Source organism: Serratia proteamaculans (assembly GCF_949794035.1).
Classification (GTDB): Bacteria; Pseudomonadota; Gammaproteobacteria; order Enterobacterales; family Enterobacteriaceae; genus Serratia; species Serratia proteamaculans.
Map to the genome: position 1 here is coordinate 5,335,771 of NZ_OX461105.1, position 57,671 is coordinate 5,393,441.

Consider the following 57,671-nt stretch of genomic DNA (forward strand, 5'->3'; position numbering starts at 1 on the left):
GGCGTGTCCTGGGGTATCCACGATGTTGATGCGGTAGTCTTTCCAATTAATGGCGGTGTTTTTAGCGAGGATGGTAATCCCACGCTCTTTCTCCAAATCGTTGGAGTCCATTACGCGTTCGGTGGCTTCTACACGCTCTCCGAAAGTACCGGATTGTTGCAGCAGCTTATCAACCAGGGTGGTCTTACCATGGTCAACGTGGGCAATAATGGCGATGTTACGCAAATTTTCGATCACAGCTTTGCCTCAGGCATTAGAAATAGCGCGCTATTGTACACGTATTAAGCGAGGGACTAAACAAGATCACAACAGTCTCTTATAAACAACTGTGTACAGGTCAGTATGTGATCCCTTTCACGGTGCAAAAAGCAGCATCCGGTGCACTTTTGCACCATTACGGTGCCCCACCTCACATGAACTGCACCATTTAAGTGCAATGCGTCACTGATGGTGCATACTGATTCTGTGCAAAAGCCGCGCAGAAAGGCGATTAAAGCGCTTTAGCAAAGTTGGCACAGTTTTCGCTTTAGTCTTTTTAAGACAAAAAAAGCCAGTTCCACAGATTCGTTCCACGACGAAGACAATGATAAATCCGGGAGAGTTAAGTATGTCCGCTGAACACGTTTTGACGATGCTGAATGAGCATGAAGTGAAATTCGTAGACCTGCGTTTCACTGACACCAAGGGTAAGGAACAGCACGTCACCATCCCTTCTCATCAGGTAAATGCCGACTTCTTCGAAGAAGGTAAAATGTTTGACGGCTCCTCGATCGGTGGTTGGAAGGGCATCAACGAATCTGACATGGTGCTGATGCCAGACGCCAGCACGGCGGTCCTGGATCCATTCTTCGAAGAATCCACCCTGATCATTCGCTGCGACATTCTCGAGCCAGGCACCATGCAGGGCTACGATCGTGATCCGCGCTCCATCTCCAAGCGCGCAGAAGATTTCCTGCGTTCTTCCGGCATCGCGGACACCGTGCTGTTCGGGCCAGAGCCAGAATTCTTCCTGTTCGATGATATTCGTTTCGGCAGCAGCATCCGTGGTTCTCACGTAGCTATCGACGATATCGAAGGCGCATGGAACTCCGGCACCAAATATGATGGCGGCAACAAAGGCCACCGTCCGGCAGTCAAAGGCGGTTACTTCCCGGTTCCTCCGGTCGATTCTTCACAGGACATCCGTTCTACCATGTGTTTGACCATGGAAGAAATGGGCCTGGTGGTTGAAGCGCACCACCACGAAGTGGCAACTGCAGGTCAGAACGAAGTGGCAACCCGCTTCAACACCATGACCAAGAAAGCCGACGAAATCCAAATCTACAAATACGTGGTTCACAACGTGGCTCACGCATTTGGCAAAACCGCGACCTTCATGCCGAAACCTATGTTCGGTGATAACGGCTCCGGTATGCACTGCCACATGTCGTTGTCCAAGAACGGGACTAACCTGTTCGCCGGCGACAAATACGGCGGCCTGTCTGAAATCGCCCTGTTCTACATCGGCGGTATCATCAAGCACGCTAAAGCGATCAACGCCCTGGCCAACCCGACCACCAACTCTTACAAGCGTCTGGTCCCAGGTTACGAAGCACCGGTCATGCTGGCTTACTCAGCCCGTAACCGTTCAGCTTCTATCCGTATCCCAGTGGTAGCCAGCCCGAAAGCGCGCCGTATCGAAGCCCGTTTCCCGGATCCAGCGGCTAACCCATACCTGTGCTTCGCGGCTCTGCTGATGGCAGGCCTGGACGGTGTGATTAACAAAATCCACCCTGGCGATGCCATGGACAAAAACCTGTATGACCTGCCACCAGAAGAAGAAGCTGAAATTCCAAAAGTTGCAGGCTCCCTGGATGAAGCGCTGGCTGCACTGAGCGAAGACCGCGAGTTCCTGACCCGTGGCGGCGTATTCACCGACGACGCGATCGACGCTTACATCGATCTGCGTAAAGAAGAAATGGACCGCGTTCGCATGACACCACACCCGGTTGAGTTCGAACTGTACTACAGCGTTTAAGTTTTACCGCGCCGTCTGCGGACGGCGCCCAGATTGAGTTGTTTTTTTGTTGCCGTGGAAACTTTCTGCCCATCTTCGGATGGGTTTTTTTCTCCACCGTATTTTCTGCAAAACTATTCCATACCGCACGCTGTGGGGATGGGGTAGGATAGATGCACTAAAAAGGTGCAGGAGTCTGCTGTATGGCAACTGGCAAGCTGCCCGATGCTGGGCAGATCCTCAATTCTCTCATCAACAGCATCCTGCTGTTGGATGATGATCTGGCGGTTCATTACGCCAATCCGGCAGCACAACAACTGCTGGCACAAAGTTCCCGTAAACTTTTCGGTACACCTTTGCCCGATCTGCTCGGCTATTTCTCACTGAACGTTGATCTGATGCGTGAGAGCCTGCGCGCCGGCCAGGGCTTTACCGATAGCGAAGTGACCCTGGTGGTTGATGGGCGCGCACATATCCTCTCCCTGACCGCCCAGGCGCTGTCTGAAGGCTATATCCTGATCGAGCTGGCGCCTATGGATAATCAACGCCGCCTGAGCCAGGAACAGCTGCAGCATGCTCAACAGGTTGCCGCCCGCGATCTGGTCCGTGGCCTGGCACATGAGATTAAAAACCCGCTTGGTGGACTGCGTGGCGCAGCACAACTGTTGGCCAAGGCCCTGCCCGACCCGTCGCTGACCGAATACACCAAGGTGATCATTGAACAGGCCGACCGCCTGCGCAATCTGGTCGATCGCCTGCTGGGCCCGCAACGCCCGGGCCAGCACATTACCCAGAGTATTCATCAGGTGGCGGAGCGCGTTTGCCAGTTGGTGTCGCTGGAGAAGCCGGATAACGTGACGCTGGTGCGCGACTACGACCCGAGCCTGCCCGAGATGGCACACGACCCGGATCAAATCGAGCAGGTGTTGCTGAACATCACCCGCAATGCGCTGCAGGCGCTGGGCGAAGCAGGCGGCACTATCACGCTGCGCACCCGTACCGCATTCCAAATCACCCTGCACGGTACCCGCTACCGGTTAGCGGCACGTATCGATATCGAAGATGACGGCCCCGGCGTTCCGGCGCAGTTGCAGGACACGCTGTTTTACCCAATGGTCAGCGGCCGCGAAGGCGGAACCGGTCTGGGTTTATCCATCGCCCGTAATCTTATTGATCAGCATTGCGGAAAAATTGAATTTAACAGTTGGCCAGGACATACCGAATTCTCGGTTTACCTGCCTATTCGCCAGTGAGGTTTTCTATGCAACGAGGGATAGTCTGGATCGTCGATGACGATAGCTCCATCCGCTGGGTGCTTGAACGCGCGCTCACTGGAGCCGGTGTGAGCTGCGTGAGCTTCGAAAGTGGCAATGCGGTACTGGAAGCCCTGGCCACGCAAACGCCTGACGTGTTGCTGTCTGACATCCGCATGCCGGGTATGGATGGCCTGGCGTTGCTCAAGCAGATCAAGCAGCGTCATCCCATGCTACCGGTCATCATAATGACGGCACATTCGGATTTGGACGCTGCGGTCAGCGCCTACCAGCAAGGGGCGTTCGATTACCTGCCAAAACCCTTTGATATCGATGAGGCGGTAGCGCTGGTAGAACGCGCCATCAGCCATTATCAGGAGCAGCAACAGCCGGCACGCAGCCAGCCGGCCAACGATCCGGTGGCAGACATTATCGGGGAAGCCCCGGCGATGCAGGACGTGTTCCGCATCATCGGTCGTCTGTCGCGTTCATCAATCAGCGTGCTGATCAACGGCGAATCCGGCACCGGTAAAGAGCTGGTGGCTCATGCCCTGCACCGCCATAGCCCGCGTGCCAAGTCACCCTTTATCGCGTTGAACATGGCGGCGATCCCGAAAGACCTGATCGAATCCGAGCTGTTCGGCCACGAGAAAGGGGCCTTTACCGGCGCCAATCAGATCCGTCAGGGCCGCTTTGAGCAGGCCGACGGCGGGACGCTGTTCCTGGATGAAATCGGTGATATGCCGCTGGATGTTCAAACTCGTTTACTTCGCGTGTTGGCAGATGGTCAGTTTTACCGGGTCGGTGGTTATGCGCCGGTCAAGGTGGATGTGCGTATTATCGCCGCCACCCACCAGAACCTGGAGTTGCGGGTACAGGAAGGCAAATTCCGTGAGGATCTGTTCCACCGCCTGAACGTGATCCGCGTACACCTGCCGCCGTTACGTGAACGTCGCGAGGACATCCCCCGTCTGGCCCGCTACTTCCTGCAAGTCGCGGCAAAAGAGTTGGGTGTTGAAGCGAAGAATCTGCATCCGGAAACCGAAACTGCCCTGACCCGCCTGCCATGGCCGGGCAACGTGCGTCAGCTGGAAAACACCTGTCGCTGGTTAACCGTGATGGCCGCCGGGCAGGAAGTGCTGATCCAGGATCTGCCGAGTGAGCTGTTTGAAACCTCAGCACCGGAAACTGCCGGCCATAGCCTGCCGGACAGTTGGGCCACGCTGCTGGCGCAATGGGCCGATCGTGCACTGCGTTCCGGTCATCAAAACCTGCTGTCGGAAGCGCAACCGGAAATGGAGCGCACGCTGCTCACCACCGCGCTGCGTCATACCCAGGGGCATAAGCAGGAAGCTGCCCGCTTGTTGGGTTGGGGCCGTAATACCCTGACGCGCAAGTTGAAAGAGTTGGGAATGGAATAGCTTGCGTTATTGATGAAAACAGCCGCATTCGCGGCCGTTTTTTTATCGATCAAATAACCCGAGAGAATTGCTGAGTGCGCGCCTGTTGGCGCAGGTAGATATCAAAGCACATGCAAATATTGCGGATCAGTAGCCGGCCACGCGGCGTGACGCGAATACCCTGCTCGTCACGTTCCACCAGCCCATCGCGTTCAAACGGCGCCAGCAGTTGCAAATCCTCAGCAAAATAGCTGGCGAAGTCGATGTCGAACTGTTGTTCTATCGTCGGATAGTCCAGCTTGAAATTGCAGATCAGCGTTTTGATCACCTCACGCCGCAGGCAGTCGTCCTCCGTCATCGCCAGACCGCGCCATAAGGCATGACCCTGCGCCTCTACGCTGCTGTAATAGGTCTTCAGCTCTTTCTGGTTCTGGGCATAGCTGTCCCCCAGCATGCTGATAGCGGACACGCCCAGCCCCAGTAAATCACTGTCACCCTGAGTGGTGTACCCCTGGAAGTTACGATGCAGTTTGCCTTCACGCTGCGCCACGGCTAGCTCATCATCCGGACGGGCAAAGTGATCCATGCCGATAAACTGATAGCCGGACTCGGTCAGGGAGGCAATGGTCTGCTGCAGGATATCCAGTTTCTGCTGCGCACTCGGCAAATCCGCGTCTTTGATTTTACGTTGGGCGGCAAACAGGTTTGGCATATGCGCATAGTTGAATACGCTGAGGCGATCCGGGTTCAGTTCCGCCACCCGTTGCAGGGTGTAGGCAAAGCTCTCCGGCGTCTGCTTTGGCAGCCCGTAGATCAGATCGATATTGGTGGAGTTAAAACCCAGTGCCTTGGCACGGGCGATCAGGGCGAAGATAAAGGCTTCATCCTGCTCACGGTTCACCAGCCGCTGCACCTCTTTATTGAAATCCTGTACCCCCATGCTCAGGCGGTTAAAGCCTTCACTGCGTAAATGATCGAGCACATCCAGCTCAATCTCGCGCGGATCAACTTCGATCGACATTTCCAAATCGGGGAGAAAATCAAAGTGTTGGCGCAACATTGCCACCAGCTTGCTGATTTGCACTTTGCTCAGGTAGGTCGGTGTGCCGCCACCCCAATGCAACTGGCCAACTTTACGCCCGGCAAACAGAGGAGCGCGCTGAGCGATCTCTTGTGCCAGCACCGCCAGGTATTCATCGGCCTTGTGCGTCTGACGCGTCACCAGTTTATTGCAGCCACAGAAATAGCAGAGTTTGTGACAGAATGGGATATGCACATACAGCGACAGCGGACGCTCTGGATAACGCGCAGCGGCGCGTTGAAACGCCGCTTCGTCATAGCCCTGGTTGAACTCCAGCGCTGTGGGGTATGAGGTATAACGCGGCCCTGAATAGTTATATTTCTGGATCAGGGCCAGATCCCAGACAATTGCCTGCTCTGACATGCTCACTCCTTCCGATATTTTTTTCTACCGGGCCGGGAAATGGGCAGTTGTCTACGCTGTCTGGCCGCGGAAGCGCTGCGAAAACGCGTTTTGCGTTTTGACAGCCGCCACAGTTTACCGAATAACCACAGCAGATAACACATTAAGAGTAGGGCTACTGTCAGGATCAACCACATGACGCGTTAAATTACGTCTTTCGGGTTACCGCCTTTCAGCAGTTTCAGGATATCTTCCCGCTTTTCTTCTTCTTCTTCGTCGTCATCGCCCAATTCAATGCCCAGTTGCTCCATCAGGGCATCGATACGATCCAGCGTCTGATCAACATAAGCTTGATCTTCGGCGTTCAGAGTCTCGCCGTCATCAATGCGATCCAGCAGTGCGTCCAGGCGCTCATCATTTTCCAGCTTGGCCAGTTCTTCTTCCGGCGTCAGACGTGGTTTAGGCTTGGCTTCAGCTTTTGGCTTGGGTTGTGGCTTGGCTTTTGGTTTATCTTCAACCACCAGCGCTACCGGCACTTTGCTGCCGATACGCGGATCTTTGGCCTGGGCTGCCGCTTTATTTTTTTGATTAGCCGACTCAACCTGGGTGCGAGAACCGGAAGCAAGACCACGGCGTTTTTTCTGACGCTTGTGTTCACGGGCTTCCTGATCGAGCTCCGCACGGCTTTTCTTTTTGTTTTTCGGCGTCGCCGCGCTGCTGCGTGGGGCGCGAGGTGCTTTTGATGGCTGGTTCATAGCGTATGCTCTTAGGTATGTAGATTCAGTATAGAGATAGATGCTATACGATTGCGGCGGAATCTAGCAGAAAGCGAACAAAGAAAAAAGGCGGCAGGTTAAACCTGCCGCCTTTTTACACCTTCTTTCGAAGGATATTCCTGCTACGCGCTCCGTGCGTACATTCAACATCCTGGTTTTTCCTTTTGCTATAAACGCAATCCCTGCCGCACTACGTCCTTCATCCTGAAGGGAAAATCGTCCATGGCGCAATCCGTTCGCATCCACTCTTCCTGAGCGCGCTTCCTGCGGGCATTCCAATCGCGGTAACTTCACCATCCTTGTGCTATTCGCATATTCAGATGCAAATAGGTCAATTCCTTCTGGGTTCATCCTGGCACTCCAGCACTTCCTGTGCACTCCATGAGATTTATCACCCTTCCCGGATGTTCCTTAATCCTGCACAGCCCTGTGCTGCAAGCTACTTTACGCGATCAAGGGGGAGTCTCAAGGTAGCTGCAGGGCTTTGGCACCACAAAGAGGACAACGGAGAATTAAATCATTGTTTTAAAATGGAAAGAATAAAAACAGCTTTCGAATAAAGCGACATTACCCCCTATTCGAATGGCGAATGTCTCACAAGCCCGGCCGGGTCTGACTACCATGCCCTGCTGCCACGACGCTTAAAAACAGAGAAACACACCATTTTTACCGCTGATGCAGTTATAATCGCCAATCAGTTAGCCATCCTCGCGGAGACGAAAAATTTTGACCAGCAAGAATTACAATTATCATGTGACCCATTTCGTCACCAGTGCGCCCGATATTCGCCATCTGCCGGGGGATGAAGGTATTGAAGTTGCGTTCGCCGGCCGCTCTAATGCCGGTAAGTCCAGCGCGTTAAATACCCTGACCAACCAGAAAGGCCTGGCGCGTACCAGTAAAACGCCGGGGCGTACCCAGCTGATTAACCTGTTTGAAGTGGAAGAAGGCATTCGCCTCGTCGACCTGCCGGGTTATGGCTACGCCGAAGTTCCTGAAGAGATGAAACGCAAATGGCAGCGTGCGCTGGGTGAATACCTGCAAATGCGTAACTGCCTGAAAGGCCTGGTGGTGCTGATGGATATCCGCCATCCGTTGAAAGATCTCGACCAACAGATGATTCAGTGGGCCGTCGATGTCGGTACACCGGTCATGCTCCTGCTGACCAAAGCAGACAAACTGGCCTCTGGCGCGCGTAAAGCGCAGCTTAATATGGTGCGTGAAGCGGTAGTACCTTTTATGGGCGATATCCAGGTTGAAGCCTTCTCTTCCCCGAAAAAAATCGGTGTCGACAAGCTGAGCCAAAAGCTGAACACCTGGTTTAACGAGATCCCACCGGAAGTGCTGCCGGAAGATGACGACACCGCCGGCGAATAACAATGCCTCAGGTGCCGCAATAGCCGATGTGGAAACGCATCGGCTTTTTTACACCCGCGATCCGCGATATCAGGCTATTTTCGTTATCTAATTACATTTTTGACTGAAATCCATCATAAACTCTTATGACGATTTAACGTTGAAAGTCCAACGGATGGGCAATTTCAGGGGATCGATTGAGGAAAAAGTGGGTCGGAGAGAATAGGAAAAACTTATGGCTTGGCTTTGTTTTTACAATAAAAAACGCCCCAGTCAATACTGACTGGGGCGGCTAAATATTCAGCCAAATCCGATTACGTGAAGTAAAAGGTCTGAAAGATAGAACATCTTACCTCTGTACCCTACGCGAGTAACTTTACATGATTTTTTCGCAGTGCAAAAGAATTTTTTGTAGTTTACTTACACAGTTTAGTGCGTAATAACGGCGAGGTTGTGGAAACAATCACCGTATCTTGTAGCTTAATTACAAAAACTGCTTAGGTTATCGCCAGTTAGCGCATCCACTGAAAGTCCGGCTGGCAAGCCACGGCATTCTTAGTGGGCTTCATCCCAGTTGGCACCCACGCCAACGTCGACTTTCAGCGGTACGGCCAACGCCATGCTGTTTTCCATCAGCTCACGAATACGCTGGTTGGATTCCTCAATCACCGACTCATGCACCTCGAACACCAGTTCATCGTGTACCTGCATAATCATACGCACCAGCGGCTTCTCCTGAGCTTGCAGCCAGGCGTCCACTTCGATCATCGCACGTTTGATGATATCGGCTGCCGTCCCCTGCATTGGGGCATTAATCGCCGCACGCTCGGCCGCCTTGCGACGCATACCATTACTGGAGCTGACATCCGGCAAGTACAGACGACGACCGTCCAGCGTACTGACATAGCCCTGGCTGGCGGCCTGCTGGCGGGTGCGCTCCATATATTCCAGCACGCCCGGATAACGTTCGAAGTAAAGGTCCATATAGCGCTGTGCTTCACCGCGTGGGATCCCTAGCTGTCGCGCCAGACCGAACGCGCTCATGCCATAGATCAGGCCAAAGTTAATCGCCTTGGCGCTGCGGCGCTGTTCGTTGGTCACCTTATCGAGCGGCAGGCCAAACACCTCGGCCGCGGTGGCACGGTGGATGTCCTCACCGGCTGCAAAGGCCTTCAGCAGCCCCTCATCCTGTGACAGGTGGGCCATAATGCGCAGTTCAATTTGCGAATAGTCGGCAGCCACAATGCGGTAACCTTCAGGGGCAATAAATGCCTGGCGGATACGGCGCCCTTCGTCGTTACGTACCGGAATATTCTGCAGGTTAGGATCGCTGGAAGAGAGACGGCCGGTCGCCGTCACCGCCTGATGATAGGAGGTATGTACCCGGCCACTGACCGGGTTAATCATCAGCGGCAGCTTGTCGGTATAGGTGGTTTTCAGCTTCGCCAAGCCACGGTATTCCAGGATCACCTTCGGTAACGGGTAATCCAGCGCCAGCTCAGCCAGCACCTCTTCATTAGTCGAAGGCGCACCACCCGGGGTTTTCTTCAGTATTGGCAGCTTTTGTTTTTCGTACAGGATCGCCTGCAGCTGTTTGGTAGATGCCAGATTGAAAGGCTCTTCCGCCAATTCATGGGCCTGAATTTCCAACTCAGCCAAGCGCTTGGTCAATTCAATGGAGTGTGTGGCCAGAATGCTTTGGTCAATCAACACCCCGGTTCGTTCGATATGCGACAACACCGGCAGCAGCGGCATTTCAATCTCATTGAATACCGTCAACAGTTCGGCGCTTTCCTTCAATTGCGGCCACATCGCTAAGTGTAGTTGCAGCGTGACGTCGGCATCTTCAGCGGCGTAAGGTGCTGCCTGCTCCAGTGCAATCTGGTTGAAGGTGAGCTGCTTTTTACCCTTGCCGGCAATTTCTTCGAAGGTCACGGTTTTGTGGCCAAGATAGCGATCGGACAAGCTGTCCATATCGTGGCGACCGCCTACGCTGTCGAGCACATAGGATTCCAGCATGGTGTCGAAAGCAATACCACGCAAGGTGATGTCGTAACGCGCCAGCAGGCTCATATCAAACTTCAGGTTTTGCCCGACCTTCAGCGCTTTCTCGTCTTCCAGCAGTGGCTTCAGCGTGGCCAACACATGAGCGCGATCCAACTGTGCCGGCGCATCAAGATAATCATGTGCCACCGGCAGATAAGCGGCTTCGCCCGGTGCAATGGCAAATGACAGGCCGATCAGGTTAGCGGTCAGGGTATCCAGGCCGTCAGTTTCGGTATCAAACGCGAACACTTCGGCTTTTTTCAGTTTTTCCAGCCACTCGGCGAAGGTGTCTTCATCCAGAATGGTGACGTAGCCTTCTTGCGACAGTGTTGCTTCTGCCGGAGCTTTTCCGGTTTCAGCAACTGCACTGGCAGAAGATTTCGCCGCGCTGGTTGCTTTCACTCCGGCGCCTTTCTTGCCTTCGAGCCAAATGCCGGCTTCGACATCCGCCAGCCAGCGCTTAAATTCATACTGTTTGAACAACTGCTGCAACGTATCTACGTCCAGCGGAGACACCTGGAGATCGGCGCAGGTCAGATCCAGCTCGACGTCAGTTTTGATAGTAGCCAGCTTGTAAGAGAGGTACGCCATCTCTTTGTTCTGTTCCAGCTTGGCCGCCATGGTTTTGGCCCCACGGAAGCTGAGCGTGGCGATGCTGTCCAGATTGGCATAGAGCACATCCAGTCCACCCAGGCCCTGTAACAGCCCCTGCGCGGTCTTCTCACCCACGCCAGGCACACCTGGGATGTTATCCGAGGCATCCCCCATCAGCGCCAGGAAGTCGATAATCAGCTCCGGCGGGATGCCGTACTTGTCGCACACTTCCTGCGGGCCGAGAATGGTGTTGTTCATGGTGTTGATCAAAGTGACGTTCGGCGTGACCAGCTGCGCCATGTCTTTATCGCCGGTGCTGATCAGCACTGCATGACCGGCTTTTTCAGCTTCCAGTGCCAGCGTACCGATGACGTCGTCCGCCTCAACGCCGGGCGTGACCAGCAGCGGCAGGCCCATCGCCTTGACCATTTTGTGCAACGGCTCAATTTGCGCACGCAGATCGTCAGGCATCGGTGGCCGGTGCGATTTGTATTCTGCAAACAGCTCATCACGGAAGGTTTTTCCTTTAGCATCAAACACCACCGCAACATGGCTTGGCTGGTACTGCAGCAGCAGGCTACGCAGCATATTCAGCACGCCGTACATTGCCCCGGTCGGTTCACCTGCGGAGTTGGTCAGCGGAGGGAAGGCATGATAAGCGCGGTAGAGGTAAGAGGAACCGTCAACCAGGATTAATGGGTTTTCTGCAATTTGAGCCATAGCGTTACTTTATCTTTATCGTGATCGGACATGACGGTAAGCATGCCATAGCTGGCCGCCTGAGACGAACCTTAGCGTGAATTAAGGGTGAAAATCCTGTGATCTTGCGAAGCGATCCGCAAGATCCTTCCTGTGGATAACTTTGTGCATAGAAAAGACAGCAAATTATAACGATGCGTTTATCGTTATAAGAGGAAATAAAATTCCTATTTAAATCACGGCGTTAAATGGCGTTATTTTGACTGAGGGTAATTATCGACTTTTACACAATTTGTGGATATAACTTGCGTCCAATTTTAATAGCACTATTCATCAAATTTGACACCTCAATTACCATAGCACAAGATGAGCAAGTTGCACGAAAACGCAGCAAATGCCTATTTCTCTCGCTATAAAACAGTTACCGTTTGCGGACGCTTTCTCCCCATAATTTCTGTTAAAATATTTTTTTGTTCATGCATACCGGCATGTAACGCTGTTCTCACCAACCGTCAGCCCATAACCATGCCAAGATTGTTATCCCCTGTTATTTTTATACTTTCTGCCCTGCTCGCCATTTTGGTGACCGTGCTCTGTTCGATCCCGATAACGCTGGCCGGTATCATTAAACTACTGGTGCCTTTTCCTGCCGTCTGGCGACGTATCTCAGCCTTTGCCGATTTTATGATGTGGTGCTGGTGTGTGGGGCTGGCACTGCTATTACGCATCAACTGGCAGCTGCGCTGGGATATTGAAGGGTTGGAAGGCTTGGAGCGCAAAAACTGGTACCTGCTGATCAGTAATCATGAAAGCTGGTCAGATATTGTAGTGTTGTGCGTGTTGTTCCGTAACCATATTCCAATGAATAAATACTTTCTTAAGCAACAGTTAGCCTGGGTGCCCTTTGTCGGCCTGGCCTGCTGGGCACTGGATATGCCATTCATGAAACGTTACTCGCGCGCCTATTTACTCAAACATCCGCAAAAGCGCGGGAATGACATTGAAACCACACACCGTTCCTGCGAAAAATTTCGTCAACGCCCAACCACTATCGTCAATTTTGTGGAGGGTTCGCGCTTTACTGAAGCCAAGAAAATTAAAACCCATTCGCCCTACCGCAATTTATTGGCTCCTAAAGCCGCCGGTATTGCTTTTACGCTCAGAGCATTAGGTAAGCAGTTCGATAAAGTGTTAAACGTCACTCTGCTTTATCCTGAAAATACGGAGCGGCCTTTTTTGGATATGTTGTGTGGCCGGTTGAAACGCGTAGTGGTAAGAATTGAGTTGCTGCCAATCGATGAAACCATGCATGGCGATTACTTTAACGATAAGCAGTTTAAGCGGCGTTTCCAGCTTTGGCTGAATACGCTGTGGCAGGATAAAGATCGGCTGCTGGATAAGTTGAAGCGACAGTAAGGAAAGAAAAAGCCGGCTAAGCCGGCTTTTTTACTCTAAATTTTGGTTACTTTTGTTCGCTGAGGAATTTAACCACGTCGGCGAATTGCTTCACGTAAGCATCCATCGAGCTGGTATCCAGGCCGTCGTTTTTAACCATGTATTTGCCGTTAACAAATACGGCTGGCACACCGCGCAGTTGCAGATCTTCTGCGGCTTTCTCCTGTTGAACCACCAGGGATTTCACCACGAAGCTGTTCAGGGCCCCATCATAATCAGCCGCGCTCACGCCAGCCTTCACAAACACATTGCGGATATCATCCGGAGTTTGCACGGTCTGGGTTTTCTGCACCGCTTCAAACATCAGTGGGCTAACTTTATCTTCCACACCCAACGCCATTGCCACAGCCCATGCCTGAGTCAGTTGTTTACCCAATGGCCCCAGGAATTCAACGTGGTATTTGGTCATTTTAGTGCCCGCAGGCAACGCCTTTTTCACATTTTCGGAAACGTGATACACCTGCTCAAACTGATAGCAGTGCGGGCAATAGAAGGAAAAGAACTCCAGCACCTGAGGTTCGCCGGTCACCGGCTTGTCCAGGGTGACGTACTGTGTACCATCGCTAAATTGCGCAGCCGAGGCACTGAATGCCATTACCATGCCAACGAGTGCCAACCATATTTTCTTCATAAGACTAAACTCTCCATTGTGTTAAAGCTTCAATACATTGGCATCAGCTGCAGAGGGGGTTCCTGCAACAGCTTAACCTGTTCGGTGAATGCCGCGGTCTGAGATAACCAAAAATCAGACTCCGCCATCCACGGAAAACTTTTAGGAAACGCGGGATCTTGCCAACGACGAGCAACCCATGCCAGGTAGTACACCATGCGCATGGCCCGCAACGGCTCGATCAACGCCAATTCACTTTGATCAAACTCGGCAAACTCGGAGTAAGCCTCCAGCAAAATATCTAACTGCATCAGACGATCGCGACGTTCACCGTGCAACAGCATCCACAGATCCTGTATCGCCGGCCCGTTACGCGCATCGTCAAGATCAACAAACAGCGGGCCATCTCGCCACAGAATATTGCCTGGGTGACAATCACCGTGCAAACGCCGCGGCTGCCAATCCAGATGCCAACGTTGTTTAATCGCCTCGATCAACCGGTCTATCGCGGTCAGGAAGTTTTCACGTTGGGCCTTCGGTAACAGTTCACAACCAGCCAATACCTGACGGGGTGCCATGAGGTATTCCTCAATGCCCATTGTCGGGCGTTCCACAAACAGGCTTTCACTACCTACCTGATGAATACGCCCCAGGAAACGGCCCACCCATTCCAGTTGATCGAGATTATCGATCTCATACTGCCGCCCACCAACGCTGGGAAAGACAGTAAAAAAGAAACCGCTGTGTGTATGCAGCGTTTGGCCTTGCAGGGACAACGGCGCAACGGCCGGGATCTCCGCCAGGGCAAGATCATGAGAGAACTGGTGTTCTTCACCAATTTGCTCAGCGCTCCAGCGTTCGGGCCGATAAAACTTCACCACGTAACGCTTACGATCTTCGTCCATAAACTGATAGACGCGGTTTTCATAGCTGTTAAGCGCTGTCAGCCCGGAGTCTACACGCAGGCCAACACCCTCCAGCGCGTCCATAATCAGGTCGGGCGACAGGGTCTGAAAATTAAAAGCTGAGTTGTTCATAACAACATTCGGTTTCGTTTGGTGACATCACTGTGCCGGGAATGAGAAATAGTAGCATTAATGGCAGGTTTCACGAGTAACTGGTTCACCTTACCGCACGAATGCTAATCCTTTATCACCCCACGAGCGCGTAGCAATGCCGTTTTGAAGTCTTCCTCGTAATCCTTTTTCAGGCCGGGGATCTGTTCGGTGCCGGCGCTGCCGCGCATTTTCAGATGGTAGATCAGGATATCATCGCTCAGTTCGGGCAAATTGCCCTGGAAACCGGCTTCCTGTGCCAGTTTTTGCAAAAACTGGATCAGATTGAGATCCGGATCTTCCTGCCAGGCCGGCTGTAGCAGCCCAATCAGCTCGTTTACGCGGTGCGTTTTCATCGCAATATCATCCAATAGAATCAATAAACACACAAAGTAACAGGCTTACCAACGCAGTGAAAGGAGCAGCTTGTCAATAAAGGTAAATCCTGATGTCGCACCCTCTTTAGCGCTACAATCAGGGCGTTAGCCATAAATTCGGGATGATGGATATGCATGAGGAGATTACCGGCATTATTTTAGCCGGCGGGCGCGCCACACGTATGGGCGGAGAAGATAAAGGTCTGGTTCAGGTAGCCGGCATACCTCTCTACCAATACGTACTTTCTCGGCTACGCCCCCAGGTGGGCCAGATAGCCATCAGCGCCAATCGCAATCAAGAAAGCTATCGGGAAAGTGGTCTGTCCATCATCAGCGATCTGACTCCCGACTTTTCCGGCCCACTCGCAGGCATGCTGGCCGGGCTGAAACACGCGAGCACCGAATGGGTTGCTTTTGTCCCCTGCGACGTCCCCGATTTTCCCACCACTTTGGTTGATCAGCTCTGGCAACAAAAAGGCAGTGCTCTGGCCGCCTATGCCAGCGATGGAGAGCGAGCGCACCCCACTTTGGCACTGTTGCATACCAGCCTGGCACCTAAATTGGAAGAGTATCTGGCCCGTGGGGAACGCAAATTGATGTTATTCCTCGACGCGGCAGGGGCACGGCAAATAGCGTTCGCGGGCCAACAGGGGGCATTCCATAATCTTAATACCCTGGAAGACTGTCTGCGTTGGCAGCAGGAAAAAGGACTCATCAATGAATAATGCGCTTCCTCCTTTGCTGGCGATCGCGGCCTATAGCGGGACGGGTAAAACCACGCTGCTTAAGCAATTAATTCCTTTATTAAAGCAGCGGCACATCCACGTCGGGCTGATCAAACATACGCATCATGATATGGACGTGGACACGCCAGGCAAAGACAGTTACGAACTGCGCAAAGCGGGCGCCGACCAGACCCTGGTCGCCAGCGATCGTCGCTGGGCATTAATGACAGAAACTCCAGAACAGCAATCCCTGGATCTTCAGTATCTGGCCAGTCGCTTTGATCGTAGCAAGGTGGATGTAATTTTAGTCGAAGGGTTTAAGCACGAGCCCGTCAGCAAAATCATTCTTTATCGTGAAGATATTGGCAGGCCGCTTGAGGATATGTTGGACGAGTTCGTTATCGCCGTTGCCAGCGATCAATCGATAACCGTTAAGGCAAGATCCCTGGATCTCAACCAACCAGAAAGTATTGCCGATTTCATCGTGGAATGGCTGAAAGGCGCAGCGTAGCTGCGTCTGTTCTTTCTTTTCTTTCTTTCGCACACAGCAAAAAGCCCCATGCTTTCGCATGAGGCTTTCGACTTTAATTGATGCCTGGCAGTGTCCTACTCTCGCATGGGGAGACCCCACACTACCATCGGCGCTACGGCGTTTCACTTCTGAGTTCGGCATGGGATCAGGTGGGACCACCGCGCTATTGCCGCCAGGCAAATTCTGTTTCATTCCAACCGCCACTCACGTAGCCATCAGAACCAATCTCGGAACATTCGCTGAAAATCTGTCTCTCTAAAACACTTTTGGTGTTGTAAGGTTAAGTCTCACGGATCATTAGTACTGGTTAGCTCAATGCATCGCTGCACTTACACACCCAGCCTATCAACGTCTTAGTCTTAAACGTTCCTTCAGGGGGATCAAGTCCCCAGGGAAGACTCATCTCGAGGCAAGTTTCGCGCTTAGATGCTTTCAGCGCTTATCTTTTCCGCACTTAGCTACCGGGCAATGCCATTGGCATGACAACCCGAACACCAGTGGTGCGTTCACTCCGGTCCTCTCGTACTAGGAGCAACCCCTCTCAATCTTCCAACGCCCACGGCAGATAGGGACCGAACTGTCTCACGACGTTCTAAACCCAGCTCGCGTACCACTTTAAATGGCGAACAGCCATACCCTTGGGACCTACTTCAGCCCCAGGATGTGATGAGCCGACATCGAGGTGCCAAACACCGCCGTCGATATGAACTCTTGGGCGGTATCAGCCTGTTATCCCCGGAGTACCTTTTATCCGTTGAGCGATGGCCCTTCCATTCAGAACCACCGGATCACTAAGACCTACTTTCGTACCTGCTCGAGCCGTCACTCTCGCAGTCAAGCTAGCTTATGCCTTTGCACTAACCTCACGATGTCCGACCGTGATTAGCTAACCTTCGTGCTCCTCCGTTACTCTTTGGGAGGAGACCGCCCCAGTCAAACTACCCACCAGACACTGTCCTCACCCCGGATTACGGGGCCGAGTTAGAACATCAAACATTAAAGGGTGGTATTTCAAGGTTGGCTCCACGCAGACTGGCGTCCACGCTTCAAAGCCTCCCACCTATCCTACACATCAAGGCTCAATGTTCAGTGTCAAGCTATAGTAAAGGTTCACGGGGTCTTTCCGTCTTGCCGCGGGTACACTGCATCTTCACAGCGAGTTCAATTTCACTGAGTCTCGGGTGGAGACAGCCTGGCCATCATTACGCCATTCGTGCAGGTCGGAACTTACCCGACAAGGAATTTCGCTACCTTAGGACCGTTATAGTTACGGCCGCCGTTTACTGGGGCTTCGATCAAGAGCTTCGCCTTGCGGCTGACCCCATCAATTAACCTTCCAGCACCGGGCAGGCGTCACACCGTATACGTCCACTTTCGTGTTTGCACAGTGCTGTGTTTTTATTAAACAGTTGCAGCCAGCTGGTATCTGCGACTGGCTTCAGCTCCGAGAGCAAGTCTCTTCACCTACGCGCCAGCGTGCCTTCTCCCGAAGTTACGGCACCATTTTGCCTAGTTCCTTCACCCGAGTTCTCTCAAGCGCCTTGGTATTCTCTACCTGACCACCTGTGTCGGTTTGGGGTACGATTTGATGTTACCTGATGCTTAGAGGCTTTTCCTGGAAGCTTGGCATCAACTACTTCTGCACCGTAGTGCATCGTCATCACGCCTCAGGGTTGAATAAGTAACCGGATTTACCAAGTCACTCCCCCTACACGCTTAAACCGGGACAACCGTCGCCCGGCTAGCCTAGCCTTCTCCGTCCCCCCTTCGCAGTAACACCGAGTACAGGAATATTAACCTGTTTCCCATCGACTACGCCTTTCGGCCTCGCCTTAGGGGTCGACTCACCCTGCCCCGATTAACGTTGGACAGGAACCCTTGGTCTTCCGGCGAGCGGGTTTTTCACCCGCTTTATCGTTACTTATGTCAGCATTCGCACTTCTGATACCTCCAGCAACCCTCACAGGCCACCTTCAACGGCTTACAGAACGCTCCCCTACCCAACAACGCCTAAGCGTCGCTGCCGCAGCTTCGGTGCATGGTTTAGCCCCGTTACATCTTCCGCGCAGGCCGACTCGACCAGTGAGCTATTACGCTTTCTTTAAATGATGGCTGCTTCTAAGCCAACATCCTGGCTGTCTATGCCTTCCCACATCGTTTCCCACTTAACCATGACTTTGGGACCTTAGCTGGCGGTCTGGGTTGTTTCCCTCTTCACGACGGACGTTAGCACCCGCCGTGTGTCTCCCGTGATAACATTCTTCGGTATTCGGAGTTTGCATCGGTTTGGTAAGCCGGGATGGCCCCCTAGCCGAAACAGTGCTCTACCCCCGAAGATGAGTTCACGAGGCGCTACCTAAATAGCTTTCGGGGAGAACCAGCTATCTCCCGGTTTGATTGGCCTTTCACCCCCAGCCACAAGTCATCCGCTAATTTTTCAACATTAGTCGGTTCGGTCCTCCAGTTAGTGTTACCCAACCTTCAACCTGCCCATGGCTAGATCACCGGGTTTCGGGTCTATACCTTGCAACTATTCGCCCAGTTAAGACTCGGTTTCCCTACGGCTCCCCTATACGGTTAACCTTGCTACAAAATATAAGTCGCTGACCCATTATACAAAAGGTACGCAGTCACCCAACAAAGTAGGCTCCCACTGCTTGTACGTACACGGTTTCAGGTTCTATTTCACTCCCCTCGCCGGGGTTCTTTTCGCCTTTCCCTCACGGTACTGGTTCACTATCGGTCAGTCAGGAGTATTTAGCCTTGGAGGATGGTCCCCCCATATTCAGACAGGATGTCACGTGTCCCGCCCTACTCATCGAACTCACAATTAATGCATTTTAGTGTACGGGACTATCACCCTTTACTGTGCGACTTTCCAGACGCTTCCACTAACACAAGAACTGATTCAGGTTCTGGGCTCCTCCCCGTTCGCTCGCCGCTACTGGGGGAATCTCGGTTGATTTCTTTTCCTCGGGGTACTTAGATGTTTCAGTTCCCCCGGTTCGCCTCATACGACTATGTATTCATCGTATGATAGTGCAACGAATTGCACTGGGTTTCCCCATTCGGGTATCGCCGGTTATAACGGTTTATATCACCTTACCGACGCTTATCGCAGATTAACACGCCCTTCATCGCCTCTGACTGCCTAGGCATCCACCGTGTACGCTTAGTCACTTAACCTCACAACCCAAAAGTGTTTCCACCTTCGTGCTGCTACATTTGAGAGACTCTATGACAGGTTAATCCTTACTCCAATACATCTACGGAGGAGTAAGTTTCAGCTGTCATGTTTCAATTTTCAGCTTGTTCCAGATTGTTAAAGAGCAATATCTTAAACACGACTCGTTAAAGTCATCTTTAAGATGTTTTCGGTTCGGCAAGAACCGGTGATAATGTCTTTCACTCATTATCGGATGGCGTCCCCAAGGGGATTCGAACCCCTGTTACAGCCGTGAAAGGGCAGTGTCCTAGGCCTCTAGACGATGGGGACACGAAAATCCGATTAAACTGAACGTCTTAATCGGTTCGTATCAGCATGAGTCAGAGACTCATTACATCAACAGGTAGCGCTTTTGCTCATTACTTTTTCATCAGACAATCTGTGTGAGCACTTCACTCGAATCAATATCATTAGGTAAGGAGGTGATCCAACCGCAGGTTCCCCTACGGTTACCTTGTTACGACTTCACCCCAGTCATGAATCACAAAGTGGTAAGCGCCCTCCCGAAGGTTAAGCTACCTACTTCTTTTGCAACCCACTCCCATGGTGTGACGGGCGGTGTGTACAAGGCCCGGGAACGTATTCACCGTAGCATTCTGATCTACGATTACTAGCGATTCCGACTTCACGGAGTCGAGTTGCAGACTCCGATCCGGACTACGACGTACTTTATGAGGTCCGCTGGCTCTCGCGAGTTCGCTTCTCTTTGTATACGCCATTGTAGCACGTGTGTAGCCCTACTCGTAAGGGCCATGATGACTTGACGTCATCCCCACCTTCCTCCGGTTTATCACCGGCAGTCTCCTTTGAGTTCCCGCCATTACGCGCTGGCAACAAAGGATAAGGGTTGCGCTCGTTGCGGGACTTAACCCAACATTTCACAACACGAGCTGACGACAGCCATGCAGCACCTGTCTCACAGTTCCCGAAGGCACTAAGGCATCTCTGCCGAATTCTGTGGATGTCAAGAGTAGGTAAGGTTCTTCGCGTTGCATCGAATTAAACCACATGCTCCACCGCTTGTGCGGGCCCCCGTCAATTCATTTGAGTTTTAACCTTGCGGCCGTACTCCCCAGGCGGTCGACTTAACGCGTTAGCTCCGGAAGCCACGCCTCAAGGGCACAACCTCCAAGTCGACATCGTTTACAGCGTGGACTACCAGGGTATCTAATCCTGTTTGCTCCCCACGCTTTCGCACCTGAGCGTCAGTCTTTGTCCAGGGGGCCGCCTTCGCCACCGGTATTCCTCCAGATCTCTACGCATTTCACCGCTACACCTGGAATTCTACCCCCCTCTACAAGACTCTAGCTTGCCAGTTTCAAATGCAGTTCCCACGTTAAGCGCGGGGATTTCACATCTGACTTAACAAACCGCCTGCGTGCGCTTTACGCCCAGTAATTCCGATTAACGCTTGCACCCTCCGTATTACCGCGGCTGCTGGCACGGAGTTAGCCGGTGCTTCTTCTGCGAGTAACGTCAATGCAATGTGCTATTAACACACTACCCTTCCTCCTCGCTGAAAGTGCTTTACAACCCGAAGGCCTTCTTCACACACGCGGCATGGCTGCATCAGGCTTGCGCCCATTGTGCAATATTCCCCACTGCTGCCTCCCGTAGGAGTCTGGACCGTGTCTCAGTTCCAGTGTGGCTGGTCATCCTCTCAGACCAGCTAGGGATCGTCGCCTAGGTGAGCCATTACCCCACCTACTAGCTAATCCCATCTGGGCACATCTGATGGCGTGAGGCCCGAAGGTCCCCCACTTTGGTCCGAAGACGTTATGCGGTATTAGCTACCGTTTCCAGTAGTTATCCCCCTCCATCAGGCAGTTTCCCAGACATTACTCACCCGTCCGCCGCTCGTCACCCAGAGAGCAAGCTCTCTTGTGCTACCGCTCGACTTGCATGTGTTAGGCCTGCCGCCAGCGTTCAATCTGAGCCATGATCAAACTCTTCAATTAAAAGCTTGATTTGCTTCAACTCGTGAAGCGATGCTCGAAAATAACTTTCGTAATAGTCGTTCTGTTGGACAAGCCAACGAAACAACGTATTGCTTGGTCACTCTTCAAGACTTGATATTTTTTCGAACCCGAAGGTTCTGGATATCGTCTTGTGGAGTGCCCACACAGATTGTCTGATAAATTGTTAAAGAGCAGTGAGTTAGCCGCCGTAGCTTGCTATCTCGAGGTGGCGTATATTACGCTTCTCACCCGAAGAGTCAAGCATTTATTTCGCTTTTCTCTTCCTGACCCGGCGACTTGGTTCTCGTTAGAGGAGTCGTTGTTCCCGGTCAGTGGAGGCGCATTATAGGGAGTTCTCAGAAGGCCGCAACCCCTAAATGCAAAAAACTTTTCAAGCGCGGATTTTTTCGGCAAAGCGCTGCACAAGTCAGCGTTTTCGTCACTTTTTCCGGTAAACAGCCACAAAAACTGGCGATCCGTAGCGTAAAATAAGAGTAACAATGTCAGTAAGGACTCGCAGCCATGCAATTTAATGCTCAACAACAGGCCGCCCAACGCAATCTTTCTTATCTACTTGCAGAAAAACTCGGCCAACAAATTCTGGCAGGCGATTATCAGGCCGGCAGCATCCTGCCCGGAGAGATGGAACTGGGTGAACAATTCGGCGTTAGCCGCACGGCAGTACGCGAAGCGGTGAAGATGCTGGCGGCCAAAGGCATGTTATTGCCCCGGCCACGCATCGGGACCCGGGTCATGCCGCAAAGCCAGTGGAACTTTCTCGATCAGGATTTACTGACCTGGTGGATGACCAAAGAAAACTTCGATCAGGTCATGCAACACTTCCTTATCTTACGCACCTCACTGGAACCCCAAGCCTGCTCACTGGCCGCGGCCAACGCCAACACACAGCAAACTGCACGGCTGGCTGAACTGATGGCGGAAATGCGCGCCCTGCATATCCAGTTTGACCGGGAACACTGGATCCAGGTAGATACCCAGTTCCACCAGCTCATCTATGAAGCCAGCGGCAATCCCTTTCTGACCTCATTCGCCAATCTGTTCAGTTCGGTGTATCAAAGTTACTTCCGCGCCATCACCGGTAACGAGGTGATTAAGCTCCAGCACCATCAGGCCATCGTCGATGCGATACTTGCCGGCGATAGCGCAGAGGCATTAGCCGCCTGCCAGGTTTTGCTTAGAGAGAAAGACTAACGCATCCCTGCTTATATATAGAAGAAAGACGAAAGGGACGAAGACGACAGTTAACCGGGACTCACAATGACTAAATCCGCGCGCAGTATGGCAGGGCTACCCTGGATCGCCGCCATGGCGTTCTTTATGCAGGCACTGGACGCCACCATCCTCAACACGGCTTTGCCGGCGATAGCCCAAAGTCTTGAGCGCTCGCCGTTGGCGATGCAGTCAGCGGTTATCAGCTATACCTTGACGGTAGCCATGTTGATCCCGGTCAGCGGTTGGCTGGCAGATCGCTTCGGTACCCGCCGGGTGTTTATCGTCGCGGTTTCACTGTTTACTCTCGGTTCGCTGCTGTGTGCGCTTTCCCCAACGTTAAGCCTGCTGGTAACTTCACGCGTTATTCAGGGAGTCGGCGGTGCGATGATGATGCCAGTGGCGCGATTGGCGCTGCTACGTGCTTATCCGCGCAGCGAACTGTTGCCGGTACTGAATTTCGTGACCATGCCGGGGCTGGTTGGGCCGATCATGGGGCCGATGCTGGGCGGTTGGCTGGTGACTTACGCCACCTGGCACTGGATTTTCCTTATCAATATCCCGATTGGCCTGCTCGGCATCTTCTACGCCCGTAAATATATGCCGGACTTTACCACCCCCAAGCGCCGCTTCGACTTTATTGGCTTTATGCTGTTTGGCCTGAGTCTGGTGTTGGTTTCCACCGGGCTTGAGCTGTTTGGTGAGCAGGTGCTGGCCAGCTATATCTCACTGGGCATTCTGCTCAGTGGCGTGGTGATGCTGTTTGGCTATATCGTCCATGCCCGCAGGCACCCTCAACCCCTGATTGGTCTGGATCTTTTCCAGACCCGAACCTTCTCGGTGGGCATTGCCGGTAACGTCGCTTCACGGCTGGGCACCGGATGCGTGCCGTTCCTGATGCCACTGATGCTGCAGGTGGGGTTCGGTTACTCGGCAATTATTGCCGGCTGCATGATGGCGCCGACCGCCGTCGGTTCACTAATGGCGAAATCCACCGTCACTCAGGTGCTGCGTTGGTTCGGCTATCGTAAAACTCTAGTGGGTATCACCGTCATTATTGGCGTGCTGATTGCCCAGTTCGCACTGCAAAGCCCGGGAATGCCGCTGTGGTTGATGATCCTGCCGTTGTTCGTGCTGGGCATGGCGATGTCTACGCAATTCACCGCCATGAATACCATCAGCCTGGCAGATTTGAACGACGCCAATGCCAGCTCCGGCAATAGCGTGCTGGCCGTGACTCAACAGCTTTCCATTAGCTTCGGGGTAGCGATCAGCGCAGCAGTGCTGCGTTTCTACCAAACAATGTCATTTGGCACCATGGTTGATCACTTCCACTACACCTTTATCACTATGGGAATTGTCACCGTGGCGTCGGCGTTTGTGTTTATGCTGCTGAAAAGAAAGGACGGGCGTAACCTGATCAGCGGTCGGGAACCGAAGAGGCCGGCTAAAACCGCTGGCTAACGATGACCGACCGAGGCGCGTTCCACCAGCTCAGGGGTCAACACCAGGATCTGGGCTTCGCGTTCCGGGTTCTGCAGACGATGAATCAGCGTATCGATCGCCAGTTCCCCCAGTGAATCTTTCGGTTGGTGAATGGTGCTTAAGGGTGGCGCCAGGTATTTGGCCAGTTCGATATCATCGTAGCCCATCACTGCCATGTCCTGCGGCACCGACAGCCCAGCCTGATACAGCGCCTGATAGGCGCCAACGGCAACCGCATCGTTGCCGGCAAACACGGCGTGTGGCGGCTCGGCCAGCGCCAGCAGTTGCTTCATGGCATCCACACCGCCTTCAAATTCAAAATCGCAGTGCACTTCGTATCCCGGCAAGATGGTCAACCCGGCGCGTTGCATGGCGCGACGGTAGCCTTCCAGCCGATGGCGTGCGGTAGTTTTATCCTGTGGACCGGCGATGCAGGCAATCTTGCGATACCCACGGGCGATCAGGTGATCGGTCGCCATCTCACCGCCCAGCAGCGAGTTATCCTGGATGATATCGTTGGCCCCTTCGAACGGCGCCCAATCCATCATGACTATCGGTAACGAAGGATAGCGGCTCAGCGCGTCCTGCGATGGCCGATGATTTTCGGTACACATCAACAGCAAACCATCGACGCGCTTTTGCAGCAGCGTCTCCATGTTGCGATTCATGCGCGCGGCATCTTCTTCGGTATTGCACAGGATCAGGCTGTAACCACGCTCATAGCAACTGCGCTCAACGCCACGCACGACTTCGGCATAAAACGGGTTATTGCTGGAGGTCACCAGCATGCCGATGGTACGCGTCTGGTTCAATTTGAGGCTGCGCGCCAGGGCAGAAGGCGCATAGTTCAGTTGTTCAACGGCCGCCATGACTTTGGCTCGCACGTTGTCGCTGACAAAGCGATTGTCATTAATGACGTGCGATACTGTCGAAGTTGAAACGCCCGCCAGACGGGCGACGTCTTTCATGGTGGCCAAAGGGATTACTCCTGCTGCTGCAAGAAGGTGTCGATCTCTTCGCGCCAGGGCACAGAAGGCTGGGCTCCGGGACGAGTCACCGCTATGGCCGCCGCCGCATGGGCAAAGCGCACGGCATCTGCCATCACCTTACCTTCCAGCAGTGCCGTGACCAGCGCCCCGTTGAAGGTATCGCCGGCAGCAATGGTATCTACCGCTTTAACCTTGAAGCCAGGCACCAGCTTACCTTTGTTGTTCTCACTCAGCCAAACGCCACGGCTGCCGAGGGTGATGATCACCGTGGCAATGCCTTTATCATGCAAAGCCTGTGCGGCACGCGCGGCATCGTCATCATTATTGACCGCAATACCGGTCAGGCGCTGGGCTTCGGTTTCGTTTGGCGTAATCATATCGATCATGGCCAATAATTCGTCCGGCAGTTCACGTGCCGGCGCAGGATTGAGGATCACCTGAGTTTGATGCTGTTTCGCCAGGCCGGCGGCAGCGATAACCGTCTCCAGCGGTGACTCGAGCTGCATCAGCAGCGCATCGGCGTCGATCACCTTTTGCTGATAACGAGCCAGATAGTCGGGAGTCACTGCGGCATTGGCACCGGCATCAATGCCGATCACATTCTCGCCTTCCGCATTAACAAAAATCAGCGCGACGCCGGTGGTACTGTCGGCTATCGCCTCAATCGGTTGGGTATCAATGCGATCGGTCGCCAGTTGCTGACGGACACGTTCTCCGATGTCATCAGCCCCCACGCAGGCGATAAAAGCGATATCCGCGCCGCTGCGCCCTGCCGCCACCGCCTGGTTGGCGCCTTTACCGCCAAACGCCACTTTATACTGCTTCCCGATCACCGTTTCACCCGGTTGGGGAAACTGCTCAATATTAAGGATATGGTCGGCATTGATACTGCCCAGAACCACCAGCTTACCTGTTGCCATCGCATTGATTCCTGAATTGCGCGCCATCATAAACGCCCCGTTTTGATGGCGCTGGTGCTACAGAGTGTTATTTAGTGACCAACTTCAGATCAACCGGGATAGTGGCCGGCACTTTTTCGCCTTTCAACACTTTATCCGCCGTTTCCACACCAATCACGCCGATCTGATCCGGACGCTGCGCCACGGTCGCTGCCAGTTTGCCGCCTTCAACCGCCTTCACGCCGTCAGCGGTGCCGTCGAAGCCTACCACGACCACGTCGGTTTTACCGGCGGTTTGCAGCGCACGCAGTGCACCCAGTGCCATTTCATCGTTCTGGGCAAACACCGCCTGCACGTCCGGATGAGCGGTCAGCAGGTTCTGCATCACGTTCAGGCCTTTGGTACGGTCGAAGTCTGCCGGCTGGCTGGCCAGCAGTTTGAATTTGTTCTGATCCAGTGACTGTTTAAAGCCTTCGCCACGTTCACGGGCGGCGGAGGTACCGGCGATCCCTTCCAGTTGGATCACTTTAGCGTCTGCGCCCACTTTCTTGGCAATAAAGTCACCGGCCATTTTACCGCCGACGCGGTTATCCGAAGCGATATGGCTGACCACTTCACCTTTGCTTGCCACACGGTCCAGGGTGATAACCGGGATCTTGGCCTGGTTGGCCATCTTGATGGCGTTGCCAACCGCATCGGAGTCGGTTGGGTTAATCAGCAGTAACTTAGGTGCCTGCACCATCAGATCCTGCACGTTCGCCAGCTCTTTCGCCGGGTTGTTTTGCGAGTCCAGCACCACCAGGTTGTAACCCAGCTTATTGGCTTCCTGCTGTGCGCCCTCTTTCATTGAGACAAAGAACGGGTTGTTCAGGGTAGAAACCACCAGCGCGATGGTGTCTTTAGCCAGCGCGTTAGCACTCAGGGTGGCGCTCAGCGCGAAGGCTGAAGCCAGAATTGCCAGTTTTTTCATTTTCATCATCGTGATTCCTGTAGGGGGAGGTTATTTGTTGCTTTTGTTCTCTACCAGAACCGCCAGCAGTATCACCACTGCCTTCACGATCATTTGGTAGTAGGAAGAAACGCCCAGTAAATTCAGGCCGTTGTTCAGGAAGCCAAGGATCAGCGCCCCGATCAACGTACCGACAATGCGGCCTTTGCCACCGGCCAGGCTGGTACCACCCAGCACTACCGCAGCAATGGCATCCAACTCATAGCCGGTCCCGGCGGTCGGTTGCGCGGAAGACAGACGCGCCACTTCGATCACCCCCGCCAGCGCCGCCAGCAGTCCACAGAGCGAATAAACGATAATCTTCACTTTGTCGACGCTGATGCCGGACAGGCGGGTCGCCGCTTCGTTACCGCCCAGGGCATAAATATAGCGGCCCAGACGGGTATGGTGCAGCATGTACCAGGCGGCGATAAACACGATCGCCATGATCCAGATCGGGGTAGGCACTCCCAGCGGGCGGCCAATGCCGAACCAGCCGAAGGTATCGGCCACGTCGGTAAAGCCGGTATTCACCGGACTGCCGTTGGTGTACACCATGGTGACACCGCGCAACAGCAGCATCATCACCAAAGTAGCGATAAACGCCTGCACCTTGCCTTTGGCCACGATCACCCCGGTACAGGCGCCAACGGCTGCCCCCAATGCCAGAGCCGCCGCCACCGCCACCACCGCGTTAATTTCGAAACCGACGATCGACGCCGCCACCGCGCCGGTCAGCGCCAACAGCGACCCCACCGACAAATCGATGCCGGAGGTCAGGATCACCAGCGTCATCCCCACCGCCATAATGGCGTTCACTGAGGTTTGCTGCAGAATATTGAACAGGTTGTTTACGGTGAAGAAATTCGGGCTCATGGAAGAGACCACGGCGATCAGCACCAGCAGAGCAATCAGTGATTTTTGCTCTAACAGCCACTCTTTACTGAACCAGCGCTTTGCCACACTCTGGGAACTCATATCTGATTACTCCTGCTTTACGCCGTATTGCTTGCCAACGGCCGCAGCCATCAACGCTTCCTGGGTGGCCTGTTCAATCGGGAATTCACCGCTGAGGTGTCCTTCGTGCATCACCAGGATGCGGTCGCTCATGCCCAGCACCTCCGGCATTTCCGAAGACACCAGAATGATGCTCAGCCCTTCCTGCTTGAACTGGTTGATTAACTGGTAGATTTCTTTTTTAGCGCCCACATCGACGCCACGCGTCGGTTCATCGAGGATCAACACCTTTGGCCGCGTCATCAGGCCACGGGCGATCGCCACTTTCTGCTGGTTACCGCCGGAGAGCAGACCAATCGGCTGCTCCATTGACGGCGTCTTGATATTGAACAGGCGGATGAAATCGCCCACGGCCTGCTGTTCTTCTGCCTGTTTCAGGCTGCCACCGGCCCGGCTGAAATAACGCAGTGCCGTCAGCGACATGTTTTCCTTTACCGACATCCCCAGCACCAGGCCATCGCGCTTGCGGTCTTCGGAGATATACACGATGCCGTTCGCCAGACCGTCCTGCGGCGAATGGGTAACCACCGGGCGGCCGTCGAGGCTGACGGTACCGGCTTTGCGCGGCGCGGCACCGTAGAGAATTTTCATCAGTTCGGTACGCCCGGCGCCCATCAGACCGGCCACGCCAAGAATTTCGCCCCGGTACAGGGTAAAGCTGACGTCATCCACACCCGGGCCAGAAACCTGGCTGACTTCCAGCCGCTTTTCGCCCCGCGGCTGATTCAGACGCGGGTACTGTTCTTCCAGCTTGCGGCCGACCATCATTTCTATCAGCGAATCTTCCTGCAGCTCACTGACCGATCGCTCGGCGATAAACTGCCCGTCACGAAACACCGTGACGTCATCGCAAATTTCAAAGATCTCTTTCAGCCGGTGCGAAATATAAACAATGCCGCGCCCTTCGGCTTTGAGTTCGTTGATCACTTTAAATAAAGAAGCGGTTTCCGTGTCGGTCAGCGCATCCGTCGGTTCATCCATAATGATGACTTTGGATTCGAAGCTCAGCACCTTGGCGATTTCCACCATTTGCTGATCGCCAATCGACAACTCGCCCACCAACCGGTGACTGCTGTAACTCAGGTTCAACCGCGCCAACAGTTTGTCGGCTTCGGCATACATGCGCTTCCAGTCGATGCGGCCGATGCGGTTAACAAACTCACGCCCGAGGAAGATGTTTTCCGCGATCGTCAACTGCGGGATCAGGTTCAGTTCCTGATGGATAATCCCGATGCCCGCTTCCTGCGAATCCTTTGGCCCGTTGAATGCCACCTCTTTACCGAGAAAATACTGACTGCCGGCGTCCTTGTTATAAATGCCGGTCAGCACTTTCATCATGGTGGATTTCCCGGCGCCGTTTTCCCCCACCAGCGCCATCACCTTGCCGGGATAAACGCTGAGTGCGGCGCCTGAAAGCGCCTTCACGCCGGGAAAGGCTTTATCGATCCCTTTCAGTTGCAGTAAAGGTTGCATAAATGCCTCAGAAAGTTACGCCGGCGCAGAGGATCACGTTCGCGTAAGGCGAGCATTCCCCACTGCGGATCACCGCCCGGCTGTGTTCAGTTTGCGCTTTAAACGCACTGTGGCTGATATAACTCACGCTGATGGTATTTCCCTGGTGTTGGCCAAGTTCAGTCAGTTGAGCCAACAACGCGTGGTGAAGCTGCGGATTATTTTTAACTATCTCTTCCGCCAGAATGGCGCTTTCTACCTGCATTTCCTGTGTCACTACCCCGACCACCTGCAAAAATGTCGGTACGCCCTGGGTCAGCGCCAGATCGATACGCTGCGTTGCCGCCGGAATGGGCAGCCCCGCATCACAGATGGCGATCTGGTCGGTATGGCCGAGACGGGAAACCACGGCAGAAACATCAGCATTCAGCAGCACGCCTTTTTTCATCTTCTTCTTCTCACTCCACCAGCGAAACGTTTCGCTTGTGTCTGGAGTTTAAAAAAACGTCAACAGAAGGCAACCGGGACAGTGCAGAAGTGTGATCGTCATCGAAACGTTTCGCTCGTGTTACCGAGAACATAAACAGAAAGGGCCCAGCGAATGCTGAGCCCTTGAGGGGAATTAAATCTCGACCTGGGTGCCCAGTTCGATCACCCGATTGGGGGGTATCTCAAACTGGTCCGGCGCACGTAGCGCGTTGCGGCTCAGCGCAATAAACAGCTTGCCGCGCAGGAACAGGTACCACGGCCGCTTGGTCAGGATCAACGACTCATGCGACATAAAGAACGAGGTTTCCGTCATCCGACAGGGCAGCCCTTCCAGGCCGCAGCGGTGGAACACTTCCTCAACGTTCGGCGTTTCACGCCAGCCGTAACTGGCCACTACCCGCCAGAAGGTCGGCGAAAGCTGTTCGATGGTCACCCGTCGTACGTTATGGACATAAGGGGCATCCTCGGTACGCAGCGTCAACAGCACCACCCGCTCATGCAGCACCTTGTTGTGCTTCAGGTTATGCAGCAGCGCAAAAGGGATCACGTTGATGGCGCGCGACATAAAGACCGCGGTGCCAGGCACCCGCACCGGCGGCGATTTCTCCAGCGAGGCGATCATCGCTTCAAGGGAATTACCGTGTTCGTGCATGCGACGCAGCAGGCGGAAACGTTCGCTCTTCCAGGTGGTCATGATGATGAACATCACCAGCGCTAACAGCAACGGCAACCAACCGCCGGAGAACAGCTTCAGGGCGTTGGCCGCGAACATCGGCACATCGATAATCAGCAGGATAACCAGAATGCCGACGGCGAAGAAACGGTTCCAGTGCCAGTTTTTGATCGCCACTGAGGTCACCAGAATACTGGTCAGCACCATGGTGCCGGTCACGGCGATACCGTAAGCCGCCGCCAAATTGCTGGAGTGTTCGAAACCGATAATCACCAGCACTACCGCGATATACAGCGTCCAGTTAATCACCGGGATATAGATTTGACCGGATTCCATCTCAGAAGTATGGATGATACGCATCGGTGACAGGTAACCCAGACGCACCGCCTGGCGAGTCAACGAGAACACGCCGGAGATCACCGCCTGCGAGGCGATGACCGTAGCCAGCGTCGCCAGAATCAAAAGCGGGATCAGCGCCCAGTCCGGTGCCAGCAGGAAGAACGGGTTCTTGATGGCCTCCGGGTTTTTCAGCAGCAAAGCGCCCTGACCGAAGTAGTTCAGCACCAGCGATGGCAGCACCACGGTGAACCAGGCCAGGCGGATAGGGAATTTACCGAAGTGCCCCATGTCAGCGTACAACGCCTCAACGCCGGTGATCGACAGCACTACCGCGCCCAGCGCAAAGAACGACACCTTCTTATATTCAATAAAGAAGTTCAGCGCCCATTTCGGGTTTAACGCCTGCAAGACTTCTGGATTCGCCATGATGCTGCGTGCGCCCAGCACCGCCAGAACGATAAACCACAGCAGCATCACTGGCGCGAACAGCTTACCCACGCTGCCGGTACCGTGTTTCTGGATGGCAAACAACACCGTCAGCACCAGGATGGAAAGGGGAACAATATAGCCATCAAGCGACGGCGCGGCGATTTCCAACCCCTCTATCGCCGACATCACCGATATCGCCGGGGTGATCACCACCTCGCCATAGAAAAAGCTGCCACCAATCAAGCCCAATATCACCAACACGGCGGTGGTACGCGCCGAAGTATGACGCCCGGCCAACGACATCAGCGTCAGGATGCCCCCTTCACCGGCGTTATCCGCCCGCATGACGTAGGTGAGGTACTTGAGGGAAACAATGATGATTAACATCCAGAAAATCAGCGACAGGAAGCCGAAAACCACATCTGGACGAACATCGAAGCCGTAATGGCCGGAGAAACACTCTCGAAGAGTATAGAGAGGGCTGGTGCCGATATCACCGTAAACCACCCCAATTGCCGCCAGGGTTACCGCCGATAAGGACTGTTTATGCTCTGCGCTCATAATTCGTTTCTTTATTAGAACATCCGTTAGCGATGCATCCGCATCAGCCAGAGATACGGGCTCTAAGATCCGTTACGCCCACTAAAAGGCGCACAGTATGCACGATTTATACTGCTTGCCTATCCTTATATCAGACCCTAAAAATAAACAAAATGTGAACCAGCCGCTCTTTTGATAATAGAAAGATTTTACTAATCAACAAGCTATACCATTAAAAATAATGGTGGTTTATCATCGGATTATCCACCAAGATTGGCTAACACTCGGACAACACGACAATAATATGGCGCCATCATCTCTTCTGGCAGAACGGATTTCCCGCCTCAGCAACGCGCTAGAGAGCGGTCTTTATGAACGACAGGATGCCATTCGCCTGTGTTTGCTGGCGGCGCTCAGCGGTGAAAGCGTGTTTCTGCTTGGCCCACCGGGCATCGCCAAAAGCCTGATTGCGCGCCGGTTAAAATTCGCCTTTCGCAGCGCGCGTTCATTTGAATACCTGATGACGCGTTTCTCAACCCCAGAAGAAGTCTTCGGCCCCTTGTCGATCCAGGCGTTAAAAGACGAAGGCCGCTATCAACGTCTGACCGCCGGCTACCTGCCCGAGGCGGAAATCGTATTTCTGGATGAGATCTGGAAGGCCGGCCCGGCGATCCTCAATACCCTGCTGACGGCGATCAACGAACGCCGTTTCCGCAACGGTAATACGGAAGAACCGATCCCGCTGCGGCTGCTGGTCACCGCCTCCAACGAACTGCCGGATGCCGACAGCAGCCTGGAAGCCCTTTACGATCGCATGCTGATACGCCTGTGGTTGGACAAAGTGCAGGACAAACAGAATTTCCGCTCACTGCTGGTCAGTCGCCAGAACGAGAATGAAAACCCGGTGCCTGAAGCACTGAGTATCAGTGATGAGGAGTATCACCAATGGCAACCGCAGATCGACAAAATCAAGCTGCCCGAGACTTGCTTTGAGCTGATATTCCAACTGCGCCAGCGTCTGGATGCGTTGGATAATGCCCCTTACGTCTCCGACCGTCGCTGGAAAAAGGCGCTGCGGTTGTTGCAGGCCTGCGCCTTCTTCAGCGGTCGCGATGCCGTGGCGCCGATCGATTTATTGCTGCTGAAAGACTGCCTGTGGCACGACCTCACCTCGCTGAAGCTATTGCAACAGCAGGTAGAACAATTGCTGAACGAATCGGCATATCAACAGCAATCGCTGCTGATCCAACTGCAACAGATCCATACCCGTTGGCTGCAGCATCAACAGCAGCAGAGCGACAGTCAGGCGATCGCCCTGGTGAAAAAGGGCGGCATGTTCAGCAGAAAGCCTCAGTTTGCTCTGGCAACGCCGCTCGGCACCGGTACTCTGACCCTGTTGCTGCAAAAACCGCTGCAACTGCATGATATCCAGGTCAACCATCTGAGTATTGAAAACAGCGCGCTGGAAAACTGGCTGCAAAAAGGCGGCGACGTGCGTGCCAAGCTGAACGGCATTGGTTTTGCCCAGCAGATCGATCTGGAAGTGGACGAGCAACTGCATCTGACGGTGCTGGACGTCAGCCGTCAACCTGCACTGCTGGCCCTGCCCGGCAAACAGACCGGCGGCACGCCGCAGGCGATGCTGGATGAAATGGATCAGTTGGCGCAGCGCCTGGCGGAACAGCGCCGGTTGTTCAGTCAGCACCAACCTTGCCTGTTTACCCCCGCCGCCAGGCTGGCAAAAATTGAGGCCAGCCTGTTGCAGGTGGCGGAACAAATCAAACAGCAGCACCAGCAAATGCGCGGCCAGTAAGTATGCTCAGCCTGGAAACGCTCGATCTGCTGCTGGCGATCACCGAAGGTGAGCTGATCGAGGAGATGATCATCGGCATGCTGGCGGCACCGCAGCTGTCGATTTTCTTCAAAAAGTTTCCGGCAATCCGCCGGGCACTGGATCGCGACCTGCCGCGCTGGAAGCTGCAACTGAAAGAACGTCTCCACGAAGCCATGGTACCGCCCGCGCTGGCGCAGGAGTTTTATCGCTATCAACAGTGCCAACTGGAGAACAACACCCAGTTCTTCCATAACCTTAACGACACCCTGGATTTGCTGCGCCAACTGGTTTCCCCCTTTTATGAGCAGGCCCGCTCGCTGGTGGATGCCGCCGATCTGCCCAACCATCCGCTGGATGACAGCTTCCAAACCCTGTTCCTGCAGCGCTGGCGCATCAGCCTGACGCTGCAGGCCACCATGATGCATCACCAGCTATTGGAACAGGAACGCGAACAGCTATTGGCGGAGCTGCAGGAACGTCTGGCGCTGAGTGGTGCCCTGGAGCCGCTGCTGTCGGAAAACGACACCGCAGCCGGGCGACTGTGGGATATGAGTAAAGGCCACTTGCAACGGGGTGACTATCAAAGGCTGGTGGAATACGGCAACTTCTTGCAGCAGCAACCTGAACTGAAAAAACTGGCGCAGCAGCTTGGGCGCAGCTATCAGGCCAAGGCGGTACAACAGCAGGACGCATTGCCCGAGCCGTACCGCGTGATGGTGCAGGTACCGGCCACGCTGCCGGAAGAGGTTAGCGGTATTCACCAGAGCGACGATATTCTGCGCCTGCTGCCGCCCGAGTTGGTCACGCTGGGCATTGAAGAGTTGGAGTTTGAGTTTTATCGCCGCCTGCTGGAAAAACAGCTGTTGAGCTATCGCCTGCAGGGCGATGTCTGGCAGGAACAGGTTCTGATCCGCCAGGTCACCCACCAGCAGCAGGATCAGCAACCGCGCGGGCCGTTTATCGTCTGTGTGGATACTTCAGGTTCGATGGGCGGTTTCAACGAACAGTGTGCCAAAGCGTTCTGTCTGGCACTGTTGCGCATTGCGCTGGCGGATAACCGCCGTTGCTACATCATGCTGTTCGCCAACCAGATCGTGCATTACGAACTCACTGCTGCCAGTGGTATTGAGCAGGCGGTGCGTTTTCTCGGCCAGCACTTCCGTGGCGGTACCGATCTGGCGGCTTGCCTGAACGCCACCGTCAGCAAAATGACGGAAAGCGGCTGGTTCGACGCTGACGCGGTGATCATTTCTGACTTTATTGCCCAGCGATTACCGGAAGAGATAATAAAGAAGGTCAAACAACAGCAGCAAAGCCACCAGCAACGCTTTCACGCGGTGGCGATGTCCAACTACGGCAAGCCCGGCATCATGCGCATCTTCGATCATATCTGGCGCTTTGATACCGGGTTAAAAAGCCGTTTAATGCGCCGCTGGCGGCGCTGAGTATTACAGCAGGCCGTCGACCGCTTCACGCACCTGCGGAGACCACACGCCACACTGTACCTGCCCAATGTGCGACAGTTGCAGCAACAGCATCACCAGGCGCGACTGACCGATACCGCCACCGATGGTTTGTGGCATATCGCCACGCAGCAGAGACTGATGCCATTCCAGCGTCAAACGATCTTCATCCCCGGTTTGCGCCAACTGGCGTTTCAGCGCGCTGGCGTCAACGCGGATCCCCATAGAAGAAAGTTCGAAGGCATCCTGCAGCACCGGGTTCCATACCAGGATATCGCCGTTCAGGCCGGCCAGCCCTGCTGCTGCTGGGGTGGTCCAGTCATCATAATCCGGTGCACGTACGTCGTGTGATTTGCCATGCGACAGCTTGCCACCAATCCCCATCAGGAATACCGCACCCAGCTCTTTGGTAATTGCCCGCTCACGGCCTTTGGCATCCAGCTCCGGGTAGCGCTGCAGCAGAGTTTCGCTGTGAACAAAATGGATTTGCTCCGGCAGGAACGGCGTTAAGCCGTATTCGCGACTCACTTCACCTTCGGTTGCTTTAATTGCCGCATAAATGCTGCGCACGGTGCTTTCCAGGTAATCCTGGCTGCGGTCGCCATCACCCATCACCCGCTCCCAGTCCCATTGATCAACGTAGACCGAATGGATCGCGCTCAGACGATCTTCGTCCGGGCGCAGGGCTTTCATATGGGTATACAGGCCTTCACCGGCGCCGAAGTCATAGCTGCCCAATGTTTTGCGTTTCCATTTGGCCAGCGAGTGCACCACTTCAAAGGTGGCGTCCGGCAGGGTTTTCACCTTGACCTGCACCGCTTTCTCACTGCCAGACAGGTTGTCCTGGGTACCGTCACCCAGACGACTGAGGATCGGCGCCTGCACTTCGATCAGGCCAAGCTGTTGTTCCAACTGGCGGGAGAAGAAGGATTTAACCAGGCTGATTTGTTGTTGTTTTTGAATAAACTGTTTTTTCATTGCCGTATCTCTTATAAACCTGTCTCTGTTGCCAACGATTAAGCAACAGAACGGCACTACAATTCAATATCCGCTAATCAATATTGCCTTTTCACTTTTAATCGTTCATTTTGATGCGGTAATAATTCAACAATCAGCAATTAGTGGGGGATTAAATGGCTGAAAATTATCAGATCGATAATCTCGATCGCGGCATCCTTAACGCCTTGATGGAGAATGCACGCACACCTTATGCCGAACTGGCGAAAAACTTTGCCGTCAGCCCCGGCACCATTCATGTGCGGGTAGAGAAGATGAAGCAGGCCGGTATCATCACCGGTGCGCGGGTCGACGTGAACCCCAAACGCCTGGGTTACGACGTCTGCTGTTTTATCGGCATTATATTAAAGAGTGCTAAAGACTATCCTTCCGCGCTGAAAAAGCTCGAAAGCCTGGAGGAAGTGGTCGAGGCCTATTACACCACCGGCCACTACAGCGTGTTTATCAAGGTGATGTGCCGCTCGATAGATGCGTTGCAACAAGTACTTATCAACAAGATCCAGACGATTGACGAGATCCAGTCTACTGAAACCCTGATCTCGCTGCAGAACCCCATCATGCGTACCATCACTCCCTAGCCAACTAATTACTATACCCATATTATCCACAGGTAGATCCCAGCCGATTCACAGCGTACAATGCTGCCACTTTGAGAAGGCTGGGATCATTCATTTCATGGCAGACATTACTCTGATCAGTGGCAGTACGCTTGGCAGTGCCGAGTACGTAGCCGAGCACCTGGCTGAAAAGCTGGAAGCGGCAGGCTTTACGACCGAGACCCTGCATGGCCCTGAATTGGATGAATTGACCCTGTCCGGACGCTGGCTGGTGGTCTCTTCTACCCACGGTGCCGGCGATTTACCGGATAACCTGCAACCGCTACTGGATCAAATAGAAGAACAGCTTCCTGATTTATCTCAGGTGCAGTTTGGTGCAGTCGGTTTAGGCAGCTCTGAATACGATACTTTCTGTGGTGCGATCCAACGGATCGACGATCTTCTGATTGCTCGTGGAGCGAAAAGGATCGGCGATCGGCTCGAGATCGACGTGACTGAACACGAAATTCCTGAGGATCCAGCAGAGGAATGGGTGAAAAATTGGATTAATTTACTCTAATTTGTTCAAAGATCACCCGAACGATTGTGGATAACTATGCTTAAAAGCAGGGTAAAAGCAGTAGTTATCCCAATAACAACCTTAGGTCGCTTTTTGTCCTGTGCATAACATGCCATTTAGATCCCAGCTTATAAGCCATAGGATCACCGATCATTCACAGCTAACGATCCTCCTTAATTAGCTGATCTCAATCGCGAATAATCACTTATCCACAGAAGATCGCGATCCTAATAAGAGATCTAATAAAGAGATCTTTAAATAAAAAGATCTTCTTTTAATTACTCAAGGATCCTGACCACTTGGTCGATCGACTAAACTTGAGTAGAATCCTCCACCCCAGGGCAATACAACGATCGTTCGCAATACGACGAGGTGCAGTTCCATGTTTTATCCAGAGCAATTTGACGTCATCATCATCGGTGGTGGCCATGCCGGTACCGAAGCCGCTATGGCTGCGGCACGTATGGGACGTCAGACTTTATTACTGACTCACAATATCGATACCCTGGGGCAAATGTCTTGCAACCCGGCGATTGGCGGTATTGGTAAAGGGCATCTGGTTAAGGAAATTGATGCACTTGGCGGGCTGATGGCCACGGCGATCGATCATGCCGGCATCCAGTTTAGGATACTAAACGCCAGCAAAGGCCCTGCGGTACGAGCCACCCGAGCTCAGGCTGACCGAGTGCTGTATCGCCAAGCGGTACGTACTGCCCTGGAGAACCAGCCAAACCTGATGATCTTCCAGCAGCCCGTCGAAGATCTGATTGTGGAAAACGATCGCGTTGTCGGTGCCGTTACCCAAATGGGGCTGAAATTCCGCGCCAAGGCGGTCGTGTTGACCGTAGGCACCTTCCTGGACGGCAAGATCCACATCGGTCTGGAAAATTACAGCGGTGGCCGTGCCGGGGATCCTCCGTCGATCTCGCTTTCACAGCGACTGCGTGAATTGCCTTTGCGGGTTAACCGTCTGAAAACCGGTACGCCACCGCGTATCGATGCACGCACCATTGATTTCAGCGTACTGGCACCGCAACACGGTGACACACCGATCCCGGTATTTTCGTTCATGGGCAACGCCGGGCAACACCCGGAACAAATGGCGTGCTACATCACCTACACCAACGAAAAAACCCATGACGTGATCCGTAATAACCTCGATCGCAGCCCGATGTACGCCGGGATCATCGAAGGGATCGGGCCACGCTACTGCCCGTCGATCGAAGACAAGGTGATGCGCTTTGCCGATCGTAACGCACACCAGATCTTCCTCGAGCCGGAAGGCCTGACCAGCAATGAAATTTATCCAAACGGCATCTCCACCAGCCTGCCGTTTGACGTACAGATGCAGATCGTGCGTTCGATGGAAGGGATGCAGAATGCCCGAATCATTCGACCTGGCTATGCCATCGAATACGATTTCTTCGATCCCCGTGATTTGAAGCCGACGCTGGAAAGCAAATTTATCCAGGGCCTGTTCTTCGCCGGCCAGATCAACGGCACCACCGGTTACGAAGAGGCAGCTGCACAAGGCCTGTTGGCCGGTCTGAATGCCGGACGTTACGCCAACGAAGACGAAGGCTGGTCGCCACGTCGCGATCAGGCTTATCTGGGTGTGCTGGTGGACGACCTCAGCACCCTGGGCACCAAAGAGCCGTACCGCATGTTCACTTCACGCGCCGAATACCGCCTGATGCTGCGTGAAGACAATGCCGATCTGCGTCTGACGGAAAAAGGCCGCGAGCTGGGTCTGGTGGACGATGCCCGTTGGGCACGCTTTAGCGAAAAGCTGGAGCGCATCGAACAGGAACGTCAGCGTCTGCGTGATATCTGGATGCACCCGCACGCCGAGAACGTCGAGCAGGTGAACGCGCTGCTGAAAGCACCGCTGTCGCGCGAGGCCAACGGTGAAGAACTGCTGCGCCGTCCGGAAGTGGATTACACCCAATTGACCTCCGTTGCGGCATTTGCTCCGCCACTGGCCGATACCCAGGCCGCCGAGCAGGTTGAGATCCAGGTGAAATACGAAGGTTACATTGTTCGTCAGCAGGAAGAGATCGAAAAACAGCAGCGCAATGAGAACACCGTGCTGCCGCTGGATCTCGATTACCAGCAGGTTTCCGGTCTGTCGAATGAAGTGATCGCCAAGTTGAATGATCATAAACCGAACTCGATCGGCCAGGCTTCACGCATCTCCGGCATCACGCCGGCGGCGATCTCCATTTTGCTGATTTGGCTGAAAAAACAGGGGCTGCTGCGCCGCAGCGCATAAATCCCGTTTTTGGGTGGCCGTTTGTTGATTTGATGAGCAAACGGCCGCTGACATCTTTTCGGACCTGAATTATCATGGCCACCTCCTTGGCCAGCCCTACCTGGCTTGCCGTTGTGCGCCAGTCTGAGGACCCGTTGTGCAGAAAAAATTAGATTCGTTGCTCAAAGCGGCAGGCATTGCGCTTCCCGATCAGCAAAAACAGCAGTTACTGGGCTATGTTGGCATGCTGGATAAGTGGAACAAGGCGTATAACCTCACTTCGGTGCGTGATCCACAACAAATGCTGGTGCGCCATATTCTCGACAGCATCGTGGTAAACCCGCATCTGCAGGGCAGCCGTTTTATCGATGTTGGCACCGGCCCAGGCTTACCAGGCATTCCGCTGGCGATTGTTCGCCCTGATTCCCATTTCACCTTGCTCGACAGCCTGGGCAAGCGCGTGCGCTTCCTGCGACAGGTACAGCATGAACTGGGTCTGACCAACGTTGAGCCGGTACAGAGCCGTGTTGAGGCGTTCCCCGCTGAACCGCCATTTGACGGTGTTATCAGCCGTGCCTTTGCTTCGCTGCAGGATATGCTTACCTGGTGTCACCATTTGCCAGCAAAAGGGCAGGGGCGTTTCTACGCGCTGAAAGGGGTGCGTCCAGATGAAGAACTGGCGCAGTTGCCTGAAGGCATCGAACTGGAATCGGTGGTTCGTCTGCAGGTACCGGAACTCGAAGGTGAACGTCACCTGGTGGTACTTAAGGCAAACTGAGTTTGTTTTTGATCAAGTAAGCGCGAATTAAAATATAGTGGCAATGGTTAAAGTAAGCAGGCTAATCAATGGGTGGTTTTTTTAGTTAATTTACTTTTTATTAACACAAAAATAGCCGCTAATTGGCGACAATAGGGTAATTGCAGATCGTAATAGTTACGTTAGCAACGATAAGTGAAGGATCCTGCTTTGCTGCTAATGTTAATTAGCTGTTGGAATACTATCCCCGAAGCTGTCAATAAAAGGTTTTTAGTGGGTATACGGATTGTTTTTGAACAGTTAACTTGTAATATTATGATTTATAATATCTTTTTGATCGCCCGATTTGCTAAAGACGCTTTAACCGACCCTGGGCTATAAATCAGTAATAGGTATTATTGTGAGCAACTACACGTTTCTTGCTGTAACACTGGAATAATCAGACAATTAAATGAGCCCTATTATTCCGACCGTTTTCTTGTGAAAATAGCCTGAAATGGGAGAATTTAAATAATTGTTCACCTTTTCGCTACTTATCGATTGAATTCGTTGGTATGCCCCGTATAATTTGCTCGTTTTTTGCTGCTTGACTCAGAGCAGTAAAGACAGTTTTATACGTCACTCAGCATACCCCCTCTGGGGTACGGAGAGAACAAACGTCATGTCTGTGTCCCTTTACAGCGGAAAAGTTGCTCGCAAATTGCTGTTTCTGCAGTTAATGACTTTTGTTCTGATCAGCGCTGCTTTCGGTCTGAAAAGCCTGGAATGGAGCGGTTCGGCGCTGGCGGGCGGTCTCGCTGCCTGGTTGCCGAGTACCATGTTTATGCTGTTTGCCTTGCGCCATCAGGCGCAGACGCCGGCACCCGGTCGGGTTGCCTGGTCGTTCGCCATCGGCGAGGGATTAAAGGTCTTGATCACCATAGTTTTGTTGATCGTGGCGCTTGGGGTGTTCAAAGCGGCATTTTTACCGCTTGGCCTGACCTATTTAGCGGTGTTAGTGGTGCAGATAGTGGCACCGGCCGTGATTAACAGTTACCGAACTTAACTAAAAGGGTAAGAGGCATCATGTCTGCATCTGGAGAAAATGGGACTGCAAAGGACTATATCAGCCACCATCTGAATAACCTTCAGTTGGATCTGCGTACTTTTCAGTTAGTTGAACCACACTCTGGTAACCCGACATTCTGGACGTTGAACATTGACTCATTGTTCTTCTCTGTCTTGTTGGGGGCTGTTTTCTTGTTTATTTTCAAGAAAGTGGCTAATACAGCGACCAGTGGTGTACCGGGGAAACTTCAAACTGCCGTCGAACTTATCATGGGCTTCGTCGACAGCAGCGTTCGTGATATGTATCACGGTAAGAGCAAGGTGATTGCTCCGCTGGCGCTGACGGTGTTCGTCTGGGTATTCCTGATGAACATGATGGATCTGTTGCCAATCGATCTTCTGCCGTTTATTGGCGAACATGTGTTTGGTTTGCCGGCGCTGCGTGTTGTTCCTACCGCAGACGTAAGTATTACGCTGTCGATGGCGTTAGGCGTATTTGTCCTGATTCTGTTCTATAGCATCAAAATGAAAGGCATTGGTGGGTTCGTTAAAGAGTTAACCATGCAGCCGTTCAACCATCCGTTATTCATTCCAATCAACCTGATTCTTGAAGGTGTCAGCCTGCTGTCCAAGCCTGTTTCACTCGGCCTGCGACTGTTCGGCAACATGTATGCGGGTGAGTTGATCTTCATCCTGATTGCCGGTTTGTTGCCGTGGTGGTCACAGTGGCTTCTTAATGTGCCTTGGGCCATTTTCCACATCCTGATCATTACGCTTCAAGCCTTTATTTTCATGGTTCTGACGATTGTCTATCTGTCGATGGCATCTGAAGAGCACTGATTTTCTTAAAACACTTACACTTTTAAACTGAAACAAACTGGAGACTGTCATGGAAAACCTGAGTATGGATCTGCTGTACATGGCTGCCGCTGTGATGATGGGTTTAGCGGCAATCGGTGCTGCGATCGGTATCGGCATCCTGGGTGGTAAATTCTTGGAAGGCGCTGCACGTCAGCCTGACCTGATTCCTTTGCTGCGTACACAGTTCTTTATCGTTATGGGTCTGGTTGACGCCATCCCGATGATCGCTGTTGGTCTGGGTCTGTACGTGATGTTTGCTGTCGCGTAAGTAGAGAATTTCTCTACACTGAAACCACACTATTAACTTTTAAAGAGGCATTGTGCTGTGAATCTTAACGCAACAATCCTCGGCCAGGCCATCGCGTTCGTTCTGTTTGTCTGGTTCTGCATGAAGTACGTATGGCCGCCGATCATGGCAGCCATCGAGAAGCGTCAGGGAGAAATTGCTGACGGTCTCGCTTCTGCAGAACGTGCCAAAAAAGATTTGGACTTAGCGCAAGCCAATGCGACCGACCAGCTGAAAACTGCTAAAGCAGAAGCTCAGGTGATCATCGAGCAAGCAAACAAACGCAAAGCTCAGATCATGGATGAAGCGAAAGCGGAAGCCGAGCAGGAACGTAACAAAATCGTGGCGCAGGCTCAGGCTGAGATCGAAGCCGAACGTAAGCGCGCTCGTGAAGAGTTGCGTAAGCAAGTCGCGATGCTGGCAATTGCCGGCGCCGAGAAGATCATCGAACGTTCCGTGGATGAAGCTGCTAACAGCGACATCGTAGATAAACTGGTCGCTGAACTGTAAGGAGGGAGGGGCTGATGTCTGAATTTGTAACTGTAGCTCGCCCCTACGCCAAAGCAGCTTTTGACTTTGCCGTTGAGCATCAAAGCTTGGATCGCTGGCAGGATATGCTGGCGTTTGCTGCTGATGTCACTCGCAATGAACAGATTTCTGAACTGCTGGCTGGCGCTGTCGCGCCGGAGACGCTGTCCAGAACGTTCATCGCGGTATGTGGCGAACAACTCGACGAACATGGCCAGAACTTTATCCGTGTAATGGCCGAAAATGGACGTTTACTGGTTCTTCCTGCGGTGCTGCAGCAGTTCATCGAACTGCGCGCCTTGCTGGAATCCACCGTCGAAGTCGACGTGCTCTCTTCGAGCGCACTGAGCGACAAGCAGCAGGCTAATATTGTCGCTGCGATGGAAAAACGTCTGTCACGCAAAGTTAAGCTGAATTGCAAAATTGACAAGTCTGTACTGGCCGGCGTAATTATCCGTGCTGGCGATATGGTGATTGATGGCAGCGTTCGCGGTCGTCTAGAACGCCTGGCAGACGTCTTGCAGTCTTAAGGGGACTGGAGCATGCAACTGAATTCCACCGAAATCAGCGAACTGATCAAGCAGCGCATTGCTCAGTTCAATGTGGTGAGCGAAGCTCACAATGAAGGTACTATTGTTTCCGTCAGTGACGGGATCATCCGCGTACACGGTCTGGCCGAAGTTATGCAGGGCGAAATGATCGCGCTGCCAGGCAACCGTTACGCAATCGCATTGAACCTGGAGCGCGACTCCGTAGGTGCCGTGGTTATGGGTCCGTACGCGGATCTGGCCGAAGGCATGAAGGTAAAATGTACCGGCCGTATTCTGGAAGTTCCGGTTGGCCGTGGCCTGCTGGGCCGTGTAGTTAACACCCTGGGCGCACCTATCGACGGTAAAGGCCCGGTTGATAACGACGGTTTCTCCCCGGTTGAAGCTATTGCCCCTGGTGTTATCGAGCGTCAGTCCGTAGATCAGCCGGTTCAAACTGGCTACAAATCTGTTGACGCCATGATCCCAATCGGCCGTGGCCAGCGTGAGCTGGTGATCGGTGACCGTCAGACAGGTAAAACTGCACTGGCGATCGATGCGATCATCAACCAACGCGATTCCGGCATCAAATGTGTTTACGTGGCTATCGGCCAGAAAGCGTCCACCATCGCTAACGTGGTGCGCAAGCTGGAAGAGCACGGCGCACTGGCAAACACCATCGTTGTGGTTGCTACCGCGTCCGAGTCCGCTGCACTGCAATACCTGGCGCCATATGCCGGTTGTGCGATGGGTGAATACTTCCGTGACCGCGGTGAAGATGCGCTGATTGTTTATGATGACCTGTCCAAACAGGCCGTTGCATACCGTCAGATCTCCCTGCTGCTTCGTCGTCCACCAGGTCGTGAAGCTTACCCAGGCGACGTATTCTACCTCCACTCCCGTTTGCTGGAGCGTGCTGCGCGTGTTAACGCCGACTACGTTGAAGCCTTCACCAAAGGTGAAGTCAAAGGCCAAACCGGTTCACTGACGGCTCTGCCGATCATTGAAACCCAGGCAGGTGACGTTTCCGCGTTCGTTCCGACCAACGTAATCTCGATTACCGATGGTCAGATCTTCCTGGAATCCAACCTGTTTAACTCCGGTATTCGTCCGGCAGTTAACCCGGGTATCTCCGTATCCCGTGTGGGCGGTGCAGCGCAAACCAAGATCATGAAAAAACTGTCCGGTGGTATTCGTACCGCGCTGGCACAGTACCGTGAACTGGCTGCGTTCTCTCAGTTCGCTTCCGATCTGGATGATGCGACCCGCAAACAGCTGAGCCACGGTCAGAAAGTGACCGAGCTGCTGAAACAGAAACAGTATGCGCCGATGTCCGTCGCACAACAGTCTCTGGTGCTGTTTGCCGCAGAACGTGGCTTCCTGAACGACGTTGAAGTCGCGAAAGTCGTGAGCTTCGAAGCCGCGCTGGTTGCTTACGCAGACCGCGAGCATGCCGAGTTGCTGAACCACATCAACCAAACTGGCAATTTCAACGATGAGATCGAGGGCAAGCTGAAAGGCATCCTCGAGACCTTCAAGAAAACCCAGTCCTGGTAACGCTCAGCGGCCTGCAGTTGTAAGACAGCAGGCCGTCTGGCAATGAGGAGAAGCAGACATGGCCGGCGCAAAAGAGATACGTAGTAAGATCGCGAGCGTGCAAAACACGCAAAAGATCACTAAAGCGATGGAAATGGTCGCCGCCTCCAAGATGCGTAAATCGCAGGAACGCATGGCGGCCAGCCGTCCTTATGCAGAGACCATGCGCAAAGTGATTGGTCACCTTGCGTTAGGTAATCTGGAATATAAGCACCCGTACCTGGATGAGCGTGATGTTAAGCGCGTCGGGTATCTGGTGGTGTCTACTGACCGTGGTCTCTGTGGTGGCTTGAACATTAACCTGTTCAAGCGGCTGTTGTCAGAGATGAAAGGCTGGTCCGAAAAAGGTGTCGAAACTGATTTGGCACTGATTGGCTCTAAAGCGGCTTCTTTCTTTGGTTCCGTGGGCGGCAACGTGGTTGCCCAGGTTACCGGCATGGGGGATAACCCTTCCCTGTCGGAGCTGATCGGCCCGGTGAAAGTGATGCTGCAAGCCTACGACGAAGGTCGTTTGGACAAGCTGTACATTGTCAGTAACAAATTTATCAATACGATGTCCCAAGAACCACAGATCGTTCAGCTGCTGCCGTTGCCGCCTGCCGATGACGGTGAGCTGAAGAAAAAATCTTGGGATTACCTGTATGAACCCGATCCAAAAGTGCTGCTTGATACCTTGCTGCGCCGCTATGTGGAATCTCAGGTTTATCAGGGCGTCGTGGAAAACCTGGCCAGCGAGCAGGCCGCACGAATGGTAGCGATGAAAGCCGCAACCGATAACGGCGGTAGCCTGATCAAAGAGCTGCAGTTGGTATACAACAAGGCTCGTCAGGCCAGCATCACTCAGGAACTCACCGAGATCGTTTCGGGAGCCTCCGCGGTTTAAGCTAGGTTTACGAATTACGTAGAGGATTCAAGATGGCTACTGGAAAGATTATCCAGGTAATCGGCGCCGTAGTGGACGTCGAGTTCCCTCAGGATGCCGTACCAAAAGTGTACAACGCTCTTGAGGTAGAAAACGGTGCCAATAAGCTGGTGCTGGAAGTTCAGCAACAGTTGGGCGGTGGCGTGGTTCGCTGTATCGCAATGGGGACCTCTGATGGTCTGCGTCGCGGTCTGAAAGTGACTGACCTGGACCACCCGATTGAAGTACCGGTAGGTAAAGCTACCCTGGGCCGTATCATGAACGTATTGGGTGAACCAATCGACATGAAGGGCGATATCGGCGAAGAAGAACGTTGGGCGATTCACCGTCCGGCGCCAAGCTACGAAGATTTGGCCAACTCCCAGGATCTGCTGGAAACCGGTATCAAGGTAATGGACCTGATCTGCCCGTTCGCCAAGGGTGGTAAAGTCGGTCTGTTCGGTGGTGCGGGCGTAGGCAAAACTGTAAACATGATGGAGCTGATCCGTAACATCGCGATCGAGCACTCCGGTTATTCTGTGTTTGCGGGCGTGGGTGAGCGTACTCGTGAGGGTAACGACTTCTACCACGAGATGAACGACTCCAACGTACTGGACAAAGTATCCCTGGTTTACGGCCAGATGAACGAGCCACCGGGTAACCGTCTGCGCGTTGCTCTGACCGGTCTGACCATGGCGGAGAAATTCCGTGACGAAGGCCGTGACGTTCTGCTGTTCGTTGATAACATCTACCGTTATACCCTGGCCGGTACCGAAGTGTCCGCACTTCTGGGCCGTATGCCATCGGCGGTAGGTTATCAGCCAACGCTGGCGGAAGAGATGGGTGTTCTGCAAGAACGTATCACCTCTACCAAGACTGGTTCAATCACCTCCGTACAGGCCGTTTACGTCCCTGCGGATGACTTGACTGACCCGTCACCAGCCACCACCTTTGCTCACTTGGATGCAACTGTGGTACTGAGCCGTAATATCGCTTCTCTGGGTATCTACCCGGCCGTTGACCCGCTGGATTCCACCAGCCGTCAGCTGGATCCGCTGGTAGTTGGCCAGGAGCACTACGATGTAGCGCGTGGCGTGCAGTCTATTCTGCAACGCTATCAGGAACTGAAAGATATTATCGCAATCCTGGGTATGGACGAGCTGTCTGAAGAAGACAAACTGGTCGTATCCCGTGCGCGTAAAATCCAACGCTTCCTGTCTCAGCCGTTCTTCGTGGCAGAAGTCTTCACCGGTTCTCCGGGCAAGTTCGTATCGCTGAAAGACACCATCCGTGGTTTCAAAGGCATTATGGACGGCGACTATGACCACCTGCCTGAACAAGCGTTCTACATGGTTGGCACCATTGAAGAAGCAGTGGAAAAAGCCAAGAAACTGTAACGTCTTGAGAGGAGGGTGATATGGCTATGACTTACCATCTGGATGTAGTCAGCGCGGAAAAACATATGTTTTCCGGCCTGGTGCAAAAGATCCAGGTGACAGGTAGCGAAGGCGAACTGGGGATTTTCCCTGGCCATGCGCCGCTGCTGACTGCCATCAAGCCTGGCATGGTGCGTATTGTTAAACAACACGGTGAAGAAGAGTTCATCTACCTGTCCGGCGGTATCCTTGAGGTACAACCGAGCGTGGTCACCGTGCTGGCTGACACTGCTATCCGTGGAACGGACCTCGACGAAGCGAGAGCGCTGGAAGCTAAGCGTAAAGCTGAAGAGCATATCAGCAGCTCTCATGGCGATGTCGACTATGCTCAGGCATCTGCAGAACTGGCGAAAGCGATCGCGAAACTGCGCGTTATCGAGCTCACCAGAAGATCGATGTAATATTTTGGCGCGTGCATAACGCAACCAAAATTAAGAAAGCGGCCTATTGGGTCGCTTTTTTTTTGCTTTAAAATAAGCGTTTCAGCCCGGCGGGTATGGTGATGTATAACCCCCCGTTGGGGCTGAAAATGTCTCCGATCGCCGACAGTTCTGCCCACTGCCGGGTTATGTGAGTGTTAATTGCTGTGTGCCTAGTGCCCCATGGCCTACACTGGGTTCGTGCAGAGAAATATGTAGTAATATCGTCACTAAAGGGTTCTACTTTCGTCTATCAAAATGGAGTTATCAGGTTGCTTATGTCGAACAGCGCAATGAGTGTGGTGATCCTCGCCGCGGGCAAGGGAACACGCATGTATTCCGATCTTCCCAAGGTATTACATCCGTTGGCCGGCAAGCCGATGGTGCAGCACGTCATTGATGCCGCGATGAAACTGGGCGCGAAAAACGTCCATCTGGTGTATGGCCATGGCGGCGATCTGCTGAAAAATACCCTGACCGACGGCGCACTCAACTGGGTGCTGCAGGCCGAACAATTGGGTACCGGCCATGCCATGCAGCAGGCGGCCCCGCATTTTGCCGATGATGAAGACGTGCTGATGCTGTACGGTGACGTCCCGCTGATTTCTGTCGATACTTTGCAGCGTCTGATGGCCGCGAAGCCACAGGGCGGTATTGGCCTGCTGACGGTGAAGCTGGCTGATCCGAGCGGCTACGGGCGTATCGTGCGTGAGAACGACCAGGTGGTGGGCATTGTTGAGCACAAGGATGCCAGCGAAGCCCAGCGCCAGATTAATGAAATCAACACCGGTATCCTGGTGGCCAACGGGCGTGATCTCAAGCGCTGGCTGGGGATGCTGAATAACGACAACGCACAGGGTGAATTCTACATCACCGATATCATTGCGCTGGCCCATGCCGACGGCAAGAAAATTGAAGCCGTGCATCCGTCACGCCTGAGCGAAGTGGAAGGTGTGAATAACCGCCTGCAACTGTCGCGGCTTGAGCGCATCTACCAGGCAGAACAGTCTGAAAAATTGCTGTTGGCTGGCGTTATGCTGCTGGATCCGGCGCGTTTTGACCTGCGCGGGGAACTTGTCCACGGTCGCGACATCTCTATTGATGCCAACGTGATTATTGAAGGCACGGTTAAGCTGGGGGATCGAGTGAAAATCGGTGCCGGCTGCGTGCTGAAAAACTGTGTGATCGGTGATGACTGCGAAATCAGTCCGTACAGCGTGCTGGAAGATGCCGTGCTGGCAGCGGAATGCACCGTGGGTCCTTTTGCCCGCTTGCGTCCGGGGGCTGAACTGGCAGTGGGTGCCCATGTGGGCAACTTCGTCGAAATGAAAAAGGCGCGTTTGGGCAAAGGGTCCAAAGCGGGTCATCTGAGCTACCTGGGCGATGCCGAGATTGGCGACGATGTGAATATCGGTGCCGGTACCATCACCTGTAACTATGATGGCGCCAATAAGCATAAAACCATTATCGGCGACGGCGTGTTTGTCGGTTCCGACACCCAGCTGGTGGCGCCAGTGTCTGTCGGCAAAGGTTCCACCATCGCCGCTGGTACTACGGTGACCCGTGATATCGGCGAAGACGAACTGGTGCTGAGCCGCGTCAAGCAGGTGCACATCCAGGGTTGGCAGCGCCCGGTCAAGAAGAAGTAACTCGTGTGTTTTGCGTTGGGCTCCGCTTACGAGCCCAATACAAAACATAAAAGTCCTCAATAGATTTTGAGCTGCTGCTAGGCGGTAAGAGTGTGAATTCCCAGGAGCTTAGTTCACTAAGTGACTGGGATGAGCACTCGCAGCCAACAACGCAGCAGCTCGAAAGATGAAGAGGATAATCCCCATTCTCTACAGGCTCGGGGAAGCACGGTAAAAACCGGCAAAATCAGGTCAAGACATCGAAAGCGCCCCGAAAGGCGTTTAATTAGGAATACAACTGATGTGTGGAATTGTAGGCGCAGTAGCGCAACGTGATATTGCAGAGATTCTGTTGGAAGGGTTACGCCGTCTTGAATACCGTGGCTACGACTCAGCCGGTTTGGCGGTGGTGGATGCCGAAGGTAACGTCAGCCGTTTACGCCGCGTGGGCAAAGTTAACAAACTGGCCGAAGCCGCTGAACAACATGAATTGCATGGGGGCACCGGTATTGCTCACACCCGCTGGGCAACGCACGGTGAACCTACCGAAGCTAACGCGCACCCGCATGTTTCTGATTACATTACAGTGGTGCATAACGGCATCATCGAAAACCACGAACCGTTGCGTGAACTGCTGATCGAACGCGGTTATCACTTCAGCTCTGAAACCGACACCGAGGTGATTGCTCACCTGGTGCATTGGGAACAGCGCCAGGGCGGTACCTTGCTGGAGGTAGTTCAACGCGTTATCCCTCAGTTGCGTGGCGCATACGGCACCGTGGTGATGGACAGCCGTGATCCCAGCGTGCTGGTGGCTGCGCGTTCCGGCAGCCCGCTGGTTATCGGCCGTGGCGTGGGTGAAAACTTCCTGGCTTCCGATCAACTGGCGCTGTTGCCGGTAACCCGTCGCTTTATCTTCCTGGAAGAAGGTGACGTGGTGGAGATGACTCGCCGCACCGTCAACATTTTCGATAAGCAGGGCAACGCCGTTGAGCGTCCTGAAATCGAATCCCAGGTGCAGTACGACGCTGGTGACAAAGGTGCTTACCGTCACTACATGCAAAAAGAGATCTACGAACAGCCACTGGCGTTGAAGAACACCCTGGAAGGGCGTTTCAGCCACGGCCAAATCAACCTGAGCGAGCTGGGCCCGCGTGCCGACGAACTGTTGGCGAAGGTGCAGCACGTACAAATCATTGCCTGTGGGACCTCTTACCACTCCGGCATGGTTGCCCGCTATTGGTTCGAATCGCTGGCCGGCGTGCCTTGCGACGTGGAGATCGCGTCAGAATTCCGCTATCGCAAATCTGCCGTACGTCCGGGCAGCCTGATCATTACCTTGTCGCAATCCGGTGAAACCGCCGATACCCTGGCGGCACTGCGCCTGTCGAAGGAACTGGGTTATCTCGGTTCGTTGGCGGTGTGCAATGTGGCCGGTTCTTCACTGGTGCGTGAATCCGATCTGGCGCTGATGACCAAGGCCGGCACCGAAATCGGTGTGGCTTCCACCAAAGCTTTTACCACCCAACTTGCGGTGCTGTTGATGCTGGTGGCGCGTTTGGGCCGACTGAAAGGTATGGCGGAAAGCGTTGAGCATGAAATCGTACACGGCCTGCAGGCGTTGCCGGCGCGTATCGAACAGATGCTGTCGCTGGACAAAAGCATTGAAGCGCTGGCGGAAGGCTTCTCCGACAAGCATCACGCACTGTTCCTTGGCCGTGGCGATCAGTACCCGATCGCGATGGAAGGGGCGCTGAAGCTGAAAGAGATCTCCTACATTCACGCCGAGGCCTATGCGGCCGGTGAGTTGAAACACGGTCCGCTGGCGTTGATCGATGCCGATATGCCGGTGATCGTGGTGGCGCCGAACAACGAACTGTTGGAAAAGCTGAAGTCCAATATTGAAGAAGTGCGCGCGCGCGGTGGCCAGCTGTACGTGTTCGCCGATCAGGATGCCGGTTTTGTCAGCAGCGAAGGCATGACCATCATTCCGTTGCCGCACGTTGAAGAAATCGTGGCACCGATCTTCTACACCGTGCCGTTGCAGCTGTTGTCTTACCACGTGGCGCTGATCAAAGGCACCGACGTTGACCAGCCGCGTAACTTGGCGAAGTCTGTCACTGTAGAGTAAAATTCGCTGAGTTTTTGACTGATTAATCCGGCGTGCTGTGTAAACGGCGCGCCGGATTTTTTTATCCGCTAACTTTTCACCTTACTGCTCAGTTCTTGCAGCGAACGTTTTAGTTCGTCGATCTGACGATCCTTATTCCTGTTTTCTTCTTGCAGCTGTTTTAGCTCCCTTTCATGATCTCGCAACTTATCTCTAAAGTTATCCAAATCATTCAGTGTATAGCGGGAGGTTCTGTAGTTATTATTATCGCCCAGAAATAGAATTTTCTCGAAAAGCGTGGCTTCGGGTATGTTGCTATCGCGCACGAGTCCTTGCGCCGCCATCACGTTGCTAGATGCCAGCAGAGACAGGCTAACCGCTGACAAGATAAGTGTTTTTTTCATGGAAGATCCCTTTGCGTGAGCAAGATATTATTGAATGTTTCAGATGAAATAATAGCCTAATCAAGATGTTAATTACACTATTGGCGCACTGTAATATAACTGTCATATTTCGTACATTTTACTGTCACCAAACTGTCCTATTTTCCCTCCTGCAGCAATACTTACTCTGATGAAAACGACTTGAAGTCGATTTTTGAATATCCCATTAGGAGGGATTATGAAACTGATGCGTACCACCGTCGCCAGTATTGTGGCAGCGACTTTCTCCCTGACCGCCGTGTCCGCGTTCGCTGCTGCTAGCCTGACCGGTGCAGGTGCGACATTCCCCGCTCCGGTTTATGCCAAGTGGGCAGATTCTTATCAGAAAGAAACCGGCAACAAAGTTAACTATCAGGGCATCGGCTCTTCTGGTGGCGTGAAGCAAATCATCGCCAACACCGTTGACTTTGGTGCTTCTGATGCGCCTTTGACTGACGAAAAACTGGCGGCTGATGGCCTGTTCCAGTTCCCTACCGTGATCGGTGGTGTGGTGCTGGCAGTTAACATCCCGGGCATCAAATCCGGTGAGCTGACCCTGGATGGTAAAACTCTGGGCGATATCTATCTGGGTAACGTGAAGAAATGGAACGACCCGGCGATCACCAAGCTGAACCCTGGCGTTAAATTGCCGGATCAGAACATTGCCGTTGTGCGTCGTGCTGATGGTTCAGGCACCTCGTTCGTGTTCACCAGCTACCTGTCCAAAGCCAACGCGCAGTGGAAAGAGAAAATCGGCGCAGGCTCTACCGTTAACTGGCCAACCGGTCTGGGCGGCAAGGGTAACGACGGTATCGCGGCCTTCGTACAGCGTCTGCCAGGCTCTATCGGCTACGTGGAATACGCTTACGCCAAGCAGAACAACCTGGCTTATACCAAGCTGATTTCTGCCGATGGCAAAGCGGTTAGCCCGACAGAAGAGAGCTTCAGCGCAGCGGCTAAAGGCGTGGACTGGAGCAAAACCTTCGCACAGGACCTGACTGACCAGAAAGGCGACAACGCCTGGCCAATCACCTCTACCACCTTCATCCTGGTGCACAAAGAGCAGAAAAACCCGGCTCAGGGCACCGAAGTCCTGAAGTTCTTTGACTGGGCGTACAAAACGGGCGCCAAGCAGGCTAATGACCTGGATTACGCCACTCTGCCGAACGAAGTTGTCGAGCAGGTGCGTGCAGCATGGAAAACCAACGTAAAAGACAGTTCCGGTAAAGCGCTGTACTAACAACGCAGGGGCGCGTGATCCAACGCGCCCCACTCAGTTTTTCAGGGTCTGACCTATGTTGGGCCTGCCAGGGTTAAAACAGAGAGTGATCTATGGCTGAGTACAAGCCGACCATTAAAGCACCGAGTAAAAATGGTGACGTCATCTTCAGCGCGCTGGTTAAACTGGCAGCGCTGATTACCCTATTGTTGCTGGGCGGCATTATTGTTTCACTGATCTTCGCCTCCTGGCCGAGCATCCAGAAATTCGGTTTCTCCTTCCTGTGGACCAAAGAGTGGGACGCGCCTGCCGAACAGTTCGGTGCGCTGGTACCCATCTACGGCACCGTGGTTACCTCGTTGATTGCACTGATTATTGCCGTGCCCGTCAGCTTTGGTATTGCGCTGTTCCTGACCGAGCTGGCGCCAAACTGGCTGCGACGCCCACTGGGCATCGCCATTGAACTGCTGGCGGCGATCCCGAGTATCGTTTACGGCATGTGGGGCCTGTTCGTGTTCGCCCCGCTGTTTGCCGAATATTTCCAGACTCCGGTTGGCGATGTGCTGTCCGGCATTCCGATTGTCGGTGAGCTGTTCTCTGGCCCGGCGTTTGGTATTGGTATTCTGGCTGCCGGGGTGATCCTGGCGATTATGATTATTCCTTACATTGCTGCCGTAATGCGCGACGTGTTCGAGCAGACCCCGGTGATGATGAAAGAGTCGGCCTACGGCATCGGCTGCACCACCTGGGAAGTGATCTGGCGTATCGTGCTGCCGTTTACCAAGAATGGCGTGATTGGCGGTGTGATGTTGGGGTTGGGCCGTGCGCTGGGGGAAACCATGGCGGTGACCTTCATCATCGGTAACACCTACCAGCTCGACAGCGTCTCGCTGTATATGCCGGGTAACAGTATCACCTCTGCGCTGGCCAACGAATTCGCCGAAGCGGAATCTGGGGTGCACACCGCAGCGTTGATGGAGCTGGGTCTGATTCTGTTTGTTATCACCTTTATCGTCCTGGCGCTGTCGAAGTTGATGGTCATGCGTCTGGCCAAGAAGGAGGGACGCTAACGTGGCGACTATGGAAATGCAAAACAACCTGGCGCTGTTGGAAAGCCGTCGCAAAATGCAGGCCTGGCGCCGTCAGAAAAACCGACTGGCGCTGTTCATGTCGATGGCGACCATGGTGTTTGGCTTGTTCTGGCTGGTGTGGATCCTGTTCTCCACGGTGACCAAAGGCATCGACGGCATGTCGCTGGCGTTGTTCACCGAAATGACCCCACCACCGAACACTGCCGGCGGCGGCCTGGCTAACGCCATTGCCGGTAGCGGGTTATTGATCATGTGGGCGACGATATTCGGCACGCCGCTGGGCATCATGGCCGGCATTTACCTGGCGGAATACGGCCGTAAATCCTGGCTGGCGGAAATCATCCGTTTTATTAACGACATTCTGTTATCGGCACCGTCGATCGTCGTGGGCTTGTTCGTGTACACCATCGTGGTGGCGAAGATGCAGCACTTCTCCGGCTGGGCTGGGATCATTGCACTGGCGCTGTTGCAGGTGCCGATCGTGATCCGTACCACCGAAAACATGCTGAAACTGGTGCCGGATACGCTGCGTGAGGCGGCTTACGCGCTGGGTACGCCGAAATGGCGCATGATTTCTGCCATCACGCTGAAAGCCTCGGTTTCCGGCATTATCACCGGCGTGCTGCTGGCGATTGCACGTATCGCCGGGGAAACCGCACCGTTGCTGTTTACCTCGCTGTCGAATCAGTTCTGGAGCACCGATCTGATGCAGCCGATCGCCAACCTGCCGGTGACCATTTTCAAATTCGCCATGAGCCCGTTCGCCGAATGGCAAGAACTGGCCTGGGCAGGGGTGTTGTTGATTACCCTGTGCGTATTGGTCCTGAATATCTTGGCGCGTGTGGTTTTCGCCAAGCAAAAGCATTCATAAAATTTTGAGCGCGGCCCTGGCGGCGCTGATGAAAAGAGAGAAGTCTTGATGAGTATGGTTACTGACGCTTCCAGCAGCAAAATTCAGGTACGCGATCTGAACTTCTACTATGGCAAATTCCATGCGCTGAAAAACATCACGCTGGATATCGCCAAGAACAAGGTCACCGCGTTTATCGGTCCATCCGGCTGCGGCAAATCAACCCTGCTGCGTACCTTCAACAAGATGTATCAGCTATACCCTGAGCAGCGTGCCGAAGGTGGCATCCTGCTGGATGGGCAGAACATTCTGACCGACAACTCGGATATCGCCCTGCTGCGTGCCAAGGTTGGCATGGTGTTCCAGAAGCCGACACCGTTCCCGATGTCGATATACGACAACATCGCTTTCGGTGTGCGTCTGTTTGAAAAGCTGTCGCGTGCCGACATGGATGAGCGCGTGCAGTGGGCTCTGACCAAGGCAGCGCTGTGGAACGAAACCAAGGACAAGCTGCACCAGAGCGGTTACAGCCTGTCCGGCGGCCAGCAGCAGCGCCTGTGTATCGCCCGCGGCATTGCGATTCGTCCGGACGTATTATTGTTGGATGAACCCTGCTCGGCGCTGGATCCGATTTCCACCGGTAAAATTGAAGAGCTGATCAGCGAGCTGAAGTCTGACTACACCGTGGTGATCGTAACTCACAACATGCAGCAGGCGGCGCGTTGCTCGGACTCCACGGCATTTATGTATCTGGGCGAACTGATCGAGTTCAGTGATACTGATACCCTGTTCACCGCGCCACAGAAAAAACAGACCGAAGACTACATCACTGGCCGTTATGGTTGATAGGATGCATCATGGATAACCTGAATTTAAATAAACACATTTCCGGCCAGTTCAACGCAGAACTTGAGCACATCCGCACCCAGGTGTTGACCATGGGCGGGCTGGTGGAACAGCAACTGACCGACGCCATTACCGCGATGCATAACCAGGACGGTGAGTTGGCCAAGCGGGTGATCGAAGGCGATGCCAAGGTCAATATGATGGAAGTGGCGATCGACGAAGCCTGCGTGCGGATCATCGCCAAACGCCAGCCGACCGCCAGTGACCTGCGCCTGGTGATGGCGATCATCAAAACCATCTCCGAACTGGAACGTATCGGCGACGTGGCAGATAAGATTTGCCGTACCGCGCTGGAGAAGTTCTCGCATCAGCACCAGCCACTGTTGGTGAGCCTGGAGTCGCTGGGCCGCCATACCGTGCAGATGCTGCATGACGTGCTGGACGCTTTCGCGCGTATGGATCTGGATGAAGCGATCCGAATTTACCGCGAAGACAGAAAGGTCGACCAGGAATATGAAGGCATTGTGCGTCAGCTGATGACTTACATGATGGAAGACACGCGCACCATTCCCAGCGTGCTGACTGCGTTGTTCTGCGCCCGTTCGATCGAGCGTATCGGAGATCGTTGCCAGAACATTTGCGAATTTATCTTCTACTTCGTCAAAGGTCAGGACTTCCGTCATATTGGCGGCGATGCGCTGGAAAAGCTGTTGTCGTCCGACGGTAAAGACGAGAAAAAAGAGTAATTCTCCCCACGAGTTACCCTCCAAAGGCGCAGAAAACTGCGCCTTTATGCTGTTTAAAACCCCTAAAGATAAAAAGGTTATAAATATAGCTTTTTATATTATTTCCTGACCTAAGCGGGTCTTGCTAGCGTAGCAGCCAGCAGGACATCAACCCCTTAGGAGCAACTCATGAAACATCGCGTTTTGGCCTTAACTTTGTTAGCCAGCCTGACCAGCCTCGCCACCGGTGCCGCGCATGCGGACAAACTCGACGACATCAAGAAAGCCGGCGTAGTGCGTATCGCGGTGTTCGACAGTAATCCTCCGTTCGGTTATATCGATCCGCAAAGCAAAAAGTTGGTGGGTTATGACGTTGATGTGGCCGATGCGATCGGCAAAGCGCTGGGTGTGAAGGTGGAGCTGCGAGCCACCAATCCTGCCAACCGTATTCCTTTGTTGGTGTCGAAAAAGGTCGATTTGATCGCCGCCAACTTCACCATTACTGACGAGCGCGCCAAGGAAGTGAACTTCAGCGTGCCGTACTTCGCCACCGGCCAGAAATTTATCGCCCATAAAGGCGTGCTGAAAACCCCGGAAGATATCAAAAAACTGCGCATCGGCGCGGACAAAGGCACGGTGCAGGAAATTACCCTGCGTGAACATTACCCGACGGCCAAAGTGATCTCTTACGACGACACACCGCTGGCGTTCGTGGCGCTGCGTAACGGCA

The 57,671-nt window shown here is 53.6% G+C and carries 49 protein-coding genes, 1 tRNA gene and 3 rRNA genes (2 of these 53 only partly in view); 32 read left to right on the top strand and 21 right to left on the bottom strand.

The window, feature by feature from the left end:
* Positions 1 to 237, bottom strand: partial view of a ribosome-dependent GTPase TypA gene (typA, locus tag QOT07_RS24825; RefSeq protein ID WP_012147548.1) — the beginning only. Its footprint begins 1,587 nt before the window's first position; 237 of the gene's 1,824 nt are visible here — the first part of the coding sequence; the start codon lies at positions 235 to 237; its stop codon lies off the left edge, out of view.
* A 370-nt stretch (positions 238 to 607) separates the two neighbouring features.
* On the opposite strand from typA, the gene glnA reads away from it, so the two are divergent.
* The 3 genes from glnA (at position 608) to glnG (ending at position 4,670) form a co-directional block, all read left to right on the top strand.
* A complete protein-coding gene (glnA, locus tag QOT07_RS24830; protein WP_085120082.1) occupies positions 608 to 2,017 on the top strand; it encodes a glutamate--ammonia ligase in 1,410 nt (469 codons plus the stop codon).
* Positions 2,018 to 2,199: 182 nt separating this feature from the next.
* The gene (glnL, locus tag QOT07_RS24835; RefSeq protein WP_099063934.1) at positions 2,200 to 3,249 is read left to right on the top strand and encodes a nitrogen regulation protein NR(II); all 1,050 of its coding nucleotides are present in this window, start codon (positions 2,200 to 2,202) and stop codon (positions 3,247 to 3,249) included.
* An 8-nt stretch (positions 3,250 to 3,257) separates the two neighbouring features.
* Positions 3,258 to 4,670, top strand: coding sequence for a nitrogen regulation protein NR(I) (glnG, locus tag QOT07_RS24840; RefSeq protein ID WP_085120084.1), 1,413 nt, complete (start codon positions 3,258 to 3,260; stop codon positions 4,668 to 4,670).
* 49 nt (positions 4,671 to 4,719) lie between these two features.
* Here the strand turns inward: glnG and hemN are convergent, their stop codons facing one another.
* Both hemN and yihI read right to left on the bottom strand, forming a co-directional pair.
* Complete coding sequence (gene hemN, locus QOT07_RS24845) at positions 4,720 to 6,093, bottom strand: oxygen-independent coproporphyrinogen III oxidase (RefSeq protein WP_099063935.1); 1,374 nt, start codon at positions 6,091 to 6,093, stop codon at positions 4,720 to 4,722.
* Between the two features lie 182 nt (positions 6,094 to 6,275).
* Positions 6,276 to 6,827 carry a Der GTPase-activating protein YihI gene (gene yihI, locus QOT07_RS24850; RefSeq protein WP_283604240.1) on the bottom strand — a complete coding sequence of 184 codons (552 nt, stop codon included), beginning with the start codon at positions 6,825 to 6,827 and terminating at the stop codon, positions 6,276 to 6,278.
* A 747-nt stretch (positions 6,828 to 7,574) separates the two neighbouring features.
* Between yihI and yihA the strand changes: the two genes are divergently transcribed.
* Positions 7,575 to 8,225: a ribosome biogenesis GTP-binding protein YihA/YsxC gene (yihA, locus tag QOT07_RS24855; RefSeq protein WP_099063937.1), complete on the top strand. Its 651-nt coding sequence runs from the start codon at positions 7,575 to 7,577 to the stop codon at positions 8,223 to 8,225.
* 279 nt (positions 8,226 to 8,504) lie between these two features.
* On the opposite strand, the gene spfP is transcribed toward yihA, so the two are convergent.
* Together spfP and polA are read right to left on the bottom strand one after the other, a co-directional pair.
* Positions 8,505 to 8,552 (bottom strand): small protein SpfP, encoded by a 48-nt coding sequence (gene spfP, locus QOT07_RS25960; protein ID WP_071892919.1) that lies wholly within the window; start codon positions 8,550 to 8,552, stop codon positions 8,505 to 8,507.
* Positions 8,553 to 8,759: 207 nt separating this feature from the next.
* The gene (polA, locus tag QOT07_RS24860) at positions 8,760 to 11,564 is read right to left on the bottom strand and encodes a DNA polymerase I (RefSeq protein WP_262210735.1); all 2,805 of its coding nucleotides are present in this window, start codon (positions 11,562 to 11,564) and stop codon (positions 8,760 to 8,762) included.
* Positions 11,565 to 12,068: 504 nt separating this feature from the next.
* Here polA and yihG point away from each other — a divergent pair.
* A complete protein-coding gene (yihG, locus tag QOT07_RS24865; protein WP_283604438.1) occupies positions 12,069 to 12,959 on the top strand; it encodes a 1-acylglycerol-3-phosphate O-acyltransferase, YihG family in 891 nt (296 codons plus the stop codon).
* Positions 12,960 to 13,005: 46 nt separating this feature from the next.
* Here yihG and dsbA read toward each other — a convergent pair whose 3' ends face one another.
* From dsbA to QOT07_RS24880, 3 genes are all read right to left on the bottom strand, one after another.
* Positions 13,006 to 13,629 (bottom strand): thiol:disulfide interchange protein DsbA, encoded by a 624-nt coding sequence (gene dsbA / locus QOT07_RS24870; RefSeq protein ID WP_020837681.1) that lies wholly within the window; start codon positions 13,627 to 13,629, stop codon positions 13,006 to 13,008.
* Positions 13,630 to 13,658: 29 nt separating this feature from the next.
* Positions 13,659 to 14,645: a serine/threonine protein kinase gene (locus QOT07_RS24875; RefSeq protein WP_099063940.1), complete on the bottom strand. Its 987-nt coding sequence runs from the start codon at positions 14,643 to 14,645 to the stop codon at positions 13,659 to 13,661.
* A 104-nt stretch (positions 14,646 to 14,749) separates the two neighbouring features.
* Entirely contained in the window at positions 14,750 to 15,019 is a 270-nt protein-coding gene (locus tag QOT07_RS24880) for a YihD family protein (protein WP_283604241.1), read from the bottom strand.
* 152 nt (positions 15,020 to 15,171) lie between these two features.
* Here QOT07_RS24880 and mobA point away from each other — a divergent pair, with 152 nt between their 5' ends.
* Both mobA and mobB read left to right on the top strand, forming a co-directional pair.
* Positions 15,172 to 15,765: a molybdenum cofactor guanylyltransferase MobA gene (gene mobA, locus QOT07_RS24885; RefSeq protein WP_283604242.1), complete on the top strand. Its 594-nt coding sequence runs from the start codon at positions 15,172 to 15,174 to the stop codon at positions 15,763 to 15,765.
* On the top strand, positions 15,758 to 16,276 hold the full coding sequence (gene mobB / locus QOT07_RS24890) for a molybdopterin-guanine dinucleotide biosynthesis protein MobB (protein ID WP_207980030.1): 519 nt from the start codon (positions 15,758 to 15,760) through the stop codon (positions 16,274 to 16,276). Before mobA ends, mobB begins: the two co-directional genes overlap by 8 nt.
* An 82-nt stretch (positions 16,277 to 16,358) precedes the next feature.
* Here mobB and rrf read toward each other — a convergent pair.
* The 4 genes from rrf to QOT07_RS24910 all read right to left on the bottom strand — a co-directional run bounded on the left by rrf (position 16,359) and on the right by QOT07_RS24910 (position 21,481).
* Positions 16,359 to 16,474: ribosomal RNA gene (gene rrf / locus QOT07_RS24895) — 5S ribosomal RNA — on the bottom strand.
* Positions 16,475 to 16,573: 99 nt separating this feature from the next.
* Positions 16,574 to 19,483, bottom strand: a 23S ribosomal RNA gene (locus QOT07_RS24900).
* 234 nt (positions 19,484 to 19,717) lie between these two features.
* Positions 19,718 to 19,793 (bottom strand) — tRNA-Glu (locus QOT07_RS24905).
* Positions 19,794 to 19,938: 145 nt separating this feature from the next.
* Positions 19,939 to 21,481, bottom strand: a 16S ribosomal RNA gene (locus QOT07_RS24910).
* The 16S, 23S and 5S rRNA genes sit together here with 1 tRNA gene alongside, the layout of an rRNA operon.
* Before the next feature lie 522 nt (positions 21,482 to 22,003).
* On the opposite strand from QOT07_RS24910, the gene QOT07_RS24915 reads away from it, so the two are divergent.
* On the top strand, positions 22,004 to 22,693 hold the full coding sequence (locus QOT07_RS24915) for a FadR/GntR family transcriptional regulator (protein WP_099065713.1): 690 nt from the start codon (positions 22,004 to 22,006) through the stop codon (positions 22,691 to 22,693).
* A 66-nt stretch (positions 22,694 to 22,759) separates the two neighbouring features.
* The gene (gene mdtD, locus QOT07_RS24920; RefSeq protein ID WP_261417693.1) at positions 22,760 to 24,175 is read left to right on the top strand and encodes a multidrug transporter subunit MdtD; all 1,416 of its coding nucleotides are present in this window, start codon (positions 22,760 to 22,762) and stop codon (positions 24,173 to 24,175) included.
* Here mdtD and rbsR read toward each other — a convergent pair.
* From rbsR to kup, 7 genes are all read right to left on the bottom strand, one after another.
* Positions 24,172 to 25,173 (bottom strand): ribose operon transcriptional repressor RbsR, encoded by a 1,002-nt coding sequence (rbsR, locus tag QOT07_RS24925; RefSeq protein ID WP_261417696.1) that lies wholly within the window; start codon positions 25,171 to 25,173, stop codon positions 24,172 to 24,174. The two genes, mdtD and rbsR, sit on opposite strands and share 4 nt — an antisense overlap.
* Positions 25,174 to 25,178: 5 nt before the next feature.
* Positions 25,179 to 26,105 carry a ribokinase gene (gene rbsK / locus QOT07_RS24930; RefSeq protein ID WP_099065711.1) on the bottom strand — a complete coding sequence of 309 codons (927 nt, stop codon included), beginning with the start codon at positions 26,103 to 26,105 and terminating at the stop codon, positions 25,179 to 25,181.
* Between the two features lie 67 nt (positions 26,106 to 26,172).
* A complete protein-coding gene (gene rbsB, locus QOT07_RS24935; protein WP_085120130.1) occupies positions 26,173 to 27,060 on the bottom strand; it encodes a ribose ABC transporter substrate-binding protein RbsB in 888 nt (295 codons plus the stop codon).
* A 24-nt stretch (positions 27,061 to 27,084) separates the two neighbouring features.
* The gene (gene rbsC, locus QOT07_RS24940) at positions 27,085 to 28,050 is read right to left on the bottom strand and encodes a ribose ABC transporter permease (RefSeq protein WP_037421280.1); all 966 of its coding nucleotides are present in this window, start codon (positions 28,048 to 28,050) and stop codon (positions 27,085 to 27,087) included.
* Positions 28,051 to 28,056: 6 nt separating this feature from the next.
* The gene (gene rbsA, locus QOT07_RS24945) at positions 28,057 to 29,562 is read right to left on the bottom strand and encodes a ribose ABC transporter ATP-binding protein RbsA (RefSeq protein ID WP_207978748.1); all 1,506 of its coding nucleotides are present in this window, start codon (positions 29,560 to 29,562) and stop codon (positions 28,057 to 28,059) included.
* A gap of 7 nt (positions 29,563 to 29,569) precedes the next feature.
* Positions 29,570 to 29,989: a D-ribose pyranase gene (gene rbsD, locus QOT07_RS24950; RefSeq protein WP_283604243.1), complete on the bottom strand. Its 420-nt coding sequence runs from the start codon at positions 29,987 to 29,989 to the stop codon at positions 29,570 to 29,572.
* A 174-nt stretch (positions 29,990 to 30,163) separates the two neighbouring features.
* The gene (gene kup / locus QOT07_RS24955; protein ID WP_099064408.1) at positions 30,164 to 32,032 is read right to left on the bottom strand and encodes a low affinity potassium transporter Kup; all 1,869 of its coding nucleotides are present in this window, start codon (positions 32,030 to 32,032) and stop codon (positions 30,164 to 30,166) included.
* Positions 32,033 to 32,315: 283 nt separating this feature from the next.
* On the opposite strand from kup, the gene ravA reads away from it, so the two are divergent.
* Together ravA and viaA are read left to right on the top strand one after the other, a co-directional pair.
* Entirely contained in the window at positions 32,316 to 33,824 is a 1,509-nt protein-coding gene (gene ravA / locus QOT07_RS24960; RefSeq protein WP_219017276.1) for an ATPase RavA, read from the top strand.
* A gap of 2 nt (positions 33,825 to 33,826) precedes the next feature.
* Entirely contained in the window at positions 33,827 to 35,290 is a 1,464-nt protein-coding gene (gene viaA / locus QOT07_RS24965) for an ATPase RavA stimulator ViaA (protein ID WP_085120108.1), read from the top strand.
* 3 nt (positions 35,291 to 35,293) lie between these two features.
* On the opposite strand, the gene asnA is transcribed toward viaA, so the two are convergent.
* Positions 35,294 to 36,286 carry an aspartate--ammonia ligase gene (gene asnA / locus QOT07_RS24970; protein ID WP_283604244.1) on the bottom strand — a complete coding sequence of 331 codons (993 nt, stop codon included), beginning with the start codon at positions 36,284 to 36,286 and terminating at the stop codon, positions 35,294 to 35,296.
* A gap of 155 nt (positions 36,287 to 36,441) precedes the next feature.
* On the opposite strand from asnA, the gene asnC reads away from it, so the two are divergent.
* The 15 genes from asnC to glmS all read left to right on the top strand — a co-directional run bounded on the left by asnC (position 36,442) and on the right by glmS (position 51,809).
* Complete coding sequence (gene asnC / locus QOT07_RS24975; protein ID WP_004950461.1) at positions 36,442 to 36,903, top strand: transcriptional regulator AsnC; 462 nt, start codon at positions 36,442 to 36,444, stop codon at positions 36,901 to 36,903.
* Between the two features lie 97 nt (positions 36,904 to 37,000).
* A complete protein-coding gene (gene mioC, locus QOT07_RS24980) occupies positions 37,001 to 37,441 on the top strand; it encodes an FMN-binding protein MioC (protein ID WP_099064411.1) in 441 nt (146 codons plus the stop codon).
* 382 nt (positions 37,442 to 37,823) lie between these two features.
* On the top strand, positions 37,824 to 39,713 hold the full coding sequence (mnmG, locus tag QOT07_RS24985; protein ID WP_099064412.1) for a tRNA uridine-5-carboxymethylaminomethyl(34) synthesis enzyme MnmG: 1,890 nt from the start codon (positions 37,824 to 37,826) through the stop codon (positions 39,711 to 39,713).
* 136 nt (positions 39,714 to 39,849) lie between these two features.
* Positions 39,850 to 40,470, top strand: coding sequence for a 16S rRNA (guanine(527)-N(7))-methyltransferase RsmG (rsmG, locus tag QOT07_RS24990; protein WP_207978745.1), 621 nt, complete (start codon positions 39,850 to 39,852; stop codon positions 40,468 to 40,470).
* A gap of 640 nt (positions 40,471 to 41,110) precedes the next feature.
* Positions 41,111 to 41,494: a F0F1 ATP synthase subunit I gene (gene atpI, locus QOT07_RS24995; RefSeq protein WP_085120112.1), complete on the top strand. Its 384-nt coding sequence runs from the start codon at positions 41,111 to 41,113 to the stop codon at positions 41,492 to 41,494.
* Between the two features lie 20 nt (positions 41,495 to 41,514).
* A complete protein-coding gene (gene atpB / locus QOT07_RS25000) occupies positions 41,515 to 42,336 on the top strand; it encodes a F0F1 ATP synthase subunit A (RefSeq protein WP_099064414.1) in 822 nt (273 codons plus the stop codon).
* 49 nt (positions 42,337 to 42,385) lie between these two features.
* A complete protein-coding gene (gene atpE / locus QOT07_RS25005; RefSeq protein WP_004093904.1) occupies positions 42,386 to 42,625 on the top strand; it encodes a F0F1 ATP synthase subunit C in 240 nt (79 codons plus the stop codon).
* Positions 42,626 to 42,682: 57 nt separating this feature from the next.
* Positions 42,683 to 43,153, top strand: coding sequence for a F0F1 ATP synthase subunit B (gene atpF / locus QOT07_RS25010; protein ID WP_004950476.1), 471 nt, complete (start codon positions 42,683 to 42,685; stop codon positions 43,151 to 43,153).
* Between the two features lie 14 nt (positions 43,154 to 43,167).
* Positions 43,168 to 43,701, top strand: a complete 534-nt coding sequence (gene atpH / locus QOT07_RS25015) for a F0F1 ATP synthase subunit delta (RefSeq protein WP_085120114.1) — start codon at positions 43,168 to 43,170, stop codon at positions 43,699 to 43,701.
* A 12-nt stretch (positions 43,702 to 43,713) separates the two neighbouring features.
* The gene (atpA, locus tag QOT07_RS25020) at positions 43,714 to 45,255 is read left to right on the top strand and encodes a F0F1 ATP synthase subunit alpha (RefSeq protein ID WP_085120115.1); all 1,542 of its coding nucleotides are present in this window, start codon (positions 43,714 to 43,716) and stop codon (positions 45,253 to 45,255) included.
* Between the two features lie 58 nt (positions 45,256 to 45,313).
* The gene (gene atpG / locus QOT07_RS25025) at positions 45,314 to 46,177 is read left to right on the top strand and encodes a F0F1 ATP synthase subunit gamma (protein ID WP_085120116.1); all 864 of its coding nucleotides are present in this window, start codon (positions 45,314 to 45,316) and stop codon (positions 46,175 to 46,177) included.
* A gap of 32 nt (positions 46,178 to 46,209) precedes the next feature.
* Positions 46,210 to 47,592 (top strand): F0F1 ATP synthase subunit beta, encoded by a 1,383-nt coding sequence (gene atpD / locus QOT07_RS25030; RefSeq protein WP_012004485.1) that lies wholly within the window; start codon positions 46,210 to 46,212, stop codon positions 47,590 to 47,592.
* A 20-nt stretch (positions 47,593 to 47,612) separates the two neighbouring features.
* Positions 47,613 to 48,032 (top strand): F0F1 ATP synthase subunit epsilon, encoded by a 420-nt coding sequence (locus QOT07_RS25035; RefSeq protein ID WP_004950490.1) that lies wholly within the window; start codon positions 47,613 to 47,615, stop codon positions 48,030 to 48,032.
* Between the two features lie 296 nt (positions 48,033 to 48,328).
* Positions 48,329 to 49,699 carry a bifunctional UDP-N-acetylglucosamine diphosphorylase/glucosamine-1-phosphate N-acetyltransferase GlmU gene (glmU, locus tag QOT07_RS25040; RefSeq protein WP_153858536.1) on the top strand — a complete coding sequence of 457 codons (1,371 nt, stop codon included), beginning with the start codon at positions 48,329 to 48,331 and terminating at the stop codon, positions 49,697 to 49,699.
* Between the two features lie 280 nt (positions 49,700 to 49,979).
* Positions 49,980 to 51,809 carry a glutamine--fructose-6-phosphate transaminase (isomerizing) gene (gene glmS / locus QOT07_RS25045; RefSeq protein ID WP_099064416.1) on the top strand — a complete coding sequence of 610 codons (1,830 nt, stop codon included), beginning with the start codon at positions 49,980 to 49,982 and terminating at the stop codon, positions 51,807 to 51,809.
* Between the two features lie 68 nt (positions 51,810 to 51,877).
* On the opposite strand, the gene QOT07_RS25050 is transcribed toward glmS, so the two are convergent.
* Entirely contained in the window at positions 51,878 to 52,192 is a 315-nt protein-coding gene (locus tag QOT07_RS25050) for a hypothetical protein (RefSeq protein WP_283604247.1), read from the bottom strand.
* A 217-nt stretch (positions 52,193 to 52,409) separates the two neighbouring features.
* Between QOT07_RS25050 and pstS the strand changes: the two genes are divergently transcribed.
* The 6 genes from pstS to QOT07_RS25080 form a co-directional block, all read left to right on the top strand.
* Positions 52,410 to 53,450, top strand: coding sequence for a phosphate ABC transporter substrate-binding protein PstS (gene pstS / locus QOT07_RS25055; protein WP_099064417.1), 1,041 nt, complete (start codon positions 52,410 to 52,412; stop codon positions 53,448 to 53,450).
* 92 nt (positions 53,451 to 53,542) lie between these two features.
* Complete coding sequence (gene pstC / locus QOT07_RS25060) at positions 53,543 to 54,499, top strand: phosphate ABC transporter permease PstC (protein ID WP_085120121.1); 957 nt, start codon at positions 53,543 to 53,545, stop codon at positions 54,497 to 54,499.
* 1 nt (position 54,500) lies between these two features.
* On the top strand, positions 54,501 to 55,391 hold the full coding sequence (gene pstA / locus QOT07_RS25065) for a phosphate ABC transporter permease PstA (RefSeq protein ID WP_099064418.1): 891 nt from the start codon (positions 54,501 to 54,503) through the stop codon (positions 55,389 to 55,391).
* 54 nt (positions 55,392 to 55,445) lie between these two features.
* Positions 55,446 to 56,216, top strand: a complete 771-nt coding sequence (gene pstB, locus QOT07_RS25070) for a phosphate ABC transporter ATP-binding protein PstB (protein ID WP_369804765.1) — start codon at positions 55,446 to 55,448, stop codon at positions 56,214 to 56,216.
* An 11-nt stretch (positions 56,217 to 56,227) separates the two neighbouring features.
* Positions 56,228 to 56,962, top strand: coding sequence for a phosphate signaling complex protein PhoU (gene phoU, locus QOT07_RS25075; RefSeq protein WP_085120124.1), 735 nt, complete (start codon positions 56,228 to 56,230; stop codon positions 56,960 to 56,962).
* A 168-nt stretch (positions 56,963 to 57,130) separates the two neighbouring features.
* On the top strand, positions 57,131 to 57,671 hold the 5' portion of the coding sequence (locus QOT07_RS25080; protein WP_283604250.1) for an ABC transporter substrate-binding protein. Its footprint extends 299 nt past the window's final position; the window shows 541 of its 840 coding nt (coding positions 1-541); it begins with the start codon at positions 57,131 to 57,133; its stop codon lies off the right edge, out of view.

Excerpts from the sequence above, each read along its gene's own strand:
- hemN (WP_099063935.1), bottom strand. The coding sequence starts at position 6,093 with ATGTCAGAGCAGGCAATTGTCTGGGATCTGGCCCTGATCCAGAAATAT.
- mnmG (WP_099064412.1), top strand. The coding sequence starts at position 37,824 with ATGTTTTATCCAGAGCAATTTGACGTCATCATCATCGGTGGTGGCCAT.
- glnG (WP_085120084.1), top strand. The coding sequence starts at position 3,258 with ATGCAACGAGGGATAGTCTGGATCGTCGATGACGATAGCTCCATCCGC.
- rbsC (WP_037421280.1), bottom strand. The coding sequence starts at position 28,050 with ATGAGTTCCCAGAGTGTGGCAAAGCGCTGGTTCAGTAAAGAGTGGCTG.
- QOT07_RS24915 (WP_099065713.1), top strand. The coding sequence starts at position 22,004 with ATGCAATTTAATGCTCAACAACAGGCCGCCCAACGCAATCTTTCTTAT.
- atpD (WP_012004485.1), top strand. The coding sequence starts at position 46,210 with ATGGCTACTGGAAAGATTATCCAGGTAATCGGCGCCGTAGTGGACGTC.
- atpA (WP_085120115.1), top strand. The coding sequence starts at position 43,714 with ATGCAACTGAATTCCACCGAAATCAGCGAACTGATCAAGCAGCGCATT.
- viaA (WP_085120108.1), top strand. The coding sequence starts at position 33,827 with ATGCTCAGCCTGGAAACGCTCGATCTGCTGCTGGCGATCACCGAAGGT.
- atpB (WP_099064414.1), top strand. The coding sequence starts at position 41,515 with ATGTCTGCATCTGGAGAAAATGGGACTGCAAAGGACTATATCAGCCAC.
- dsbA (WP_020837681.1), bottom strand. The coding sequence starts at position 13,629 with ATGAAGAAAATATGGTTGGCACTCGTTGGCATGGTAATGGCATTCAGT.
- QOT07_RS24875 (WP_099063940.1), bottom strand. The coding sequence starts at position 14,645 with ATGAACAACTCAGCTTTTAATTTTCAGACCCTGTCGCCCGACCTGATT.
- atpI (WP_085120112.1), top strand. The coding sequence starts at position 41,111 with ATGTCTGTGTCCCTTTACAGCGGAAAAGTTGCTCGCAAATTGCTGTTT.
- pstS (WP_099064417.1), top strand. The coding sequence starts at position 52,410 with ATGAAACTGATGCGTACCACCGTCGCCAGTATTGTGGCAGCGACTTTC.
- atpE (WP_004093904.1), top strand. The coding sequence starts at position 42,386 with ATGGAAAACCTGAGTATGGATCTGCTGTACATGGCTGCCGCTGTGATG.
- mobA (WP_283604242.1), top strand. The coding sequence starts at position 15,172 with ATGCATGAGGAGATTACCGGCATTATTTTAGCCGGCGGGCGCGCCACA.
- atpH (WP_085120114.1), top strand. The coding sequence starts at position 43,168 with ATGTCTGAATTTGTAACTGTAGCTCGCCCCTACGCCAAAGCAGCTTTT.
- mioC (WP_099064411.1), top strand. The coding sequence starts at position 37,001 with ATGGCAGACATTACTCTGATCAGTGGCAGTACGCTTGGCAGTGCCGAG.
- QOT07_RS25035 (WP_004950490.1), top strand. The coding sequence starts at position 47,613 with ATGGCTATGACTTACCATCTGGATGTAGTCAGCGCGGAAAAACATATG.
- QOT07_RS25050 (WP_283604247.1), bottom strand. The coding sequence starts at position 52,192 with ATGAAAAAAACACTTATCTTGTCAGCGGTTAGCCTGTCTCTGCTGGCA.
- glmU (WP_153858536.1), top strand. The coding sequence starts at position 48,329 with ATGTCGAACAGCGCAATGAGTGTGGTGATCCTCGCCGCGGGCAAGGGA.
- rbsB (WP_085120130.1), bottom strand. The coding sequence starts at position 27,060 with ATGAAAATGAAAAAACTGGCAATTCTGGCTTCAGCCTTCGCGCTGAGC.
- asnC (WP_004950461.1), top strand. The coding sequence starts at position 36,442 with ATGGCTGAAAATTATCAGATCGATAATCTCGATCGCGGCATCCTTAAC.
- glnL (WP_099063934.1), top strand. The coding sequence starts at position 2,200 with ATGGCAACTGGCAAGCTGCCCGATGCTGGGCAGATCCTCAATTCTCTC.
- ravA (WP_219017276.1), top strand. The coding sequence starts at position 32,316 with ATGGCGCCATCATCTCTTCTGGCAGAACGGATTTCCCGCCTCAGCAAC.
- pstC (WP_085120121.1), top strand. The coding sequence starts at position 53,543 with ATGGCTGAGTACAAGCCGACCATTAAAGCACCGAGTAAAAATGGTGAC.
- yihG (WP_283604438.1), top strand. The coding sequence starts at position 12,069 with ATGCCAAGATTGTTATCCCCTGTTATTTTTATACTTTCTGCCCTGCTC.
- pstB (WP_369804765.1), top strand. The coding sequence starts at position 55,446 with ATGGTTACTGACGCTTCCAGCAGCAAAATTCAGGTACGCGATCTGAAC.
- atpG (WP_085120116.1), top strand. The coding sequence starts at position 45,314 with ATGGCCGGCGCAAAAGAGATACGTAGTAAGATCGCGAGCGTGCAAAAC.
- QOT07_RS24880 (WP_283604241.1), bottom strand. The coding sequence starts at position 15,019 with ATGAAAACGCACCGCGTAAACGAGCTGATTGGGCTGCTACAGCCGGCC.
- phoU (WP_085120124.1), top strand. The coding sequence starts at position 56,228 with ATGGATAACCTGAATTTAAATAAACACATTTCCGGCCAGTTCAACGCA.
- yihI (WP_283604240.1), bottom strand. The coding sequence starts at position 6,827 with ATGAACCAGCCATCAAAAGCACCTCGCGCCCCACGCAGCAGCGCGGCG.
- kup (WP_099064408.1), bottom strand. The coding sequence starts at position 32,032 with ATGAGCGCAGAGCATAAACAGTCCTTATCGGCGGTAACCCTGGCGGCA.
- rbsK (WP_099065711.1), bottom strand. The coding sequence starts at position 26,105 with ATGGCAACAGGTAAGCTGGTGGTTCTGGGCAGTATCAATGCCGACCAT.
- asnA (WP_283604244.1), bottom strand. The coding sequence starts at position 36,286 with ATGAAAAAACAGTTTATTCAAAAACAACAACAAATCAGCCTGGTTAAA.
- polA (WP_262210735.1), bottom strand. The coding sequence starts at position 11,564 with ATGGCTCAAATTGCAGAAAACCCATTAATCCTGGTTGACGGTTCCTCT.
- rbsA (WP_207978748.1), bottom strand. The coding sequence starts at position 29,562 with ATGCAACCTTTACTGCAACTGAAAGGGATCGATAAAGCCTTTCCCGGC.
- rbsD (WP_283604243.1), bottom strand. The coding sequence starts at position 29,989 with ATGAAAAAAGGCGTGCTGCTGAATGCTGATGTTTCTGCCGTGGTTTCC.
- mobB (WP_207980030.1), top strand. The coding sequence starts at position 15,758 with ATGAATAATGCGCTTCCTCCTTTGCTGGCGATCGCGGCCTATAGCGGG.
- glnA (WP_085120082.1), top strand. The coding sequence starts at position 608 with ATGTCCGCTGAACACGTTTTGACGATGCTGAATGAGCATGAAGTGAAA.
- glmS (WP_099064416.1), top strand. The coding sequence starts at position 49,980 with ATGTGTGGAATTGTAGGCGCAGTAGCGCAACGTGATATTGCAGAGATT.
- mdtD (WP_261417693.1), top strand. The coding sequence starts at position 22,760 with ATGACTAAATCCGCGCGCAGTATGGCAGGGCTACCCTGGATCGCCGCC.